Annotated in this window: 41 protein-coding genes (1 of these 41 cut by a window edge); 16 read left to right on the top strand and 25 right to left on the bottom strand. The window is 60.1% G+C overall.

Annotated elements, in window-relative coordinates; translation table 11 throughout:
• The first annotated feature begins 493 nt into the window (after positions 1 to 493).
• On the top strand, positions 494 to 1,381 hold the full coding sequence (gene rhtA, locus IE038_RS06595; RefSeq protein ID WP_189395346.1) for a threonine/homoserine exporter RhtA: 888 nt from the start codon (positions 494 to 496) through the stop codon (positions 1,379 to 1,381).
• Positions 1,382 to 1,564: 183 nt separating this feature from the next.
• Positions 1,565 to 1,846 (top strand): hypothetical protein, encoded by a 282-nt coding sequence (locus IE038_RS06590; RefSeq protein WP_065759932.1) that lies wholly within the window; start codon positions 1,565 to 1,567, stop codon positions 1,844 to 1,846.
• A 62-nt stretch (positions 1,847 to 1,908) separates the two neighbouring features.
• On the opposite strand, the gene IE038_RS06585 is transcribed toward IE038_RS06590, so the two are convergent.
• The 3 genes from IE038_RS06585 to IE038_RS06575 all read right to left on the bottom strand — a co-directional run bounded on the left by IE038_RS06585 (position 1,909) and on the right by IE038_RS06575 (position 6,320).
• Positions 1,909 to 3,717 (bottom strand): aminopeptidase P family protein, encoded by a 1,809-nt coding sequence (locus IE038_RS06585; RefSeq protein WP_189395345.1) that lies wholly within the window; start codon positions 3,715 to 3,717, stop codon positions 1,909 to 1,911.
• A gap of 119 nt (positions 3,718 to 3,836) precedes the next feature.
• A complete protein-coding gene (locus IE038_RS06580) occupies positions 3,837 to 5,261 on the bottom strand; it encodes an FAD/NAD(P)-binding protein (RefSeq protein ID WP_189395344.1) in 1,425 nt (474 codons plus the stop codon).
• A 78-nt stretch (positions 5,262 to 5,339) separates the two neighbouring features.
• Positions 5,340 to 6,320, bottom strand: a complete 981-nt coding sequence (locus tag IE038_RS06575; protein WP_163931682.1) for a GlxA family transcriptional regulator — start codon at positions 6,318 to 6,320, stop codon at positions 5,340 to 5,342.
• Between the two features lie 106 nt (positions 6,321 to 6,426).
• On the opposite strand from IE038_RS06575, the gene IE038_RS06570 reads away from it, so the two are divergent.
• On the top strand, positions 6,427 to 6,984 hold the full coding sequence (locus tag IE038_RS06570) for a cysteine hydrolase family protein (protein ID WP_163931679.1): 558 nt from the start codon (positions 6,427 to 6,429) through the stop codon (positions 6,982 to 6,984).
• A gap of 15 nt (positions 6,985 to 6,999) precedes the next feature.
• On the opposite strand, the gene IE038_RS06565 is transcribed toward IE038_RS06570, so the two are convergent.
• A complete protein-coding gene (locus tag IE038_RS06565; protein ID WP_163931676.1) occupies positions 7,000 to 7,563 on the bottom strand; it encodes a helix-turn-helix domain-containing protein in 564 nt (187 codons plus the stop codon).
• Between the two features lie 82 nt (positions 7,564 to 7,645).
• Between IE038_RS06565 and IE038_RS06560 the strand changes: the two genes are divergently transcribed.
• The 7 genes from IE038_RS06560 to IE038_RS06530 all read left to right on the top strand — a co-directional run bounded on the left by IE038_RS06560 (position 7,646) and on the right by IE038_RS06530 (position 14,789).
• A complete protein-coding gene (locus IE038_RS06560; protein WP_163931673.1) occupies positions 7,646 to 8,587 on the top strand; it encodes a DMT family transporter in 942 nt (313 codons plus the stop codon).
• A 150-nt stretch (positions 8,588 to 8,737) separates the two neighbouring features.
• Positions 8,738 to 11,641, top strand: a complete 2,904-nt coding sequence (locus IE038_RS06555) for a monovalent cation/H+ antiporter subunit A (RefSeq protein ID WP_189395343.1) — start codon at positions 8,738 to 8,740, stop codon at positions 11,639 to 11,641.
• Positions 11,641 to 11,985 carry a Na+/H+ antiporter subunit C gene (locus IE038_RS06550; RefSeq protein WP_163931670.1) on the top strand — a complete coding sequence of 115 codons (345 nt, stop codon included), beginning with the start codon at positions 11,641 to 11,643 and terminating at the stop codon, positions 11,983 to 11,985. Before IE038_RS06555 ends, IE038_RS06550 begins: the two co-directional genes overlap by 1 nt.
• Complete coding sequence (locus IE038_RS06545) at positions 11,982 to 13,667, top strand: monovalent cation/H+ antiporter subunit D (RefSeq protein WP_163931667.1); 1,686 nt, start codon at positions 11,982 to 11,984, stop codon at positions 13,665 to 13,667. Before IE038_RS06550 ends, IE038_RS06545 begins: the two co-directional genes overlap by 4 nt.
• Positions 13,664 to 14,152, top strand: coding sequence for a Na+/H+ antiporter subunit E (locus IE038_RS06540; RefSeq protein ID WP_163931664.1), 489 nt, complete (start codon positions 13,664 to 13,666; stop codon positions 14,150 to 14,152). The genes IE038_RS06545 and IE038_RS06540 overlap by 4 nt, the downstream gene beginning before the upstream one ends.
• Complete coding sequence (locus tag IE038_RS06535) at positions 14,149 to 14,427, top strand: K+/H+ antiporter subunit F (RefSeq protein WP_163931662.1); 279 nt, start codon at positions 14,149 to 14,151, stop codon at positions 14,425 to 14,427. Before IE038_RS06540 ends, IE038_RS06535 begins: the two co-directional genes overlap by 4 nt.
• Complete coding sequence (locus IE038_RS06530; RefSeq protein ID WP_163931659.1) at positions 14,424 to 14,789, top strand: Na+/H+ antiporter subunit G; 366 nt, start codon at positions 14,424 to 14,426, stop codon at positions 14,787 to 14,789. Before IE038_RS06535 ends, IE038_RS06530 begins: the two co-directional genes overlap by 4 nt.
• Before the next feature lie 4 nt (positions 14,790 to 14,793).
• Here the strand turns inward: IE038_RS06530 and IE038_RS06525 are convergent, their stop codons facing one another.
• On the bottom strand, positions 14,794 to 15,003 hold the full coding sequence (locus IE038_RS06525; protein WP_189395342.1) for a hypothetical protein: 210 nt from the start codon (positions 15,001 to 15,003) through the stop codon (positions 14,794 to 14,796).
• Positions 15,000 to 15,467, bottom strand: coding sequence for a hypothetical protein (locus IE038_RS06520; RefSeq protein ID WP_163931656.1), 468 nt, complete (start codon positions 15,465 to 15,467; stop codon positions 15,000 to 15,002). Before IE038_RS06520 ends, IE038_RS06525 begins: the two co-directional genes overlap by 4 nt.
• Positions 15,468 to 15,780: 313 nt before the next feature.
• Here IE038_RS06520 and IE038_RS06515 point away from each other — a divergent pair, with 313 nt between their 5' ends.
• Positions 15,781 to 15,984 carry a hypothetical protein gene (locus IE038_RS06515; protein ID WP_163931629.1) on the top strand — a complete coding sequence of 68 codons (204 nt, stop codon included), beginning with the start codon at positions 15,781 to 15,783 and terminating at the stop codon, positions 15,982 to 15,984.
• A 10-nt stretch (positions 15,985 to 15,994) separates the two neighbouring features.
• Here the strand turns inward: IE038_RS06515 and IE038_RS06510 are convergent, their stop codons facing one another.
• The 14 genes from IE038_RS06510 to IE038_RS06445 form a co-directional block, all read right to left on the bottom strand.
• Entirely contained in the window at positions 15,995 to 16,210 is a 216-nt protein-coding gene (locus tag IE038_RS06510) for a hypothetical protein (RefSeq protein WP_163931653.1), read from the bottom strand.
• A gap of 114 nt (positions 16,211 to 16,324) precedes the next feature.
• Positions 16,325 to 17,554, bottom strand: coding sequence for a methyl-accepting chemotaxis protein (locus IE038_RS06505; RefSeq protein WP_438810753.1), 1,230 nt, complete (start codon positions 17,552 to 17,554; stop codon positions 16,325 to 16,327).
• Between the two features lie 548 nt (positions 17,555 to 18,102).
• Positions 18,103 to 18,507, bottom strand: a complete 405-nt coding sequence (locus IE038_RS06500; protein ID WP_163931648.1) for a TraR/DksA family transcriptional regulator — start codon at positions 18,505 to 18,507, stop codon at positions 18,103 to 18,105.
• Positions 18,508 to 18,842: 335 nt separating this feature from the next.
• Entirely contained in the window at positions 18,843 to 20,510 is a 1,668-nt protein-coding gene (locus IE038_RS06495) for a PAS domain-containing hybrid sensor histidine kinase/response regulator (RefSeq protein WP_163931645.1), read from the bottom strand.
• Positions 20,494 to 21,657 carry an alcohol dehydrogenase-like regulatory protein ErcA gene (ercA, locus tag IE038_RS06490; RefSeq protein ID WP_065759911.1) on the bottom strand — a complete coding sequence of 388 codons (1,164 nt, stop codon included), beginning with the start codon at positions 21,655 to 21,657 and terminating at the stop codon, positions 20,494 to 20,496. The genes IE038_RS06495 and ercA overlap by 17 nt, the downstream gene beginning before the upstream one ends.
• 119 nt (positions 21,658 to 21,776) lie before the next feature.
• On the bottom strand, positions 21,777 to 21,848 hold the full coding sequence (gene pqqA / locus IE038_RS06485) for a pyrroloquinoline quinone precursor peptide PqqA (protein ID WP_009394664.1): 72 nt from the start codon (positions 21,846 to 21,848) through the stop codon (positions 21,777 to 21,779).
• Positions 21,849 to 22,105: 257 nt separating this feature from the next.
• On the bottom strand, positions 22,106 to 23,626 hold the full coding sequence (gene exaC / locus IE038_RS06480; protein ID WP_189395341.1) for an acetaldehyde dehydrogenase ExaC: 1,521 nt from the start codon (positions 23,624 to 23,626) through the stop codon (positions 22,106 to 22,108).
• 200 nt (positions 23,627 to 23,826) lie between these two features.
• Complete coding sequence (locus tag IE038_RS06475) at positions 23,827 to 24,600, bottom strand: enoyl-CoA hydratase (protein WP_163931642.1); 774 nt, start codon at positions 24,598 to 24,600, stop codon at positions 23,827 to 23,829.
• Positions 24,601 to 24,614: 14 nt separating this feature from the next.
• The gene (locus tag IE038_RS06470) at positions 24,615 to 25,742 is read right to left on the bottom strand and encodes an acyl-CoA dehydrogenase (RefSeq protein ID WP_189395340.1); all 1,128 of its coding nucleotides are present in this window, start codon (positions 25,740 to 25,742) and stop codon (positions 24,615 to 24,617) included.
• A gap of 8 nt (positions 25,743 to 25,750) precedes the next feature.
• Positions 25,751 to 26,944: an acetyl-CoA C-acyltransferase gene (locus IE038_RS06465; protein WP_163931640.1), complete on the bottom strand. Its 1,194-nt coding sequence runs from the start codon at positions 26,942 to 26,944 to the stop codon at positions 25,751 to 25,753.
• A 16-nt stretch (positions 26,945 to 26,960) separates the two neighbouring features.
• The gene (locus tag IE038_RS06460) at positions 26,961 to 27,728 is read right to left on the bottom strand and encodes an SDR family NAD(P)-dependent oxidoreductase (RefSeq protein WP_163931637.1); all 768 of its coding nucleotides are present in this window, start codon (positions 27,726 to 27,728) and stop codon (positions 26,961 to 26,963) included.
• 11 nt (positions 27,729 to 27,739) lie between these two features.
• Positions 27,740 to 29,392, bottom strand: coding sequence for an acyl-CoA synthetase (locus IE038_RS06455; protein ID WP_189395339.1), 1,653 nt, complete (start codon positions 29,390 to 29,392; stop codon positions 27,740 to 27,742).
• A gap of 115 nt (positions 29,393 to 29,507) precedes the next feature.
• On the bottom strand, positions 29,508 to 30,524 hold the full coding sequence (locus IE038_RS06450) for an AraC family transcriptional regulator (RefSeq protein WP_189395338.1): 1,017 nt from the start codon (positions 30,522 to 30,524) through the stop codon (positions 29,508 to 29,510).
• Positions 30,525 to 30,592: 68 nt separating this feature from the next.
• A complete protein-coding gene (locus IE038_RS06445; protein WP_189395337.1) occupies positions 30,593 to 31,456 on the bottom strand; it encodes a LysR substrate-binding domain-containing protein in 864 nt (287 codons plus the stop codon).
• Positions 31,457 to 31,568: 112 nt separating this feature from the next.
• Between IE038_RS06445 and IE038_RS06440 the strand changes: the two genes are divergently transcribed.
• Positions 31,569 to 32,678: a 2-aminoethylphosphonate--pyruvate transaminase gene (locus tag IE038_RS06440; protein ID WP_163931634.1), complete on the top strand. Its 1,110-nt coding sequence runs from the start codon at positions 31,569 to 31,571 to the stop codon at positions 32,676 to 32,678.
• Between the two features lie 48 nt (positions 32,679 to 32,726).
• Entirely contained in the window at positions 32,727 to 33,554 is an 828-nt protein-coding gene (phnX, locus tag IE038_RS06435) for a phosphonoacetaldehyde hydrolase (protein ID WP_189395336.1), read from the top strand.
• Positions 33,555 to 33,592: 38 nt separating this feature from the next.
• Here the strand turns inward: phnX and IE038_RS06430 are convergent, their stop codons facing one another.
• Complete coding sequence (locus tag IE038_RS06430; RefSeq protein ID WP_189395335.1) at positions 33,593 to 34,147, bottom strand: NADPH-dependent FMN reductase; 555 nt, start codon at positions 34,145 to 34,147, stop codon at positions 33,593 to 33,595.
• Positions 34,148 to 34,294: 147 nt separating this feature from the next.
• On the opposite strand from IE038_RS06430, the gene IE038_RS06425 reads away from it, so the two are divergent.
• Positions 34,295 to 34,513: a hypothetical protein gene (locus IE038_RS06425; RefSeq protein ID WP_065759900.1), complete on the top strand. Its 219-nt coding sequence runs from the start codon at positions 34,295 to 34,297 to the stop codon at positions 34,511 to 34,513.
• 6 nt (positions 34,514 to 34,519) lie between these two features.
• Here the strand turns inward: IE038_RS06425 and IE038_RS06420 are convergent, their stop codons facing one another.
• The 4 genes from IE038_RS06420 to IE038_RS06405 form a co-directional block, all read right to left on the bottom strand.
• Positions 34,520 to 36,781 (bottom strand): Orn/Lys/Arg family decarboxylase, encoded by a 2,262-nt coding sequence (locus IE038_RS06420; RefSeq protein ID WP_163936721.1) that lies wholly within the window; start codon positions 36,779 to 36,781, stop codon positions 34,520 to 34,522.
• Positions 36,782 to 36,866: 85 nt separating this feature from the next.
• The gene (gene dnaQ, locus IE038_RS06415) at positions 36,867 to 37,610 is read right to left on the bottom strand and encodes a DNA polymerase III subunit epsilon (protein ID WP_163936819.1); all 744 of its coding nucleotides are present in this window, start codon (positions 37,608 to 37,610) and stop codon (positions 36,867 to 36,869) included.
• Between the two features lie 144 nt (positions 37,611 to 37,754).
• Complete coding sequence (gene rnhA, locus IE038_RS06410) at positions 37,755 to 38,201, bottom strand: ribonuclease HI (protein ID WP_163936725.1); 447 nt, start codon at positions 38,199 to 38,201, stop codon at positions 37,755 to 37,757.
• A gap of 42 nt (positions 38,202 to 38,243) precedes the next feature.
• On the bottom strand, positions 38,244 to 39,002 hold the full coding sequence (locus IE038_RS06405; RefSeq protein ID WP_189395334.1) for a methyltransferase domain-containing protein: 759 nt from the start codon (positions 39,000 to 39,002) through the stop codon (positions 38,244 to 38,246).
• 82 nt (positions 39,003 to 39,084) lie between these two features.
• Here IE038_RS06405 and gloB point away from each other — a divergent pair, with 82 nt between their 5' ends.
• Both gloB and IE038_RS06395 read left to right on the top strand, forming a co-directional pair.
• Positions 39,085 to 39,864: a hydroxyacylglutathione hydrolase gene (gene gloB / locus IE038_RS06400; protein ID WP_163936728.1), complete on the top strand. Its 780-nt coding sequence runs from the start codon at positions 39,085 to 39,087 to the stop codon at positions 39,862 to 39,864.
• Positions 39,865 to 39,963: 99 nt separating this feature from the next.
• On the top strand, positions 39,964 to 41,053 hold the 5' portion of the coding sequence (locus IE038_RS06395) for a transglycosylase SLT domain-containing protein (protein WP_163936731.1). It continues 320 nt past the right edge of the window; the window shows 1,090 of its 1,410 coding nt (coding positions 1–1,090); the start codon lies at positions 39,964 to 39,966; its stop codon lies beyond the right edge, outside the window.

Below are 41,053 nucleotides of genomic sequence, written 5' to 3'. Positions count from 1 at the left end.
TGATTTCACAAGCACCCACACGAATTGCTTGATTCGATTGTTAAAGAGCGGTTGGTTAAGAGCTTTTCGTCTCAACCGAGGCGCGCATTCTACGCTTTCCTCTGTCTCTGTCAAGCGTTTATTTTGAAGTTTTTCAGAATTTTCCGTTCAACTTCAAACACTTGACTCGCTTCGATCTCTCGTTAGCGGGAGGCGAATTCTACAGCGTTTCAACTCGCTGTCAACCACCTTTTTCACCGCTGCCGATCTAATCGACCGAAGCACTTCCTGCACCTTCTAGAAACTTCTAACTCGTTGATTACCAAGGAGTTTTCCGTTTCGACTGCGCCGGAAGAGGTGCGCATTATAGAGAGATCAAACGGGGCGTCAAGCACTATTACCATGAACACCCAAGAAAAGAAAAGTGCGCACTATATTGCTCACCAACTGAAGCTTCGCGCATCATACAGCGACCATTTCCGCCGCTACTATATAGAAGGACTTTGTCCGCAGCATGAATGCACAACCCCGCAGCCTGGCAACAACCCTCTTTCCCATCGCACTCCTGCTGATTGCCATGGCCTCGATTCAATCTGGCGCCTCGCTGGCAAAAAGCCTGTTCCCTGTTATCGGCGCCCAAGGCACAACCACGCTACGCCTGATATTCGCCAGTGTGATCATGTTGCTGTTGCTGCGCCCCTGGCGCGCCAAGCTGAACGCCAGCACACTGAAAACGGTGCTGATCTACGGGATGGCACTGGGTGGCATGAACCTTCTCTTCTATATGTCCTTGCGCACCGTGCCACTTGGCGTGGCCGTAGCCCTGGAGTTCACCGGACCACTGGCGGTAGCCCTCTATGCGTCACGCCGCGCGGTAGACTTTCTATGGATCGGCCTCGCCGTGCTGGGCCTGGCCCTGCTCATTCCAGTGGGTCAGTCAGGCACGAGCGTTGACCTGGTCGGCGCCAGCTATGCATTAGGTGCCGGTGTCTGCTGGGCGCTCTACATCCTGTACGGTCAGAAGGCGGGCGCTGAAAATGGCATCCAGACAGCCGCACTGGGCGTCGTGATCGCCGCTTTCGTCGTAGCGCCTTTCGGTATTGCGCATGCCGGCAGCGACTTGCTGTCCCCAGCACTCATCCCCGTTGCCCTCGGCGTCGCGATTCTTTCCACCGCCCTGCCCTACAGCCTGGAGATGGTGGCGCTGACGCGCATGCCCGCGAAGACCTTTGGCACACTCATGAGTATCGAGCCAGCATTTGGTGCACTTTCCGGCCTGCTGTTCCTAAACGAGGTACTTAGCCTGACCCAGTGGCTGGCCATCGCGGCGATCATCACCGCTTCTGCTGGCGCCACACTGTCCTTGCGCAGAGAGACGCAGCCCTTGGTTGCCGCCGACTGACATGAGAAATACTTTCATCTAAATCGATGCAGGTCATTGTGTCTAATACCTGCCATCTTTAAGCTGTAACCTGACGCCACGCTTGAAATATTTCACTGATCAGACAAGGATGCTGTGGGCGCCAGGAAGGATGCATTGGCTATGTAGACGACCCGTAGGCTCGGGTACGCAGTAAGGACAGGAATGAAACGAATTTTGCTCATCCTAGCCATTTTGGCCATCGCAGGCTGCGCCGCGACCGCCAAGACAGAGGTCAAGCGCGGAAAGAAAGGCCTTCACATCAATTGTTCCGGCCTGTCGTCATCATGGAGCAAGTGCTATAGCAAAGCGGAAAGCTCATGTGGCAGCAAAGGCTACAAGGTTCTCGCAAAATCCGGCGATGATGAGGGAGAACCCGGTGATTTTGTCTTCGGCATAAACCCGGCGGGCTACACCAGCCGCAGCATGATCGTGATCTGCCGGTAAGCCACAACACGGTAGAAGGCAACCCTCAGGCTACCTTCTACCCACGCCGAACTGCCCTCAAATCAGATTGCCGCGGTACGCACCTGCAACCATTGCAATGCATTGCCTTCGAGCAAGGGCGACAACCGCTGGCGCACTTCATCGTGATACGCATTGAGCCACTGTCGCTCCTCGCTGCTCAGCAATTCAGGCAGCAGGCAACGCGTGTCGATCGGGCACAACGTCAGGGTTTCAAACTCAAGGAAGTCACCAAAACCGCTCTTCCCGGATTCCCGATTGAACACCAGGTTCTCGATACGCACCCCCCACTGCCCCGGCCTGTAAGTACCTGGCTCGATCGAAGTGATCATGCCGGCCTGCATTGCCGTCTGCGGAGCAGGCGCAGCCTGGTAGGCAATGACCTGAGGCCCCTCGTGAACATTCATGAAGTAGCCAACGCCATGCCCGGTACCATGCCCGTAATCGACATGCTCAGCCCAAAGCGGCGCGCGCGCAATGGCATCGAGCAAGGGTGACAGTACTCCCCGCGGAAACCGCGCACGCGACAACGCGATCACACCTTTGAGTACACGGGTGCAGTCCTGCTTCTGCTCGATACTGGGTGATCCGATGGGTACCATCCGCGTAATGTCGGTCGTACCGCCCAGATACTGCCCACCCGAATCGATCAACAACAGGCCATCACCCTCGATCGTCGCATGTGCCTCTTCGGTAGCCCGATAATGCGGCATGGCACCGTTGCTGTTAAAGGCAGCAATCGTCGCAAAACTAGGTGAGACGAAACCAGGCCGACGGGATCGTGCCGCGCCGAGCTTTTCGTCAACGGTCACTTCAGTGATGCGTTCCCGCCCCAGCGCAGACTCGAACCAGGCGAAAAATTCGCACAGCGCCGCTCCATCCTGCTCCATGGCCTGACGGATGTGGGCAAGATCGGATTCACTCTTGCGCGACTTCGACAACGTGGTCGGGTTGAGGTCTTCCACAAGCCTTACATCGCTACCCAGGTTCGCCAAGAGGCCGAGGGTCACCTTGGCAGGATCAATCAACAACGAACTGCCTGGGGCTATACCTGCCAACGCCTCACCTACCGCGGCATAGTCCTGTACATGAACACCATCGGTTTCAAGGACCTTACGCAGGTTACCGTCAACCTTATCCAGTGCAACAAACAGAATTGCCTCGTTCTGACTAACCAAGGCAAACGACACAAACACCGGGTTGTAAGAGACATCACTGCCGCGCAAATTGAACAGCCAGGCGATGTCATCCAGCGTGGCAATGAAATGCCAGTCGGCGCCACGCACCTGAAGTGCCTGACGCAGGCCTTCCAGCTTATGCACCCGACTGACCGTCGCATGAGGTGGCAGATGCTGGTACACCGGATTGACTGGCAACGGCGGACGCTCTTCCCAAACCTCAAGCAACCAGTCTTTGTCCGCCAGCAGCCGAACATTCCGAAGTTTGAGTCGCGCCTCCAACTGCCGAGCCGATGCCAGCGCCATGACCGCACCATCGACAGCAACGACACCACCTTCCGGAGCCTGCTCAGCGAGCCAATCCAGAGGGCCAGGCTGGCCCGGCAACAGTTTCATCAACGCGATACCACTGCCACTCAACTCTCTTTCGGCCTGCTCCCAATAGCGACTGTCTACCCAAAGGCCGGCAAAGTCCGACGTGAGGATCAACGTCCCCACCGAACCATGAAAGCCGGACAGCCACTGCCGCCCCTGCCAATACCCTGGCAGATACTCAGAAAGGTGCGGGTCGGCCGACGGCACCAACAGCGCATCGACACCTTCTCGGCTCATCACCTCGCGCATACGCGCCAAACGCCCCGTTACCACCCCCTGCGTTGAAGACTGACTGTTCATGCTGACTCCTGCTGCCACGACATCCGATGGTCTTGATCGCAGATAATGGAGCAGCCCTCAGCGCCGGGCAACTGCCAGGAGGCGCACCCCTGCAATGGACATTGACTGCCTCAGCGCCATCAACCTCTCGCCAGAAGCTGTGCCAGGGCTTTCGCCTGCAGCGCCACATCAGTGACAGCCGTGCTTTCCCACCACATACCGCGCAACGGTGGCCCCATGGCGAACAAGCACTCACTGGCACGCCCTTGTGCATCCAGTACGGCACCGGCCGGGTTGGCAGCAATGCCCAACGCAAGCGGCCCAGGCTGAACCAGTCCGCGCGCCAGCAGGCTTCGTGGCAGGGGCCGATCAACACGGCGCCAATCGTATTCAATACCCATTGAATTGATCAGTGCAGCACCTGTCACACGCGTCGTCGCCTGCTGACCACGCAAGCGCAAACGAATACCCACCTCATTGCCCTCAACAGCATCGACGCCTTGCCAGGAGGCCGCACGAATGCGCAAGCGCCCCTCCTCAAGTAACCGCTGGAGCAACGCTGCGCCAGGCGGCGCGGAACGATGGTGATGACTCTCCCACCAAGGACGCACATGCCGCACAAACTGTCGACGCTCTCGATCGCTGGCCTGACTCCAAAGCCTGGCGATATGCACCCGGACGGTATCCAGCGGCGCCTGACAATCAACCCCCTGAGCGATAGCCAAGCGGCATTGTGCCCGCACACTTCGGAGCAGCTGACGAGGGCTACGTACCCCAGGATCAGCTGCCAGGAAATCGACCCAGCTCGGCGGCTGTCGGCGTACATGAGGCAACAGGCCATGGCGGGAAAACACATCGATCGGCCCTCGATGCCCAGCCTGCTGCAACGACACCAATGCATCGATCATGGTCAGGCCGGAACCGATGATCAGCACCCGCCCTTGAGGATCAAGCCCACGCATGGCCGAAACATCCCAGGGGTCAAGGGTGGCCTGCCTCAGCCCGTCCGCACCAAGGCGCGGAGTACGCGCGGCAGTAAACATGCCCGTAGCCAGTACCGCACGCTTCGCCCGCAGTTGGTGCCCATTGGCACACTGCACAACCACTCCCTCGCTGCCGACCTGCAGGTCGTCTACCTCGCTACACAGGTGCTCGACGGTGGAACCTGAACGGCCGCCCATGACCTCAGCGTCAGCCAGACGCTGGCGCGCATAACAGCCGAACAGGCCTCGGGGCGGAAACAGCTCGGCAATGGGTACCTGTTGTTCGGCTGACTCAGGCCAGCTACCCGCTTGAATAGACTGCGCGAGCCATTGGGTCAGGTCATCGGGGTTGTCTGGGTCGACACTCATCCGTGCCGCGTTGCCATTGAGGGTATGCCCTGGCTCGGTCGCACTGTAGGCCTCGCCACGCCCCAGTTCGGGCCGAGGCTCAACGACCACAATGCGCCGTTGACCCGGCTGGCGTAGCAGTTGCGCAGCCAGCATCGCGCCACTGAGGCCACCCCCGATTATGAGTACATCAATGACTGTATTCGGGTACGTCGCAGCGTGTGGTTCGTGCATTCGCGTCTCCTTGCGCAATTATCCGGATGATAAGCGGCAAACGGCGGAAAACGCAGCCACACCGGTACTAAAGTAGGTTCATACCGACGGAGCGGCAAAGCGCTTGCGATAATCACTGGGCGCCAACCCCGTGACCTTGTGAAACACTTTGCGAAATGCTCCCGGGTCTTGATACCCGACACCCCAGGCAATCTGCTCGATATTGCGATTGGTGAACTCCAGCATGCGGCACGCACGCCCGACACGAACCTGCTGGCAGTACTCGGTAGGCTTTAGTCCAGTCGCTCGGCGAAAACGACGCAGGAAGGTACGCTCCTCAAGGCCTGCATGACCGGCCATCCCTTCGAGGCTGACGTCCTTGGCACCGCTGCCTTGCAGCCAGTGCTGGACCTTGAGAATCGCTTCGTCACCATGATCCAGACAGGGGCTGAATACACTGCCTGCACGCGGCCCGACCTGCACACGCTCCACCGCCAGAAACCGGGCGGTTTCCGTCGCCAGGGTGGCCCCGAGAAAGCGCTCGACCAGGTTCAAGCCCAGCTCGGTCCACGCCATCAGCCCTGCGGAAGTAATAATATCGCCGTCATCCAGCAACGGCAGATGGGTCTCGACCCTCACCTGCGGAAAGCGCTCAGCCAAGGACTGCGCGAAGTTCCAGTGCGTGGTTGCCGGACGGCCGTCAAGCAGGCCACTTGCCGCAATGAAGAACACCCCGACGCACACCGACACCAGCAGAGCGCCCTCACGATGCCACTGCCTGAGGTCACCACAGAACCGCTCAAGCAACTCAGGCACAGGCGCCTGGGTCAGGCTCGGCGGGATGATAATGGCACGTGGTTGGTGAACACCCTGTGGATGCGTATCAAAGTTGACCGCCAACCCTCCGCCCTCGGCCTCACACCAGTGAGTGACCCGCAACAACGGTCGCTCCTGCGCACCGAGTTCGACGGACATGCGATTCGCGACCGCCAATAAGTCGGTGATGCCATGCACGGCCGCCATCTGCGCGCCCGGGTACACCAGAATGCCGATCTCCAGCGTGTCGCGTACGGTAGTCATTGTCAGTTTTTCCAGCCAATTTGTCGGTCGCGCCAATCCGCAAGTCTGTCGATCAAGCCTATAACTATCGCCACACCACAACCACTCCCAGCATGAGGCAAGCGACATGACCCAACACGCGCTGATCGTCATTGATATTCAGAACGACTATTTTCCCGGCGGCAAATGGCCCCTCGACGGTGCCGAGGCGGCTGCCGATAACGCAGCACGGGTATTGGCAGCGGCGCGAGCCAGGAACGACCTGGTGATTCATGTACGCCATGAGTTTGAGTCCGCGGACGCACCGTTCTTCACGCCCGGCTCAGAGGGTGCGCAGATACACCCCAAAGCAGAAAACCGGACGGATGAGCCGGTGATTCTCAAGCATCGGGTAAATGCTTTCCTGAATACCGAGCTCAAGACATTACTGGATGATCATCAGGTAAGCGCCATTACCTTGATCGGCAGCATGAGTCATATGTGCATCGACTCTGCAGCGCGCGCGGCGGCAGACTTTGGCTTCGCGACCACGGTCATCCACGATGCCTGCGCTACCCGTGCACTGGTGTTCAACGACGTAACAGTACCTGCTGCACAGGTGCACGCCGCCTATATGGCATCGCTGGCATTCGGTTATGCGCAGGTCGTATCGACAGCCGAATACCTCGACACCCCACGCGGCTGACCCACCGGACAGCCCTCAGATCACCACATTGCGTACAAAGCGTACCGCCACCTCTCCATCGTTGCGGTAGGCGTGCATCCGGTTGCTGGCGAAGGTAAAGAATTCGCCAGCAGCCAGGCGGTAGGCCTGATCCTCGATCAACAAGGTCAGACAACCCTGTAACACATAGAGCTGCTCGCTCCAACCGTCGGCATCGGCCTCGGAGGGATACACTTCGCCGGGCTCCAGGCGCCACTCCCACAACTCCACCTCGCGGCTGGCCTTGGAGCTGGCCAGCAATACGGCCTTGCTGCCCGAATGAACGCCCGTCCAGGCCAGCTCGTTGATTCGGCTGGGGTCGCGGTTGTCTGGTGCCTGGATCAAATCACTGAAAGCGACATCAAGCGCTTCGGCTATTCGATCAAGCGTGGTCAAGCTGACGTTCTTTTCACCTGCCTCGATGGCGACCAGCATGCGACGGCTCACACCCGACTTTTCCGCCAGAGCAGTCTGGCTGAGGTCTGCTGCATGACGCAGGCGGCGGATGTTCTGGCTGACGTGCTGCAACACAGACGCCCTTTGGTTCGAATCTTTGTGCACTATATTGCTCGCTGGTAGGGTGTGCGCAGTATACTGCCCACTTTGGCGCATTGTGCGTCGCCCATTCTTTGTGTGCAAGACCATGACCTCGAGCGCCCCGCAACACGCGACCATTACCTTCCGGCCAAGCAAGGCTGAGTGGGTGCTGATTTTCATCACCATTCTCTGGGGCGGCACTTTTCTGCTGGTGCACAAGGTGATGACCGTCAGTGGCCCGATGTTCTTCGTGGGCCTGCGCTTCGCCGCCGCCGCACTGTTCGTGGCCATGGTATCGGCCCGCTCGCTGTCAGGTCTGACCGCCACCGAGCTCAAGGCCGGCTTCCTGATTGGCGTCTCGATCATGCTTGGCTATGGCTTGCAGACGGTCGGCCTGCAGACCATCAGTAGCAGCCAATCGGCTTTCATTACAGCATTGTATGTGCCGTTCGTGCCCTTGCTTCAATGGGTGATTCTAGGCCGTCGTCCAGGTCTCATGCCAAGCATCGGCATCAGCCTGGCATTTATCGGACTCATGTTGCTGGCCGGCCCGAACGGCCGTTCGTTGCAGTTCAGCCCTGGCGAGATCGCCACGGTGGTCAGCGCGGTCGCCATTGCAGCCGAAATCATTCTGATCAGCCGCTTTGCTGGCAAGGTTGATGTGCGCCGCGTCACTGTCGTGCAATTGGCCACCGCCTCGGCCCTGTCATTCCTGATGATCGTTCCGACGCAGGAAGCACTGCCGGATTTTTCCTGGCTGCTGGTGCTCAGCGCTGTCGGCCTGGGGGCGATGAGCGCGGCTATCCAGGTGGCGATGAACTGGGCACAGAAATCGGTTTCGCCTACCCGCGCTACGCTCATCTACGCAGGAGAGCCCGTGTGGGGAGGCGTCTTCGGGCGACTGGCGGGTGAGCGCCTGCCGGGTGCTGCGCTGGTCGGTGCGTTGCTTATCGTCATTGCGGTCGTGGTCAGCGAATTGAAGATCAAGCGTCGAGAGGAGAGCCCCGCACAGGAAGAGGCGCCCGAACAAGAGCGCGAACCGGGTTGAGGGTGCAGGCTTCACGCCAACGCTGAAAAAAACTGTTATAAAAAAATAGTTTAATGCACCGTTCTTGTAGGATTCTGCGACAGCTTGTGTGTTGGTGATCGACGGTACGGCACGTATGATCCCTTACAAACTCCTGCAGATTAGAAACCCATGTCCTTGATAGTTCTGCTGCTTCTGCCATTCATCGGCAGCTGTCTGGCGGCTGTCCTGCCGCACAATGCGCGTAACAGTGAGTCGCTGCTGGCAGGCCTCGTCGCACTTGTCGGCACCGTACAGGTAGCCCTGCTGTACCCTCAAATCGCCAATGGCGGCATCATTCGCGAGGAAGTGCTCTGGCTGCCGAGCCTGGGGCTGAACCTGGTACTGCGCCTGGATGGCTTCGCCTGGTTGTTCTCCCTGCTGGTGCTTGGCATCGGCACGCTGGTCTCGCTCTACGCACGTTACTACATGTCCCCTCAAGACCCGGTACCGCGCTTTTTCGCCTTTTTCCTGGCGTTCATGGGCGCGATGCTTGGCCTGGTGATTTCCGGCAACCTGATCCAGATCGTATTTTTCTGGGAACTGACCAGCCTGTTCTCCTTCCTGCTGATCGGTTATTGGCATCATCGCAGTGACGCCCGACGCGGGGCCTATATGGCCTTGATGGTTACCGGTGCTGGCGGCCTGTGCCTGCTGGCGGGGGTACTGCTGCTCGGCCATGTGGTCGGCAGCTATGACCTGGACAAGGTACTGGCTGCCGGTGATCACATTCGTAGCCATGCCCTTTACCCAGTGCTGTTGCCCCTCATCCTGCTTGGCGCCCTGAGCAAAAGCGCGCAATTCCCTTTCCACTTCTGGCTTCCCCACGCCATGGCCGCGCCGACGCCCGTGTCGGCTTACCTGCACTCCGCAACCATGGTCAAAGCCGGGGTTTTCTTGCTCGCAAGACTCTGGCCAGCCCTGGCGGGCAGCGAACAGTGGTTCTGGATCGTCAGCGGCGCAGGCGCCTGCACCTTGCTGTTGGGCGCCTACACGGCGATGTTCCAGAACGACCTCAAGGGTCTGCTGGCCTACTCGACCATCAGCCACCTCGGCCTGATTACCCTGCTGCTGGGGCTGAACAGCCCGTTGGCGGCGGTCGCCGCAGTGTTCCACATTCTCAATCACGCCACCTTTAAAGCCTCGTTGTTCATGGCAGCCGGGATCATCGACCACGAGAGTGGCACCCGAGACATTCGCAAACTCAGCGGGCTGTTCCGCCTGATTCCATTCACCGCGACCTTGGCGATGGTCGCCAGTGCCTCGATGGCCGGCGTACCGCTGCTCAACGGCTTTCTCTCCAAGGAAATGTTCTTCGCCGAAACCGTATTCATTTCCTCCACCGCCTGGGTCGAGGCCGCACTGCCAGTCATCGCGACACTGGCCGGCACTTTCAGCGTGGCGTACGCCCTGCGTTTCACCGTCGATGTGTTTTTCGGGCCGCAGGCCACTGATCTGCCGCATACGCCACATGAGCCACCGCGCTGGATGCGCGCACCGGTCGAGCTCCTGGTACTGACCTGCCTGGTAGTGGGTATTTTCCCGGCCCAGTCCGTAGGCCCACTGCTTGCGGCTGCCGCCTTGCCTGTGGTCGGGGGGACACTGCCCGACTACAGCCTGGCGATCTGGCACGGCTGGAATGCCCCCCTGATCATGAGTCTGATCGCCATGGCAGGCGGCATCGTGCTGTACCTGCTGCTGCGCAACCAGTTCAGACTCGACCGTATTTCACACCCACCCGTCATCGAGCGCTTCAACGGCAAGCGACTGTTCGAGCGCAGCCTGGTCCTGCTGATGCGCATGGCACGCCGTGCCGAGCGCCTGCTCACGACCCGACGCCTGCAAAAGCAGTTGTTCATGCTGGTACTGGCCGCCTTTCTCGCTGGCCTGCTACCCATGCTTTACAGCGGCCTGAGCTGGGGCGACAGACCCAAGATCCCAGGCTCCGGTGTCTTTGTGGCCCTCTGGCTGATCGCGATTGCCTGTGCCCTTGGTGCTGCCTGGCAAGCCAAATACCACCGACTGGCAGCGCTGACCATGGTCAGCGTATGCGGCCTGATGACCTGCATTACCTTCGTCTGGTTCTCGGCACCTGATCTGGCGCTGACCCAACTGGTCGTAGAAGTCGTCACCACCATTCTGATCCTGCTGGGTTTGCGTTGGCTGCCACGCCGAATCGAAGGTGTCTCGCCACTGGGTAGCCAGGAGCGTGCTCGCTTGCGGCGCCTGCGCGACCTGGTACTGGCAGTGTTGGTCGGTGCCGGCATGGCCTTGCTGTCCTATGCGATGCTGACCCGCCCTACCCCCAATGACATCTCGTCGTTCTACCTGAGCCGGGCATTGCCCGAGGGCGGCGGCAGCAATGTCGTCAACGTGATGCTGGTGGATTTCCGTGGCTTCGATACCCTCGGCGAAATCACCGTACTGGTCGCCGTGGCACTGGCCGTGTTCGCACTGCTACGGCGCTTCCGCCCACCCCGCGAGAGTATCGAACTGCCTGCACAACAGCGTCTGCTCGCACCAGACGTGGTCACCGACCTGGTCAACCCACGGCATGCCGCCGATACCGCACTGGGCTTCATGATGGTGCCGGCGGCGCTGGTCCGGCTGCTGCTGCCGATTGCCCTGGTGGTGTCGATGTACCTGTTCATGCGCGGGCACAATCAACCGGGCGGCGGCTTTGTTGCCGGCCTGGTGATGTCGGTGGCCTTCATCCTGCAGTACATGGTCGCCGGCACCCAGTGGGTCGAGGCCCAGATGAGCCTGCGCCCTTTGCGCTGGATGGGTACCGGCCTGCTCTGTGCCACCCTCACCGGGGTTGGCGCCATGTTCCTGGGATTTCCCTTCCTGACCACCCACACCGCCCACCTGCACCTGCCAGTGGTGGGTGATTTGCATGTCGCCAGCGCACTGTTCTTCGATATCGGCGTGTTCACCGTCGTCGTCGGCTCGACGCTGCTGATCCTTACCGCGCTGGCGCACCAGTCAGTACGTAGCCATCGCCCCAGTAAAAACCTTCAACCCGGAGCCGCCTGATGGAAGAAGTCATTGCAATTGCCATCGGCGTACTCGCCGCCTCGGGCGTCTGGCTGATACTGCGGCCACGGACCTTCCAGGTCGTGATGGGCCTGTGCCTGTTGTCGTACGGCGTCAACCTGTTCATCTTCAGCATGGGCAGCCTGTTCATTGGCAAGGAGCCGATCATCAAGGACGGCATACCGCAAGACCTGCTCAACTACACCGACCCGCTGCCCCAGGCCTTGGTACTGACCGCGATCGTCATCAGCTTCGCCATGACGGCCTTGTTCCTCGTGGTGCTGCTGGCCTCGCGCGGCCTGACCGGCACTGACCACGTCGACGGCCGGGAGCCCAGCGAATGAGTGCGATGAACCAACTGATCGTCGCCCCCATCCTGCTACCGTTGATTACCGCAGCGCTCATGCTGCTGCTCGGCGAGAAACGCCGGCCACTCAAGGCCCGTATCAACCTGGTTTCATCCCTGCTTGGCTTGGGCATTTCCGTGGTGTTGCTGCTGTGGGTACACACACAGGGGCAAGCCGGTTCGATCGGTGTCTACCTGCCCGGTAACTGGCCAGCACCTTTCGGTATCGTGCTGGTGGTCGACCGCCTGGCCGCAATGATGCTGGTACTGACCGGCATCATCGGGGTGAGTGCTTTGCTCTTCGCCATGGCCCGCTGGGACAGCGCTGGAGCCAGCTTCCATGCACTCTTCCAGATCCAGCTGATGGGTTTGTACGGGGCATTCCTGACTGCCGACCTGTTCAACCTGTTCGTCTTTTTCGAGGTGCTGCTGGCGGCATCCTATGGCTTGATCCTGCACGGTTCAGGACGGGCCAGGGTCAAGGCCGGCCTGCATTACATCGCCATCAACCTCGTGGCATCGTCGCTGTTTCTGATTGGCGCAGCGATGCTCTATGGTGTTACCGGCACCCTCAATATGGCCGATCTGGCGATCAAGATCCCACTGGTGCCAGAGGCCGACCGAGGCTTGCTGCACGCTGGCGCTGCAATCCTGGCCATTGCCTTTCTGGCCAAGGCCGGTATCTGGCCGCTGAACTTCTGGCTGGTGCCGGCGTACTCCGCAGCCAGCGCCCCCGTGGCCGCACTCTTCGCGATCATGACCAAAGTCGGGATCTACACCGTGCTGCGTCTCTGGACCCTGCTGTTTTCCGGGCAAGCCGGTGCCTCTTCATTCTTCGGTGGCGAGTGGCTGGTGTACGGTGGCCTGGCAACCTTGGGATGTGCCGCGCTGTCGATCCTCGCGGCACAGCGCCTTGAACGAATGGCCAGCCTGAGCATCCTGGTCTCGGCGGGTACACTGCTGGCCGCGATAGGTTTCGGGCAACCCGCCCTGACCGCAGCGGCACTGTTCTACCTGGTCAGTTCGACCCTGGCACTATGCGCACTGTTCCTGCTTGCAGAACTGATCGAACGCTCACGCTCGGTCAATGAGATACCACTGGATGACGACAGCGACACGCTCCCTCCAGCGCTGGAGCTATCGCAACCGCCCAAGGGCATCAATCTGGACGATGAGCAAAAGGCCGTTGTCGGCCAGGTCATTCCCTGGGCCATGGCGTTTCTCGGTCTTAGCTTCATTGCTTGCGCCCTGCTGGTGATCGGCATGCCGCCACTGTCGGGTTTCATCGGCAAGCTGAACCTGATCAGCGCACTGCTCAACCCACAAGGCCTCGGCCTCGCGACTGAGCAGCCGCTGCCCGCGACTGGCTGGGCACTGCTGGCACTGCTGGTGCTCTCGGGCCTGGCTTCGCTCATTGCCCTGGCTCGCGTCGGCATCACACGTTTCTGGACCCCACAAGAACGCCCTTCACCCGTACTTCGGCGCCTGGAATGCCTGCCGATTGTCGCCCTGCTGAGCCTGTGCGTGCTGCTCAGCATCCAGGCCGAACCACTGTTACGCTACACGCAGGACACAGCAAGCGGCCTGCAAGATCCACAACAGTACCTATCTGCTGTGTTCGCTACGCGGCCAACCCCAGGCCCGCTTGCGCAGGCGAAACCTGCGGAGGTGCAGCCATGAAGCGCCTGTTTCCGGCACCGCTGCTATCACTGACGCTGTGGTTGTTATGGCTGGTACTGAACCTTTCAACAAGCCCCGGCAACCTGTTGCTAGGCGCGCTGCTGGGCGTGCTCGCACCGCTGCTGATGGCGCCCCTGCGACCACAATCGGTACGCATCCGCAGACCTGTAACCATCATACGGCTGATCCTCAGGGTCGGTCTGGATGTGCTGACCTCCAACCTGCAGGTGGCTCGAAGCGTCCTGACTGCCGGTCAACGCCCACCACGGTCGGCCTTCGTTCGCATTCCACTGGACCTGCGCGACGCACACGGGCTGGCGGCCTTGTCGATGATCACAACGATTGTGCCTGGCACTATCTGGTCGGAGTTGGCGCTAGACCGCAGCATCTTGTTACTGCATGTCTTCGACCTGAACGACGAAAGGCAATTCATCGAGCATTTCAAACACACTTACGAGCGCCCGCTGATGGAGATCTTCGAATGACAGGCCTGCTTGCCAACGCCGTTCTCGCCAGCCTGTTCATCTTCGCCCTGGCCATGGCGTTGACCCTGGTCAGGCTGTTCCGAGGCCCCTCGGCGCAAGACCGGGTCCTGGCACTGGACTACCTGTACATCCTGGCAATGCTGATGATGCTGGTGCTGGGCATCCGCTACGCCAGTGATACCTACTTTGAGGGCGCGCTTCTGATCGCGCTGTTCGGCTTTGTCGGCTCATTTGCCCTGGCCAAATTCCTGCTGCGCGGTGAGGTGATCGAATGAACGAGTTCAATACACTGCCATTGTGGCTTGAACTGACTACCGCAGCGCTTCTGCTAACCGGCAGCGTGTTTGCCCTGACGGGGGCCTTCGGCCTTCTGCGCATGAAGACGTTCTTTCAGCGCATGCATCCACCCGCCCTGGCCTCTACGCTGGGCACCTGGTGCGTGGCCCTGGCCTCGATCCTGTACTTTTCCGGTCTCAAGCACATGCCGGTTCTACATGCCTGGCTGATCCCGATCCTGCTGTCGATTACCGTACCGATCACTACATTGCTACTGGCGCGAGCGGCACTGTTTCGTAAGCGTATGGCCAATGAGCCTGTACCTGAAGAGGTCAGTAGCGGGCGCGACAGGGGCAACTGATGCATCAGGTGCTGAGATGTTGCAGCTCTCGTCGAACCATCGAAGCGAACTCCGGCGGGCTTAGCTGATAGAGCTGCGCGGCAACCCAATCAAACCAGGCCGCTTTCAACTGACCGCGTTGTGCCAGCCATTGCTCGGCCAATGCGTGTGCCTGCGCCTGGTGCTGCGCATGGAACTCGGCGCGACCCTGAGGTTCGGTGCGGACGTTGCTCATTCGCTGGCCTTGAAGGTCATCTCGCCCTTGCGCCACTTGGCTGCTTTAGCGGTAGCGGCCTTGAGGATCTTGCTCAGCCCTTCCTGCAACTGTGCATGGGCTGCAAACACCAGCACCACACTCTGCCCTTCGCGTAACACGATCCCATTGCCCTCTGGGGACGATACGAATGCATAGTCGCCCAGCCCGTAAACCGTATGTTTGATGTCACGGAAACGAACTTCCAGCTTGCCGCCTTCGCGGCTGGGCAGCACCGCCGCACGAAAGTGGTCGCCCACCTTTAACTCAAGACGCTGTTTGTCATCAACGACCAACGCCTCTTCAGTGTCGATCTCGGCCATGTAGAGGCCTTCGGCACTTTGCTCAGTGATATAGACAAAACGCGATTGAAACTGTTTGACAAGCTTGGCCCGAAGATCGCCCAGCACAAACAGGGCCTGCATATCCAGATTGCTGACTGCCAATGAAAAATTCCTCAACGACTGATCACGCCCACGCCAACGCTGGCAGCGATGCCGCGCAATGGCCAAGGCACATTATTAGATAACCAGATATTAGTGGTTTAGCGAGTGATTATCCGTGCAGATAAGCATCCAGGCATGAAGGAAAGTGTACTGCTTCTTGCCGGCATAAGCCCTTGGGCGAATTCTCAGCAGATTTCCTCATTCAAGGAAGCTTTTTCTGACAGCAATATCGCATCAGACATGCGATAGCTGAAAGAACGCCCCCATCGGCGGGGTGTCCTGACCATCACTCATGTACTACAGGAAGCTGAATATGCACGAAAACACTGAATTCCGTCGAGAGGCCAACACGTATTGCGGCGTAGAAAGTCGAAACCATACCAAGCCTGCACGCTTCGTCGTGATACCTGCAGGTATCGGGTTCTTTCACATCACCGAGTACACCACAGGGCGCGTCAAGGGTTTCCGTCGCGAGCACATTGACGCCTGCGCGCTGGCGCGCGATCTTGAGCGCTGAAGACGTGCGCTCAACTGGCGTGGCGGGCAACACCCGCCATGGCGCCCTTGTTCAACTGGGCCAGCCAGGCGGCACGGCACTCGTGGGCCTCACCAGGGCTGGCAAAAGCAGTACCTCGGCGCTCGCCATTGACTAGCACAACCCAACATACTCGCTTGCCCTGCGCCTGCATCGATGCCGGCACACCACTACCAATCATCACGGCTACATCGACCTTGCTATGCATGATTCCCTCCGGAACGTCATTAGCAACCTAACGATGGAGCCATCATAGAACCCGTTCCTCACGGGAAAAAGCTATCACCTGCATAGCTGTTTTACATCAGCCGCAATAAAACACTCAACCCAACGCGGCTACCTGAGGTTTGTAACCAAGACGAAAACCACCCCAGTGACGCCCATGAACTTCAATAGGCACTGACAGGTCATGCATCAGCTCACCCGTGTCACGGGTATAGGTCTGCAACAGAACAGCCTGTTGGTGACTACCGCATCGAATGCCTGTCCGATCATCGAACTTGCGCTTACTGCGATTGTGCGCAGTATCAACCGCCTCATCGCCCGTCAATGGCTGATTGAACGCAGCATTGTGCGTCGGCACATAGCCCTGTTGAGTACAAGCGATGGCAAACACCAGACCTTCGTGCGCTTTCAGCAAGGGCTCTTGAATGGCCGGTAGAACCTGATCGGTGTACTGGTCAAAACGGGTGCGATAACGCACGGGCCGGGTGCCCGGAACAGCCTGATAGTGCCGATCGAACAAATCTTCCAGGCTGATACGGCCTTGGGCAACATCCGCCTCAAACTGCTTGGCCATCCTTTGCGCGCCCTCCCGCGCCAGGTCATAGATACGCTGGTGATAGTCGTCCAGGCCGACCTCCGCCAAACGTTCGCTGATGCTCTCGGCCTGTCCTTCCATTTGTACCGCGGCCTTGGCCAGTTGCTGGGTTTGCTGATCACTGACCTGCAAATCGCCACGCATTTGCTCGACAGCACGGAACAAACTGTCGAGTTGGGCCAGATTGGTCTCTGTCCCCTGGGCAATCTCGCTGATCTGTTGCTCCACCCCGGCAGCCAGACCGGCAATGCTGTCGAGTTGCCCACCGGTGTGTTCCACCTGATCCACCCCTGTGTGCAGGTCGTCGGACAATTCACGGATCTGCTCCACGACCTGAGCCGTACGCTGCTGAATATCAGCGACCATCAGCCCGACCTCTTCAGTGGCTTTGGCAGTTCGCCCCGCCAAGCCCCGCACCTCATCGGCCACCACCGCAAAACCGCGACCATGCTCACCTGCACGGGCCGCCTCAATGGCTGCGTTCAGCGCCAGCAAGTTGGTCTGACTGGCAATGGTATGAATCACCAGGGTGACCCGCGCAATATCCTCACTGCGCTGATGCAAGGCTTCGATCAACTCGCGGCTGGCGCTCGCCCGGGCACTCAGTTGATGCATCCGCTGAATCGACTCCGCCAGCACCGAGCGCCCGGCAGCACTGCTCTGGTGTGCTTCACGGGCCGCAGTCAAGGCTTGCTGACTGAGCTGGGAAGTTGCTTGCTCGGTATCGATCATGACATGCGCACTGCTGACAATCTGCGCCGCCGAGTCAAGTTGTGATTGCAGCTTGTCGGCCAGTTGTTTCACGGAAAACGCCACACCCGCCGCTGACAAGGCGTTATGGCTGGTGGTATGCGAAAGATCGCGAGTCAGTTCACCGAGCGGGTCGATAGCACTGTGCACTTCATCCGGCTCACGGCTGCGAAAACGCGGCAGCAACAGGATCAACAAGGCCAGCGGTGCGCAGACATAGAAGGACAGCTCAGCAAATGCCATCGCCGCCAACAGCACCAGCAATGCCAAGCCTTGCAGTGCCACTCCCGCCCATCCCTGCCTTGCTGTGAGTGATTGGCGCGGCGTTAGCACGGACTCTGGCAGAGATCCCTCTCGCATCATGGTTCGAACTCCATAGACACTGTCGTTTTTGTGACGCCATTAAACGCCACTATAAAGCCATTATCTATGCTTCCTTGGACCTAATACGGCCGAGCTTGATACAGGACAACAAATACAAAGGCCCCGGGGTTTGATGCCCGGGGCCTTGAGTGACAACAGCGCGAACGTCAGACCTGACGCTGGTGCTTGTCGATCTGTTCGTGGCGCTCTTGCGCTTCGATGCAGTATTTGGTGGTCGGGCTGATCAGCAGACGCTTCAAGCCGATAGGTTCACCACTGTCATCGCACCAGCCGAAACTTTCGTCGGCAATTCGACCCAAGGCCATCTCCAATTGTGGCAGCAGGCGCTGGTCACGTTCGATGGCGTTGACCAGCCAATGGCGCTCTTCTTCAACCGAGGCAGCGTCGGCAGGATCGGCAGGCGAGTCCAGGCTTTCAATGGCTACACGGCTCTGTTCAATACGCTCCTGGGTTTCGATCTTCATCGACTGCAACAAGCCGGTGAAGAAGGCCAGTTGCTCGGCGTTCATGTAGTCATCGGCCGGCATGGCCAGCAACTTTTCCTTTGTCATTGATTTCTCTATAAAAAATACGTGCATTAAGGCGAATCGAGTGCTGCTCGCGGCAAACGCGCTCAGCGGAATTCTTCAAGCACCATCCGGCACTCAATTTACAGGGGGCGGCAGTCTAAGGCCGAGATTCGTACTCAGCAACATAAAAGACAGCGGATGCGCCTGAAAAACCCAAGGCTCATCATCACCTGATGGCCTGAGGGCGCAGGCTTTATAGCAAATAAAAGGGCTAGCCGGCGTACTACAGAAGACAAACGGCAACGGCCATGCAGTGTGCCTCAGGGCAAGCCGTTCAGATACAGTAACAATTTACTGTGCATCCACATGAATGCGCCCTACCCCAACAGCTGGCTCAACACGGCCCGCAATTTACCGGGTTTCACTGGTTTACTCAGCAGAGGTGCCCCGAGACGCTGCATTGCCAGACGGCTCTGATCACTACGATCAGCCGTAATCATCACCGCTGCAATCGGCTGTCCAAAATGCTTGCGCAGGTCCATGACCACATCACAGCCCGTTACGCCGTGGTCAAGGTGGTAGTCCGCCAGTATCAACTCCGGCTCACGCCCCTGCAGCACCTCCAGTGCGCTCTCACGGTCTGTGGCGATCAGCACCTCACACCCCCACTGGCCGAGCAAAGAAGCCATGCTCTGGAGGATGCTCAGTTCATTGTCCAGTACCAGCAAACGCCGTCCTGGCAACGGATTGCCGATACTTGGCTGCGGCAACACCGCGGCCACCGGCGGGCGTGGCAAATCGCGGGTGAGCGGGACATCAATGCTGAACACCGAGCCGCGCCCCGGCCAGGAACGCACACGCACCTGACAGTCGAGTATGCGGGCAATACGTTCAACAATCGCCAACCCCAGGCCAACCCCCTTGCGATCAGCCGCACGCCCCACGTCGAGCTGATTGAACTCCAGAAAAATCGACTCAAGGCGATCGGCGGCAATTCCCCTACCGTTGTCCCACACCTCAAGCCGCAGGTAATGACCACATCGTCTGGCGCCCAACAACACACGTCCGTGCTCGGTGTATCGACAAGCATTGCTGAGGAAGTTGCGCAGGATCCGCGTCAGCAACCGCAAATCGGTATGAATCACCCGCTGACCGCTGCGCACCCGCAAGCTCAGCCCTGCGGCTTCAGCAACCGGCTGGAACTCCGAGGCCAATGGTGCCAACACCTCATCCAGGCTGTACAGATCAAGGTCTGGTTTGATCGCAGCCTGGTCCAGCCGAGAGATGTCCAGCAGATCCGTGAGCAGGTCCTCCGCCCCTTCCAGTGCCTGATGAGCGCGCTCGACCAACACCTGTTCGGTGGCCGGTAGCACTCGCTCACGCAGGGTAGAGATCAGCAGCCGCGCCGCATTCAATGGTTGCAACAGGTCATGGCTGGCTGCAGCCAGATACTTGTCCTTGCTCCGGTTGGCGGCCTGGGCCGCATCACGCGCGTCAATCAACTCGTTGGTACGCTCGGTGACGCGCTGCTCCAGTTCATCGTTGAGCTGCTGCAAGCGCTCCTGGGCCAGCTTGCGCTCAGTGATGTCGGCAACGAAGCCTTCCACCAGGCCTTCTTCATCAGGCCGGCGCAAGAGGTTCATCACCACGTCGATACTGCTGCCATCACGGCGGCGCAACTGTGTCTCATAGCCAAGCAAGGCGCCGTCGCGCTGCAACACCTGGGTAATCTGCAACAGTTCCGTCGGCCCACCGACAAACAAATGACCGCCCAGGTCCCTACGGGAAAACAACACGGCCTGAGGGTCGGTGTAGCCAAGCATACGTGCCAACGCCGGGTTCGCGGCACGCAGGCCATCGTCCAGGCTGGCTTGAAAAATCCCGTGTACCGCGTGCTCGAACAGCCACTTGTAACGGTTGCGTTCAGCCTCCAGCTCCTCCAGCCGCACGGCCAATTCCGGGTAATGGCTCTTGCGAACCGTATGGTTGCTCAGCCCTAGAAGCCCGGCAAGGGCATCCGCCCCGGGATCAGAGGGCCTCGCCATACACCACCTCGACGTCACGCAGGCTCGATGCACGCGGGTTGGTCAGAATGCATGGATCATCCATGGCATGCTGCGACAGGAACGGGATATCCGACAGACCAACACCATGCAGACCAAGGGTTTCATGGAAGCCTACTGCGTGTTTGAGGGCAATCAGGTGCTCCACCAGGCGCTGGCGAATCTGGTTGTGATTCAAGCCACGGCAATCAATACCCAGCGTCTCGGCGATCACCTTGAAACGCTCGGGTGCGGCGCTGTAGTTGAAGGCCACGACGTGCTCAACCAACACCGCATTGCACAAGCCATGAGGCAGATCGAGGAAGCCGCCCAGGCTATGGGACATGGCGTGCACCGCCCCCAGGATCGCGTTGGAAAACGCCAACCCGGCCTGCATGCTGCCCAACATGATTTTCTCGCGCAGGGCAATATCACCAGGGTTGGCGATCATCTGCACCAGATGGCCGTTGATCAGGCGCATTGCTTCCAGCGCGTGGGGATCGGTCAGCGGCCCGTGGCCAGTAGAAACAAAGGCCTCGATGGCATGCACCAACGCATCGATACCGGTGCAGGCGGAAAGGAACGGGTCCATGCTCAGGGTGGTTTCCGGGTCGATCAACGACACATCCGGCACCACTGCCTTGCTGACGATGGAGAACTTCATCCGTTCCTGCTGGTTGGAAATGATCACGAATTGCGAGACATCCGCCGAGGTTCCGGCAGTGGTCGGGATCAGGATCAGCGGCGGGCTCGGCACACGAATGGTATCGACCCCTTCAAACTCCAGAATATGCCGACCATGCGCTACCACGATGCCAATGCCCTTGGCACAGTCCATCGGGCTACCACCTCCAACGGCGACAATCACATCGCACTGCTCACTGCGGTAACGCTCAGCGCCAGCCATGACCTCCTCGACCCGAGGATTGGGCGACACGTCACTGTACAGGCAGTACTCGATGCCCTGCTCGCGCAGGCTGGCTTCGATATCGGCCACCCACCCCGCAACAATTACCCCTGGGTCGCTGACCAGCAACACCTTGCGTGCACCAAAGGTCTTGGCATAGTTGGCCACATGGTGCCGACAGCCCGCGCCAAAGATGATTTCCGGGGAGACGAATTTACGCAACTGGCTCAGGTTCGGGCTCATGCAACGCCTTCTTGTTTTTTTAAGATAGCGCCAGCCTAAAGCATCGGACCGGGATTGCAATCAGACCGTCAAGCGTAAGTGGCACCGGCCACTGTACACAGTGGCCGGCGGGAGCAGGATCAACGGTTGGCGAAGTACATCGTCACTTCAAAACCAATACGCAGATCAGTGAACGCAGGCTTTTTCCACATAACTCGATCCTCTTCTAGCACCACAGGATTGCGGTGATTTCATTAAACACCTGCCCTGCAAGCCACGCCTCCTACTTTGGGAGCAAATGGCTCAGCGCTTTGGTGCCATATCCTCAACAAGCCACTCAGAGACGTCGCGCACACCTGACGCCCTGAGCAGCACAGCCCCCTCACGCGAGCAATGAGTGGAGCACAAAAAAGCAGCCGCTGAACACTGACAGAAATGCCAGGTATCCAGCGGCCGAAAGGGACGTGATTTAGAAGAAGCCCAGCGGGTTAATGTCGTAGCTCACCAGCAGGTTCTTGGTCTGCTGGTAGTGGTCGAGCATCATTTTATGGGTTTCACGGCCGACGCCAGACTTCTTGTAACCACCGAATGCGGCATGAGCCGGATACAGGTGGTAGCAGTTGGTCCACACACGCCCCGCCTTGATTGCGCGGCCCATGCGGTAGGCACGGTTGATGTCACGGGTCCAGACGCCAGCACCAAGGCCAAACTCGGTGTCGTTGGCAATTGCCAGGGCTTCGGCTTCGTCCTTGAAGGTGGTCACACCAACGACTGGGCCGAAGATTTCTTCCTGGAACACCCGCATGCCATTGTGTCCCTTGAGCAAGGTCGGCTGGATGTAATAGCCCTGAGACAAATCACCCGCCAGACGTTCACGGTCACCGCCGGTCAGCACCTCGGCGCCTTCCTCGCGGGCTACCTGCATGTAGGAAAGGATCTTCTCGTACTGCTGCTCGGAGGCCTGGGCACCCACCATGGTTTCGGTGTCCAGTGGATTGCCCCGTTTGATCTGGCCGATCTTCTTCATCACCGCAGCCATGAAGGGCTCGTAGATCGACTCCTGAACCAGCGCCCGGGATGGGCAGGTGCAGACCTCACCCTGATTGAAGAACGCCAGCACCAGGCCCTCGGCGGCCTTTTCGATAAACGCTGGCTCGGCCTGCATGATGTCTTCAAAGAAAATGTTCGGCGACTTGCCGCCCAGTTCCACAGTAGACGGAATGATGTTCTCGGCAGCACATTTGAGGATGTGCGAGCCCACCGGGGTGGAGCCGGTGAACGCAATCTTGGCAATGCGTTTGCTGGTGGCCAGGGCCTCACCGGCTTCACGACCAAAGCCCTGAACGATGTTCAACACACCCGGTGGCAGCAGGTCGCCAACCAGCTCGGCCAGCACCGTAATCGACAGCGGCGTCTGCTCGGCAGGCTTGAGCACAATGCAGTTACCGGCGGCCAGCGCCGGCGCGAGCTTCCAGGCCGCCATCAGCAGCGGAAAGTTCCAGGGAATGATCTGCCCAACCACACCCAGCGGCTCATGGAAATGGTAGGCCGTCGTGGTGTCATTGATCTCGGCGGCGCCCCCCTCTTGGGCACGGATACAGCCGGCAAAGTAACGGAAATGGTCGGCGGCAAGCGGTACGTCGGCATTCAGGGTTTCGCGAATGGCCTTGCCGTTATCCCAGGTTTCGCTGATCGCCAGCACTTCCAGGTGCTGCTCGATACGGTCGGCGATCTGCAGCAGGATCCGTGAACGGTCCTGCACCGAGGTCCGTCCCCAGGCATCGGCAGCGGCATGGGCGGCGTCGAGGGCACGATCGATATCGGCCGCATTGGAGCGCGGAAACTCCGCAATCAGTTGACCATTGACCGGCGAGCTGTTGCTGAAATACTGGCCGCTCAACGGCGCAACGAACTCACCACCGATGTAGTTGCCATAGCGGGGCTTGAAGCTGACAAGGGCACCGGGAGTGCCGGGTGCTGCGTAAATCATGCGGAAACCTCTGCTGATCGAGGCCTGCCGAGGGGCAGGCAGTGGTTCGATCTTAGCCAGCAGGTCGATGGCCGCGAATGAGCCGTTGGCAGCGGGCGGCTCGTTATTTGGTAGTAGGTCTGGGGGCGTCGTTGTACCTTGGCAAGGCTGGCTCCCACCGCTCAATGTGCAGGAGCAAGCCTTGCCGAGGAGAAGGTGCCTTAACGGTCCTTGAACTGCGCTTCACGCTTGGCGATGAATGCCGCCATGCCTTCTTTCTGGTCTTCGGTGGCGAAGGCGGCATGGAACACACGACGCTCGAAACGCACACCTTCGGTGAGGTTGACTTCAAAGGCGCGGTTGACGCTTTCCTTGACCATCATGGTCATCGGGATCGATTTGCTGGCGATCACGGCAGCAACCTTCAGCGCTTCGTCAAGCAACTCCGCCTGAGGCACAACACGGGCAACCAACCCAGCACGCTCGGCCTCTTCAGCGCCCATCAGGCGACCGGTCAGGCACAGCTCCATCGCCTTGGCCTTGCCTACGGCACGCGTCAGGCGCTGGGTACCGCCCATGCCCGGCAGTACGCCCAGGTTGATTTCCGGTTGGCCGAACTTGGCATTGTCACCGGCCAGAATGAAGTCGCACATCATGGCCAGCTCACACCCCCCGCCCAAAGCAAAACCAGAGACGGCGGCAATGATGGGCTTGCGACGATTGGCGATGCGGTCAGCGTCGCTGAACAGGTCATCGACGTAGATCTGCGGGTAACGCAGGTCGGCCATTTCCTTGATGTCGGCACCGGCAGCGAAGGCTTTCTGGGAGCCGGTAAGCACCACGCAGCCGATGTTCGGGTCGCGTTCGAGCTGATCCAGCGCCTGGTTGATCTCACTCACGATCTGGGCGTTCAGGGCATTGAGCGCCTGCGGCCGATTGAGGGTGATCAGACCGACCTTGTCACGGATTTCCAACAGGATGGTTTCGTACGTCATGCAAACGGCTCCCTTCAAAGATTGCGCGCAATGACCATGCGCTGAATGTCGCTGGTGCCTTCGTAGATCTGGCAAACCCGCACATCGCGGTAGATCCGCTCCAGCGGGAAGTCGCTCAGATAGCCATAACCGCCCAGGGTCTGCAAGGCGTCGGAGCAGACCTTTTCGGCCATTTCCGAGGCAAACAGTTTGGCCATCGAGGCTTCCACCAGCGCCGGACGCCCTGCATCACGCAAGGCTGCGGCATGATGCACCATCTGCCGCGCTACGGCGATGCGCGTTGCCATATCAGCCAGGCGGAATGCGACGGCCTGATGCTCGATCAACGCTTTGCCAAAACTCTGCCGCTCACGGGCATAGTCACGGGCCACTTCAAATGCCGCACGGGCCATACCCACCGACTGTGCCGCAATGCCGATACGCCCGCCCTCAAGGTTGGCCAATGCAATCTTGTAGCCTTCGCCCTCCTCGCCAAGTCGGTTGGCCACCGGCACACGGACGTCGTCGAAAACGATCTGACAGGTGTCAGAGGCATGCTGACCCAGCTTGTCTTCGACCCTGGCGACCTGATAGCCCGGCGAGTCGGTCGGCACGATGAAGGCGCTGATGCCACGCTTGCCGGCGGCCGGGTCAGTCACGGCAAATACGATCACCACACCGGCATTCTGGCCAGACGTGATGAACTGTTTGCAGCCATTAAGCACGTAGTGGTCGCCATCGCGCCGGGCTCGGGTTTTCAGGCTGCTGGCATCGGAGCCGGCCTGCGGTTCGGTCAGGGCGAACGCACCGAGCATGGCGCCACTGGCCAGCGGAGTAAGGAACTGGGCTTTCTGCTGGTCGTTGCCAAACTTGAGGATCGGCACACAGCCCACCGAGTTGTGCACGCTCATGATGGTCGAGCAGGCACCGTCGCCGGCAGCGATTTCCTCCAGGGCCATGGCGTAAGCCAGGTACCCGGTGTCACAACCGCCCCACTGCTCCGGCACCAGCATGCCGAAGAAGCCCAGTTCAGCCATTTCGACCATGGCTTCTTTCGGGAAACGGTGGTCGCGGTCCCACTGTTCGGCAAAGGGCCGCAAACGTTCTTGGGCAAACTGCCGGGCGGCGTCGCTGATCTGCTGTTGTTCGTCATTCACTAACATGGTGGACCTCAATACAGGCATTCAACGGCCATGGCCGTGGCTTCACCGCCGCCGATGCAGATCGCCGCCACACCACGGCGCAGGCCTTTCTGACGCAGGGCCGAAAGCAGTGTGACGATAATCCGCGCACCCGACGCACCGATCGGATGGCCAAGGGCGCAAGCGCCACCGTGGACATTGACCTTGTCATGGGGCAATTCGAGCGCTTGCATGGCGGCCAGGGTAACCACGGCAAAGGCTTCGTTGATTTCAAACAGATCGACGTCGCCGAGGTTCCAGCCGGTGCGCTTCATCAGCTTGTCGATGGCGCCAATCGGCGCAACCGGGAACAGTGATGGCGCATCAGCAAACGCCGCGTGGCCATGGATAACCGCCAGCGGTTTCAAGCCACGTTGTTCGGCCTGGGAACGGCGCATCAGCACCAGCGCGGCAGCGCCGTCGGAGATCGAGCTGGAGTTGGCCGCCGTTACGGTACCGCCGTCGCGAAAAGCCGGCTTGAGTTGCGGGATCTTGTCCAGGCGAGCCTTGGGTGGTTGTTCGTCATCACTGATCAGGCGCTGCTCCTTGCCCACGGTGACTTCGACCGGAACGATCTCGGCGGCGAAGCTGCCGTCCTTGATCGCCTGCTGGGCGCGGGTCAGCGACGCAATGGCGAAGTCGTCCTGGGCTTTACGGCTGAAGCCATTTTTCTCGGCACAATCCTCGGCAAAAGTGCCCATTAGACGACCCTTGTCGTAGGCATCTTCCAGGCCATCGAAGAACATGTGATCGATGATCTTGCCGTGACCCATGCGATAACCGCTGCGGGCCTTGTCCAGCAGGTACGGCGCGTTGGACATGCTTTCCATGCCACCGGCCACCACCACATCGGCGCTGCCTGCCAGCAGCAGGTCATGGGCCATGATCGCGGCCTGCATGCCCGAACCGCACATTTTGTTCAGGGTTGTACACGTAGTGCCCTTGTCCAGGCCGGCCCCAAGGGCTGCCTGACGGGCTGGCGCCTGTCCCAGACCGGCAGGCAATACACAGCCGAACAGCACCTGCTCGACGCTATCGCTGGCAATACCGGCGCGCGCTACGGCCGCACGGATGGCCGCAGCACCGAGTTGCGGCGCTGTCAGGCTTTTAAGGTCGCCCTGCAGCCCGCCCATGGGCGTGCGCACAGCGCTGACAATGACAATTGGATCGTTGGCGAGGGTCATGATGGTTACTCTCTGATTACTTGGCGGCCATGCGCAGCGCACCGTCGAGACGGATCACTTCGCCGTTGAGCATGCTGTTCTCGATAATGTGGCGGACCAGCGCCGCGTATTCCTGCGGGCGCCCCAGGCGTGGCGGATACGGCACACCCGCAGCCAGAGAGTCACGCACTTCCTGAGGCATGCCCGCCATCATTGGGGTCTCGAAGATGCCCGGGGCGATGGTCATCACGCGAATGCCAAACCGCGCCAGTTCGCGGGCCGCCGGCAGCGTCAGGCTGGCAATGGCGCCCTTGGAGGCAGCATAGGCTGCCTGGCCAATCTGGCCGTCATAGGCAGCAATGGATGCGGTGTTGATGATCACGCCGCGTTCACCCTCGGCACCGGCCTCGGTTTCAGCCATGGCCGCCGAGACCAGGCGCAGCAAATTGAAGCTGCCAACCAGGTTAATGTTGATCACCCGGCTGAAGCTGTCCAGGCCGTGCGGGCCCTGCTTACCGAGGATTTTCTCGGCACCGACCACACCGGCGCAGTTGACCAGCCCATGAAGGCTGCCAAAGGCTTCGACTGCGGCATCCACGGCAGCCTTGGCGGGGGCCTCCTGACTGATGTCGGCAACCGCATAACGCGCCTTGGGGCCTAACGCCTGGGCCTTGGCCGCTACCGCCTCGGCATTGAGGTCGACCAGCATGACCTGGGCGCCGGCCTCGATGAGCATTTCGGCGGTGGCCGCGCCTAGCCCGGAGGCCGCGCCGCTGACGATGAAGTTTTTATTGGCAATGTGCATGTTCGGTTTCCTCAGGCGCTGGCGGTCTGGCCCAGCGCTGCTTGTTGTTTGGCGATTTCCTGATTGCGCAGGATGAAGCGCTGCAGCTTGCCGCTCGGGGTTTTCGGCAGCTCGCTGACAAATTCGATTTCACGTGGGTAGGCATGGGCATACAGGCGTTGGCGCACGTGCTGGCGCAAGGTTTCGGCCAACTCGGGGCTGGCGTTATGGCCATTCCCCAGCACCACAAAGGCCTTGACCAGTTCAGTGCGTTCCGGGTCTGGCTTGCCGATGACGGCAGCCTCAACCACCGAAGGGTGCTCGATCAAGGCGCTCTCGACATCGAACGGCCCGACCCGGTAGCCGGAGGTGGTGATCACATCGTCGCTGCGCCCGACAAAGCTGATGCTGCCATCATCGTTCAACTCGACGGTATCGCCACTCAGGTAGTACTTGCCGACAAAGGCCTTGGTCGGCAGGCCGTGGTAACCACCGAACCAGCACAGCGGCGACTGCTCACGGTCCACCGCCAGAATGCCCGGCTGCCCGGCAGGCAGTTCACGCTGTTGCTCATCCAGCACGACAATGCGGTGCCCAGGAACGGCAAAACCTGCGGCGCCCATATGTACCTTGTGCGCAAGGCCATGGTGATTGCACAGGACCATGCCCAGTTCGGTCTGGCCATAATGGTCGTGGATGGGCACATTCAGTTGCTCGGCGAACCAGCGGATCACTTCTGGGTTGAGCGGTTCCCCGGCGCTGCTGACCACCCGCAGGCAGCCCTTGATCGGTGCCGAGAAATCCTCACCGGCAGCAATCAACATGCGGTAGGCCGTCGGCGAACCGGCGAGGTTGGTGATGCCGTATTTCTTGATCACCTTGCAGGTGCTTTCAACACTGAACGGGCCATCGAAGAAGGTCGTCGCATGGCCCAAGGACAGCGGGCCGGTAACGGCATAGTAGAGTCCGTACGCCCAACCCGGGTCGGCCAGGTTCCAGAAAGCGTCTTCCGGGCGCAGATCGATGGCGTCGCGCATGTAGCCCTGGAACGCAACGATCGCCCGCAACGGCACTTCCAGCGGCTTGGCCGGGCCGGTGGTGCCGGAGGTGAACATCAGCAGGAACGGTGCGTCGGCACCCAGCAGTACAGGCTCGCATTCGCTGGACGCAGCATTGAGTTCGGTATGGAAGTCCAGGTCGCCGGAACCCGCCTGGGCGAGCACGGAGATAATTCGCGGGCAACCTTCAACGTCATCAAGCTTGCTGCGGTTGTTACGGTCGGTGATCACCACCTTGGCGCCGGAGCTTTCCAGCCGGTGCTCGATCGCCTTGGGGCCGAACGCGGTGAACAGCGGCTGGTACACCGCACCCAGGCGCCAGGTACCGAGTATCGTCACCAGCAGCTCCACGGTACGTGGCAACAAACCCGCCACGCGGTCGCCGGGGCCAACACCCTGTGCCTTGAGCACGTTGGCAAAACGCGCGGCGCGGGCCTGCAGATCGGCAAAACTGTAGTGCGCACTGTTGCCGTCGCGGTCTTCGCAGTTCAACGCAATACGCCCGTCCTGGGCATGTCGGTCACAGCACTCAACACAGGCGTTGAGCGCCTCAAGGTTACCTGCAAGTGCCTCGGCGGCGGCCTGCTGATAGTTGAAGCTGCTCGCTGCCACGCTGTAGTCACGCATCACCAGACTCCTCGTTTCTTATTTTTGGAATAAACGAATGATCTGTTGATAGTCGCGCTGGTCACCGCCTGCGGCAATGGTCAAAGCGCGCAATCTGGATGACTGGTTTGGCCACTCAGTCGGCGGGCAGAAGAATCAGGCTGCGGTAGTGTCCCGGGTTACTTCCAGTCCATTTGCGGAACGCTTTATAGAAGGAACTGGTGTCGGCAAACCCCAAGCGCGCGGCAATGTCGGCAAAACTCACGTCGGCTTCAGCCAGCCAGGTAATCGCCAGCTCCCGACGCACACTGTCTTTCAAGCCCTGATAGGTCTGCCCTTCATCGGCCAAACGCCGACGCAACGTCGAGGCGGAAATGCACAGGCGCTGAGCCAGGGCTTCAGTCTCGGGCCAAGCAGCGGCAGGCAACGCCCGCAGGTCGTGGCGGATACGCCGCGCCAGGCTGGCCGGGTCGCGGTACTTGACCAGGATGTTGGCTGGCGCTTCCGCCAGAAAGCGCTGCAACTCCTCGACGCTGCGTTTGACAGGCAGATCGAGGCACTCGGCCGCGAAGATCATCCGTGTGCGTGGACGGCCAAATTGAAGGTTCTCGGAGAACATCACCCGGTAATCATCACAGAAGTCCGGCTCGGCACACCGCAACTCGATGGCCAGAATCGGAATACGTCGCCCGGCCAGCCAGCAGGCGACACCATGGACGATCATCCAGAAGGTGAAGTAGGTGAACGCCCGACGAGGGGTATCTTCAGGTTCGCCGACCACGATTTCGGCCAGGCTCTGCTGGCGTACCAGCACCGGCTGCAGGTGCTCCAGCATCAGTGACAGGAAGCTCAGCCCCGACTCCAACGCGGCACCCAACGTGGGCTGCGCCATGGACGAGCGGCACAGGAATGCCAAGCTACCGCTACGCAATCCGCGCGGATCCATGCAGAAAAACTCATCATGGCAACGCCGCGCCAACAGCCGCCACAGCTGCGCATAGGCACTGGCGGGTACGCGAGCCTCGGGCAGACCCAACTGCTGCGGGTCGATACCGACCCGCTTGAGTACCTCGCTCGTGGCGCTGCCTGCCGCACAACTCTGCAACAGGGCCTCACGCACCAGTTGCATGGAGATCGTGTCTTTCTCCGTCATCGCTTGTACTTCACCTTCCCTTGGGTTCCGGCCGACTTCTTAGAGCCCCGCCATCGAAAACGCTTGTTTCAACCCTGGTTCGCCAAATCCAGGAACGCCCGAATCAGGCGCAGTTCCCGGCGCCGCTCCAGACAGCCAAGCATATGCTGGTTGATCAAACCCGGGCCGGCAATAGGCCGAGCCACCACACGCGGGTCGTGGCTGACTTCGACCGAAGCGACAATACCAATGCCCAGTTCCGCAGCCACGGCTTCGGTCACCGCTTCGCGGCTATCCAGCTCCAGCAGCACCCTGGGCTGAATGCCCGCTTCGCTGCAGGCCTGGTCAAACGTACGTCGGGTAATCGAGGTGGGCTCGCGCAGCACCATGATCTGCTTGTCCAACTGATCAATGGGCAACGGCGCAGCGCTGGCAGCCCATTCATGCCCGGCCGGAATCAACGCGCAGATACGCGACGGCCCAAGGCTTTGCAGGTACAACCCCTTACGCGGCTCCACCTCGGTCAACACCGCCACATCGGCATGTTCGGACAACAACGCCGCCAGGGTTTCCTGGGCATTGCCCAGTCGCAGGTTGACCGTAATGCCCGGGTAGCGGGCACGCAATTGCGCCAACATCGGCATGACCCGGTGCGGGCCGTCTGCGGCCACTTCCAGGCGCCCGGTCAGCAACTGCCGGTTGGCTTCAAGCATCGCCTGGGCCTCTTCGGCCAGGCTGAACATGGCACGGGTGATCGCCGCCAGGCGGGTGCCCTCTTCGGTCAACTCGACCCGACGCGCCGTACGCCGCAACAAGGTGATCTGGTAGTGCTCTTCAAGCGCCTTGATGTGCCCGGTAACCGCAGGTTGGCTGATGAACAGGCGATTGGCAGCACGGGTAAAGCTGCCCTCGCGGGCCACGGCATCAAAGGCGCGGAGCTGAAACAGGTTCATCAGTATCGGCCCTACTTATAGTTGGCATAACAACAAACAATTTGATTGATGGCGCACGGAATTGCAACTTAAGCCCCGTACCTTCAGCCCACAGTTTGTGAGGACCACCACCATGAGTACTGCCGCTCCGATTCTGCTGACCCCAGGCCCCTTGACCACTTCGGCCCGTACCCGGCAAGCCATGCTGGTGGACTGGGGCTCGTGGGACCGTGACTTCAACCAACTGACCGCCAGCCTGTGCCAGCAACTGCTGGCCATCATCAACGGCGCAGAAACGCACCATTGTGTCCCTCTGCAAGGCAGTGGCACCTTCGCCGTGGAAGCGGCCATCGGCACCCTGGTACCGCGTGACGGCAACGTACTGGTGCTGATCAACGGCGCCTACGGCCAGCGCCTGGCAAAAATCTGCAAAGTACTGGGGCGTGCCTACCGCACGTTCGAGACCGCAGAGGACGAACCAACCACTGCCGCCGATGTCGACCGCCTGCTGCAAGCCGACGCCAGCATCACCCACGTGGCACTGATTCACTGTGAAACCAGTACCGGCATTCTCAACCCGCTGCCCGACATCGCCCGGGTCGTCGCCAACCACGGCAAGCGCCTGATCATCGATGCCATGAGCTCGTTCGGAGCCCTGCCGATCGACGCCAGCGAAGTGCCCTTCGATGCCTTGATCGCCGCCTCCGGCAAGTGCCTGGAAGGTGTGCCAGGCATGGGCTTCGTCTTCGCCAACCAGGCATCGCTGGCCGCTGCCGAAGGCAACTCGCACTCCCTGGCAATGGACCTGCATGATCAACACAGCTACATGGCCAAGACCGGCCAATGGCGCTTCACTCCGCCCACCCACGTGGTCGCGGCGCTGCACGAAGCCCTGCTGCAATACAACGAGGAAGGTGGCCTGCCCGCGCGTCATCAGCGCTACGCCAACAACTGCAAAACCCTGCTCGACGGCATGGCCGCCATTGGCCTGCGCAGCTTCCTGCCGGCCGAAATCCAGGCGCCGATCATCGTCACATTCCACGCCCCTCGTGATGCACGCTACGCCTTCAAAGACTTCTACGAGCGGGTCAAGGCCAAGGGTTTCATCCTCTACCCGGGCAAGCTCACCCAAGTGGAAACCTTCCGCGTCGGTTGCATCGGCTGTGTTGGTCCGGATGGCATGAGCGCCGCCGTCAATGCCATCGCTGACGTACTGCGCGAAATGGAAGTGCTGGACATCTGAAGCCGTTTTCAACACGCCCAATGGCATGACCGATCGAGGAATTCACCCATGAACTACAAAAACCCAACGCAACTGCAAGCCGCGATCCTGGACTGGGCCGGCACCGTGGTCGACTTCGGCTCCTTTGCACCCACGCAGATCTTCGTCGAGGCCTTCGCCGAGTTCGACGTCGAGGTCTCTATCGAGGAAGCTCGCGGCCCGATGGGTATGGGCAAGTGGGACCATATCCGCACCCTTTGCGACCAGCCGCAGATTGCCGAGCGCTACCGCAAGGTGTTCGGGCGCACCCCGACCGATGATGACGTGACGGCGATTTATGAGCGTTTCATGCCGTTGCAAATCGAAAAGATCGCCGTGCACTCAGCGCTGATTCCTGGCGCACTGGACACGCTTACCGGACTTCGCCAGAACGGACTGAAGATCGGCTCGTGCTCGGGCTACCCGAAAGTGGTGATGGACAAGGTGGTCGAACTGGCAGCACAGAACGGCTATGTTGCCGACCACGTAGTGGCCACCGACGAAACCCCCAATGGCCGCCCTTGGCCGGCGCAAGCATTGGCCAACGTCATTGCCCTGGGCATCGACGACGTTGCGGCCTGCGTCAAGGTCGATGACACCGTGCCAGGCATCCTCGAAGGTCGCCGCGCCGGCATGTGGACCGTCGCCCTGGTCTGCTCCGGCAATGCCCTGGGCCTGACCTACGAAGGCTACCGCGCCCTCGACACGAACACACTGGAAGCTGAGCGCAAGCGTATCCATGGGTTGTTCGAAGGTTCGCGCCCACACTACCTGATCGACACCATCAACGAGCTTCCCGAAGTGATCGCCGACATCAATCAGCGTCTGGCCCGGGGTGAAATGCCGCAAGCGGTTTAAACGCTCAAGGCCGGCTCCCAGAAGGAGCCGGCCTCACCTCAACGCTGATGCAGCGCGACCCATTTCGCATAGCTGTCAATGAACCCTTGCAGGAACGGCCGGGTTTTCTCCGAAAGCCTGCCATGCTCATCGAACAGGCTCGCCGCCCCACCCATATACGCCTCAGGCTGCTGCATGCAGGGTACGTCGAGGAACACCAGGGACTGGCGCAAATGATGGTTGGCACCAAAGCCTCCCACCGCACCCGGTGACACACTGATAACCGCCCCCGGTTTACCACTCCAGGCACTTTGGCCATAGGGCCGCGAGCCGACGTCTATGGCATTTTTCAGCACACCGGGGACCGAGCGGTTGTACTCAGGCGTCACAAACAGCACCGCATCACTGTTGCGAATCTGCTCACGAAAGGCTGCATAGGCCGCAGGGGGTGAGCCATCGATGTCTTCGTTGTACAGTGCCAGTTCACCGATTTCCACAATGCTCAATTTGAGACTGGACGGCGCCAACTCACAAAGCGCGCGAGCAACCTTGCGATTCAAGGACTCCTTGCGCAGGCTCCCCACCAGCACCGCAACTGAATAAACCCGACTCATAGCGTTCTCCAACCTGACAACCCTGGGAACTTTTAGGTATAGACGAACAATGCATCTGCCCAGTTTTTTTCTACACTGGCAAAACTACCGGCAATTAGAGCGGTCTATGCCTGACAGCGCATTTTTACTTCAGAGGTCGCACGCTAAATGACAGCAGTACTGGTCGGACAATTTCATGCACGGGATGCTGAAGGACGTATCTACCCTGTGCATGAGTTCCAGGAATCTACCCTGCAGGCCGATGGAACTGCCGCCTCGCTCCCCGTCACCACGTACCGACTGGCTATCGGTGATCGGGTCAACCACCTGGGCGAAGACCGTTTTGAACTGGTGCAGAGCGGTGTAGAGATCATCCGTATCCCCTGAAACCACTCAAGTTGAAGGCGTGATGCAGTCGACGGTATAGACCCGCCCTTGGGCGGTGTCTTCATGCTGTAGCCCATGCACATCAGCGACAAAGCCGGGAAAGCCGGTGTCGAAGGCTCGTGCAAAGGCCAGGTAGTCAATGATCGAACGTGTCGCCTCAGTGAAACGTTCACCCGGCATGATCAAGGGTATGCCCGGCGGATACGGCACCAGCATAACGGCAGCAATGCGCCCGATCAGTTGATCGATGGGCACCGCCTCCACTTCCCCCCTGATCAGTTTGTCGTAAGCGTCAGCCGGTTTCATGACCACCTCCGGCAAACGGGTGTACAAGCGCTTGAGCTGCTTGGCCGTAGCGTTGCTGCGGTAACAGTCGTGCAGTTGGTCACACAGGTCACGCAGGCCCAACCGCTGGTAGCGCAGCGGGTCCAGGCTGGCAACGCATGGCAGGCTTTCGAGCAGGTCCGTGTTGGCGTCGTAGTTGCGTTTGAACTCCAGCAACTCGGTCAGCAAGGTGCTCCACTTGCCCTTGGTAATACCCATGGAAAACAGCACCAGGAACGAGTAGAGCCCGGTCTTTTCCACCACCAGCCCCCGCTCCCAGAGAAACTTGCTGACCACGGCCGCCGGAATCCCGTGCTCGCCCAGCGTACCGTCCGCGGTCAGCCCCGGCATGACCAACGTAACCTTGATCGGATCGAGCAGCACGTAATCATCCGCCACCTCGCCAAACCCATGCCAGGCTGCCTGAGGCTGCAGCAGCCAGTCGGCAGTGGCTACCGTCTGTGCACCTTCGACCTGGGGTGGCTGCCAGATACTGAACCACCAGTCGTCGGCGGCGATGTGCGCGCGCAGGTTGGCCAAAGCCCGCCGAAAGCTGAGCGCCTCGTCGAACATTTCCTGCAACAGCGAACGCCCGGCCGGACCTTCCATCATCGCCGACGCCACATCGAGCGACGCCAGGATGCTGTACTGCGGCGATGTGGAAATATGCATCATGAAGGCTTCGTTGAAACGATCACGGTCCAATTGCCGCGCCCCGCCGTCCTGCACATGAATCATCGAAGACTGGCTGAATGCCGCCAGCAGCTTGTGGGTAGAGTGGGTGCTGAAGACCAGCGGGCTGTCCGCACTGCGTGACGTCCCCATCGCGAAGCGCCCGGCAAAAAACTCGTGAAAAGCCGCATAGGCGTACCAGGCTTCGTCAAAGTGCAGCACCTCGACACTGTTGCCGAGCATCTGTTTGATCAACTCAGCGTTGTAGCACAGGCCGTCATAGGTAGAGTTGGTCACCACGGCCATCCTGACCTTCGGCTCGCGACCCTGTGCCAGCGGGTTGGCCTCGATCTTGGCCTGAATCGACTCGCGGCTGAATTCACTCAGCGGGATCGGCCCGATGATGCCCAGTTCGTTGCGCTCGGGGCAGAGGTACAAAGGGATTGCACCGGTCATGATAATCGCGTGCAACACCGACTTGTGACAGTTGCGGTCCACCAGCACCAGATCATCGCGAGCGACCATCGCATGCCAGACGATCTTGTTGGCCGTGGACGTACCGTTGATGACAAAGAAGGTATGGTCGGCACCAAAGTTTCGTGCCGCACGCGCTTCGGCCGCAGCCAGTGGCCCCGTGTGATCGAGCAGCGAGCCAAGTTCGGGCACTGATACCGAGAGATCCGAACGCAACGTGTTTTCACCGAAGAACTGGTGAAACGCCTGCCCCACCGGGCTCTTGCGATACGCCACGCCGCCACCGTGCCCCGGCGTGTGCCAGGAGTAGTTGGACTGCGCCGTGTGCTGCACCAGTGCCTTGAAGAACGGCGGCAACAGCCCGTCCAGGTAATTGTGCGCCGCACGTGCCACTTGCCGGGCCAAAAAAGGCACCGTGTCTTCAAACAGGTAGAGGATGCCGCGTAGCTGGTTAAGCTCGCTCATGGCCTCTGCCGGTGCATTCTCCAGCGTCACTTGCTCGCCCAAGGCAAAGATCGGCAGGTGGGGCGCACGCAGCCGCGCCAGACGGATGAGCTCGACCATGTTCTGCAACAGGTGGGTATTCTCGCCCGCACCTTCTGCCGCAATCAGCATGCACGCCAGGCCATGATGGGTGGACGCCACCAGACGCCCTTCGGCGTAATCCACTGCCGATAGAATCGCAAAGCCGTCCTGCGTCAGCTCCTGGGCAATGGCGCGGACGCGCTCACCAGCAACCGTATCAGCCTTGATATCACGGTGAACAATCAGAACGGGAAACTTGAGGTCCTTGTACATGCGCCACCCCACCCTGGAAACGGCAGGCCCGAAGGGCCTTTCACTTCACAGGTTAGAAGGTTGCCGCCAGCGTGCAGGAACGACTTCAGTTCGCGTCGTTCATTTGCTGCCATACCGACGGGCCACCCGCAGACTTGGCGATCGCTTCAAGGCGGGCCACATGGGCTTCAAGCTCGCTGGCGTTGGCGCGAATGATCCGCCCAGGCTGACGATCAGCCGCCAACCGACGAATTTCACTGCCTTGAATACTGTTGCCATTGCTGTCTTCAGCGCCGTCGGCAGCCAACGAGAGGCTGGTCTGCCCACCGGTCATGGCCAGGTAGACATCCGCCAGCAACTCGGAGTCGAGCAAAGCGCCGTGCAGGTCGCGACCGGAGTTGTCGATACCGTAGCGTTTGCACAAGGCATCAAGGCTGTTGCGCTGCCCCGGATGGCGTTCCCGCGCCATCATCAGGGTGTCGAGCACATCGCAATATTGGGTGATATCGGTGCGGTCAGCGTAACCGGCCAAGGCAAATTCGTTGTTGATGAAGCCAACGTCGAACGCCGCGTTATGGATGATCAGCCGTGCACCCTTGATGTATTCATAGAATTCATCGGCGACTTCGGCAAAGCGCGGCTTGCCAATCAGGAACGCATCCGTGATGCCGTGAACGCCAATCGCGCCCTCGTCACTCTCACGATCCGGTTGCAGGTAGACGTGGAAGTTGCGGCCCGTCAGACGCCGGCCAATCACCTCGACACAACCGATCTCAATGATCCGATGGCCGTCGGTAACCGGCATACCGGTGGTTTCGGTATCCAGCACTACCGACCTGTTGTTATGCATCTCCACGCCGGTGATCTCCTGCCGCGTACATCTTGAAAACCATACCCCGTCGCTGAGCCGGCCTGGCCGCAGCGATGAGCTACTGAATAGGGAAAGCCGGGAATTCTACCTCAGCTCCCTGGCATTTGCCGGACCGATTTGCGCTCAGCGCAGACCGCGCACTTCATCAACACCGCGGTTGGCCAACTGGTCAGCCCGCTCGTTGCCGTCATGGCCGGTATGGCCGCGTACCCACTTCCAGGTCACCTGATGCCGACCGACCTGCTCGTCCAGCTGCTGCCACAGGTCAGCATTCTTGACTGGTTGCTTGGCAGCGGTTTTCCAACCGCGCTTCTTCCAGTTGACCATCCACTCGTTAATGCCCTTCATGACATATTCCGAGTCAGTGACCAGCAACACTTCACAACTGCGCTTGAGGGCTTCCAACGCGCGGATGGCCGCCATCAACTCCATGCGGTTGTTGGTCGTTTCGCGTTCACCGCCCCACAACTCCTTTTCCACGCCCTTGCAGATCAGCAGTGCGCCCCAGCCACCGGGGCCAGGGTTACCCTTGCAGGCACCATCGGTGTAGATCTCGACGCTTTCGGTCATGTACAGCCTTTTTCATCAATAGTTGCCCCTGAGCCTGCAAGCTCAGGGTTCGGAATTGCGTCGGTTGACCTTGGCCATCGGTAGGGGCAGCAACTTGCCCATGGGTTCGCGACGCGCTTGGCGCAGCGGCCGCAGGCCAACCACCATCTTGCGCGCCACCAGCAAGTAGACGCCACCACCAGCGCCCTGCCATCGGCCAGCCAGACGTTCCCAGCCATCCAGGCGCTGTTGCCAGGCGGCAGAAGCGAGCGGCGGACGATAGCACCCGAAGCGGCGTTTCTCCAGCGCGAAGCCCAGCAGGTTCAGCCAGTCACCGACGCGCGAGGGCGAAATACAGCGTGCCTTGCGCAAGGCATCATGGGCAAAAAAGTGCCTGAGGCCCCACGTGCTCCAAGGATTGATGCCGACGATCAACAAGTGCCCGCCGGGGCGCACGCTGCTTGCAGCTTCGCGCAGCAGGCCGTGCGGCGACAGGCTGAAATCGAGCCCATGCTGCAGCACGACCACATCAGCGGCATGCTCACTCAACGGCCAGGCCTGTTCTTCACAGACAATCTCCACGCCTGGCAACGGCGCCCCCAGGCGCACATTGCGCTGCACTTGCGGCGCATTGGGCGGGGCCTCGGCACACGGGCCGTAATGCACCAGGTAGCCTCCGAAATAGCGCCCCAGCTCTTCCTCCAGCAATCGCTGCTCTTCATTGAGCAGCAATTGGCCCAACGGCCCACCGAACCAGTCCCGTGCCAGGCTAATCAGCTCAAGCCAGTCCGGATCAGCCTGAGCGAACGCTTTGTCGGTCATAGCAGCCTCCCGCTTACTGGGTTCTCGTAGAACCCCATAGCCTCTAAGATGCACCAATGTCCCACGCTTGGCGAATCGCCCCATGATACAGATCGATGCCCTGCCCGCTTTCTCCGATAATTACATCTGGCTGTTACAGGACACTGCCAGCCGCCGCTGTGCGGTCGTCGATCCAGGGGATGCCGGCCCCGTGCTCAAATGGCTGGAGCAACACCCCGGCTGGCAGTTGAGCGACATCTTGATCACCCACCACCACCACGATCACGTTGGCGGCATCGAAACGCTCAAGGCGGCCACTGGCGCACGGGTATGCGGCCCGGCCACCGAGCGGATCCCCGCCCGTGACCTGGCCCTGAACGACAACGACCAGCTTCAGGTGCTGGGCCTGACGTTCCACGTGTTGGCGGTACCCGGCCACACACTGGGGCATATTGCTTATTACAGTAGCCAGTCGCCAACACCGCTACTGTTCAGCGGCGATACGCTGTTCGCCGCAGGCTGCGGTCGCCTGTTCGAAGGTACCGCCGAGCAAATGCACCAGTCACTGCAACGTCTGGCAGCCCTGCCAGCCGAGACGCTGGTCTACTGCACCCATGAATACACCTTGAGCAACCTGCGCTTTGCCTGCGCGGTGGAACCACAAAACCCGCACATTGCCCAACGCTTCGCCGACGTTACCCAACTTCGGGCACAAAATCGCATCACGTTGCCTTCTACTTTGGCACTGGAGAAGCTGACCAATCCATTTTTGCGCACCGGTGAAACATCCGTTAAAGAAAAAGCGGACGAACGGAACGGCGTCCCAAGTACCTCTCCGAGCACTGTTTTTGCTGGCTTAAGGGCTTGGAAAGATACGTTCTAAGCGAGCGCGGCTGGGTACCAAAAGTTCTGAAAGGTTGACCACCCCCCGACTGCTTCCTAGAATCGCCCGACATTTTCGCCAGGAACTTTCTTCCAGCCAATGTCGTCCACTAGCCGCAGAACCCTCAATTCCGTCACCCTGACGCGCGTCGCACAAGCTGTCGCGCTGGCTCTGACCGCCACTCTCGTGGGCTGCCAGAGCACCAGTCATATGGGTGACTCAGAGAGCGTTCGCGCGCACAACTACCAGGCCCGGATCAAGCAGAAACCGGTCTTCATCCACGACAAACCTGCCCAGCAGGCACCGGATGATGTCTGGGAACGCATGCGTCAAGGCTTCAGGTTGCAGGACGACATCGGGGTCAACCCTCGTATCGAGCAGCAGCGCCTGTGGTTTGCCAGCAACCCTTCGCACCTGGAGACTGTCGGCGACCGTGGCAGCCTCTACATGCACTACATCGTCGAGCGTCTTGAAGAGCGCGACATGCCCCTGGAGCTGGCACTGCTACCTGCGATCGAGAGCGCCTACAACCCATTGGCGTACTCCCGCGCCCATGCCGTCGGTCTGTGGCAGTTCATTCCCTCGACCGGGCGCCACTTCAACCTGCGCCAGACACGCTTCTACGATGGCCGTCGCGACATTACCGCGTCGACCAACGCCGCACTCGACTACCTGTCACGCCTGCACGACATGTTCAACGGTGACTGGCTGCTGGCACTGGCGGCCTACAACGCCGGTGAGGGTACGGTGAGCCGCGCCATTGAGCGTAACGAGCGCCTTGGCCTGCCGACCGACTACTGGAACCTGCCGCTGCCCAAGGAGACCCGTGACTACGTGCCCAAGCTACTGGCCTTGTCCCAGGTGGTACTGACGCCGCAAGCTTACGGCGTGAACCTCAACCCGATCGCCAACGAGCCCTACTTCGAGGCCATCGAGATCAAGGATCGTCTGGACCTTTCGCGCGTGGCGGCACTGGCCGAAATCGACGAAGACGAGATGTACCAGCTCAACCCGGCCTTCAAGAAACGCATGACGGTCGATGGCCCGCAACAATTGCTGGTACCTACCGCCAAGGCGCAGTTGCTGACCGCCAGCCTGTCGAACATGAAACCGGAAGAGCTGCTCAGCCTGCAGCCTCAACCGGCGGTGTTCAAGGCTGCCATGGCCGAAGCGGAACCGAGCACACCGG

Source organism: Pseudomonas laurentiana, from assembly GCF_014648275.1.
Classification (GTDB): domain Bacteria; phylum Pseudomonadota; class Gammaproteobacteria; order Pseudomonadales; family Pseudomonadaceae; genus Aquipseudomonas; species Aquipseudomonas laurentiana.
This window is presented reverse-complemented; position numbering and strand designations above follow the sequence as displayed.

Excerpts from the sequence above, each read along its gene's own strand:
- rhtA (WP_189395346.1), top strand. The coding sequence starts at position 494 with ATGAATGCACAACCCCGCAGCCTGGCAACAACCCTCTTTCCCATCGCA.
- IE038_RS06590 (WP_065759932.1), top strand. The coding sequence starts at position 1,565 with ATGAAACGAATTTTGCTCATCCTAGCCATTTTGGCCATCGCAGGCTGC.
- IE038_RS06585 (WP_189395345.1), bottom strand. The coding sequence starts at position 3,717 with ATGAACAGTCAGTCTTCAACGCAGGGGGTGGTAACGGGGCGTTTGGCG.
- IE038_RS06580 (WP_189395344.1), bottom strand. The coding sequence starts at position 5,261 with ATGCACGAACCACACGCTGCGACGTACCCGAATACAGTCATTGATGTA.
- IE038_RS06575 (WP_163931682.1), bottom strand. The coding sequence starts at position 6,320 with ATGACTACCGTACGCGACACGCTGGAGATCGGCATTCTGGTGTACCCG.
- IE038_RS06570 (WP_163931679.1), top strand. The coding sequence starts at position 6,427 with ATGACCCAACACGCGCTGATCGTCATTGATATTCAGAACGACTATTTT.
- IE038_RS06560 (WP_163931673.1), top strand. The coding sequence starts at position 7,646 with ATGACCTCGAGCGCCCCGCAACACGCGACCATTACCTTCCGGCCAAGC.
- IE038_RS06555 (WP_189395343.1), top strand. The coding sequence starts at position 8,738 with ATGTCCTTGATAGTTCTGCTGCTTCTGCCATTCATCGGCAGCTGTCTG.
- IE038_RS06550 (WP_163931670.1), top strand. The coding sequence starts at position 11,641 with ATGGAAGAAGTCATTGCAATTGCCATCGGCGTACTCGCCGCCTCGGGC.
- IE038_RS06545 (WP_163931667.1), top strand. The coding sequence starts at position 11,982 with ATGAGTGCGATGAACCAACTGATCGTCGCCCCCATCCTGCTACCGTTG.
- IE038_RS06540 (WP_163931664.1), top strand. The coding sequence starts at position 13,664 with ATGAAGCGCCTGTTTCCGGCACCGCTGCTATCACTGACGCTGTGGTTG.
- IE038_RS06535 (WP_163931662.1), top strand. The coding sequence starts at position 14,149 with ATGACAGGCCTGCTTGCCAACGCCGTTCTCGCCAGCCTGTTCATCTTC.
- IE038_RS06530 (WP_163931659.1), top strand. The coding sequence starts at position 14,424 with ATGAACGAGTTCAATACACTGCCATTGTGGCTTGAACTGACTACCGCA.
- IE038_RS06525 (WP_189395342.1), bottom strand. The coding sequence starts at position 15,003 with ATGAGCAACGTCCGCACCGAACCTCAGGGTCGCGCCGAGTTCCATGCG.
- IE038_RS06515 (WP_163931629.1), top strand. The coding sequence starts at position 15,781 with ATGCACGAAAACACTGAATTCCGTCGAGAGGCCAACACGTATTGCGGC.
- IE038_RS06510 (WP_163931653.1), bottom strand. The coding sequence starts at position 16,210 with ATGCATAGCAAGGTCGATGTAGCCGTGATGATTGGTAGTGGTGTGCCG.
- IE038_RS06505 (WP_438810753.1), bottom strand. The coding sequence starts at position 17,554 with ATGATCGATACCGAGCAAGCAACTTCCCAGCTCAGTCAGCAAGCCTTG.
- IE038_RS06500 (WP_163931648.1), bottom strand. The coding sequence starts at position 18,507 with ATGACAAAGGAAAAGTTGCTGGCCATGCCGGCCGATGACTACATGAAC.
- IE038_RS06495 (WP_163931645.1), bottom strand. The coding sequence starts at position 20,510 with ATGGCGAGGCCCTCTGATCCCGGGGCGGATGCCCTTGCCGGGCTTCTA.
- ercA (WP_065759911.1), bottom strand. The coding sequence starts at position 21,657 with ATGAGCCCGAACCTGAGCCAGTTGCGTAAATTCGTCTCCCCGGAAATC.
- exaC (WP_189395341.1), bottom strand. The coding sequence starts at position 23,626 with ATGATTTACGCAGCACCCGGCACTCCCGGTGCCCTTGTCAGCTTCAAG.
- IE038_RS06475 (WP_163931642.1), bottom strand. The coding sequence starts at position 24,600 with ATGACGTACGAAACCATCCTGTTGGAAATCCGTGACAAGGTCGGTCTG.
- IE038_RS06470 (WP_189395340.1), bottom strand. The coding sequence starts at position 25,742 with ATGTTAGTGAATGACGAACAACAGCAGATCAGCGACGCCGCCCGGCAG.
- IE038_RS06465 (WP_163931640.1), bottom strand. The coding sequence starts at position 26,944 with ATGACCCTCGCCAACGATCCAATTGTCATTGTCAGCGCTGTGCGCACG.
- IE038_RS06460 (WP_163931637.1), bottom strand. The coding sequence starts at position 27,728 with ATGCACATTGCCAATAAAAACTTCATCGTCAGCGGCGCGGCCTCCGGG.
- IE038_RS06455 (WP_189395339.1), bottom strand. The coding sequence starts at position 29,392 with ATGCGTGACTACAGCGTGGCAGCGAGCAGCTTCAACTATCAGCAGGCC.
- IE038_RS06450 (WP_189395338.1), bottom strand. The coding sequence starts at position 30,524 with ATGACGGAGAAAGACACGATCTCCATGCAACTGGTGCGTGAGGCCCTG.
- IE038_RS06445 (WP_189395337.1), bottom strand. The coding sequence starts at position 31,456 with ATGAACCTGTTTCAGCTCCGCGCCTTTGATGCCGTGGCCCGCGAGGGC.
- IE038_RS06440 (WP_163931634.1), top strand. The coding sequence starts at position 31,569 with ATGAGTACTGCCGCTCCGATTCTGCTGACCCCAGGCCCCTTGACCACT.
- phnX (WP_189395336.1), top strand. The coding sequence starts at position 32,727 with ATGAACTACAAAAACCCAACGCAACTGCAAGCCGCGATCCTGGACTGG.
- IE038_RS06430 (WP_189395335.1), bottom strand. The coding sequence starts at position 34,147 with ATGAGTCGGGTTTATTCAGTTGCGGTGCTGGTGGGGAGCCTGCGCAAG.
- IE038_RS06425 (WP_065759900.1), top strand. The coding sequence starts at position 34,295 with ATGACAGCAGTACTGGTCGGACAATTTCATGCACGGGATGCTGAAGGA.
- IE038_RS06420 (WP_163936721.1), bottom strand. The coding sequence starts at position 36,781 with ATGTACAAGGACCTCAAGTTTCCCGTTCTGATTGTTCACCGTGATATC.
- dnaQ (WP_163936819.1), bottom strand. The coding sequence starts at position 37,610 with ATGCATAACAACAGGTCGGTAGTGCTGGATACCGAAACCACCGGTATG.
- rnhA (WP_163936725.1), bottom strand. The coding sequence starts at position 38,201 with ATGACCGAAAGCGTCGAGATCTACACCGATGGTGCCTGCAAGGGTAAC.
- IE038_RS06405 (WP_189395334.1), bottom strand. The coding sequence starts at position 39,002 with ATGACCGACAAAGCGTTCGCTCAGGCTGATCCGGACTGGCTTGAGCTG.
- gloB (WP_163936728.1), top strand. The coding sequence starts at position 39,085 with ATGATACAGATCGATGCCCTGCCCGCTTTCTCCGATAATTACATCTGG.